42 protein-coding genes, 1 rRNA gene and 1 other annotated feature (1 of these 44 cut by a window edge) are annotated in these 48848 nt (G+C 39.6%); of the genes, 5 read left to right on the plus strand and 38 right to left on the minus strand.

The window, feature by feature from the left end; genetic code table 11:
- Positions 1-1121: ribosomal RNA gene (locus IGK82_RS13055) — 16S ribosomal RNA — on the minus strand; it reaches 440 nt to the left of the window's first position.
- Positions 1122-1788: 667 nt separating this feature from the next.
- On the opposite strand from IGK82_RS13055, the gene IGK82_RS13060 reads away from it, so the two are divergent.
- From IGK82_RS13060 to serS, 3 genes are all read left to right on the plus strand, one after another.
- On the plus strand, positions 1789-2478 hold the full coding sequence (locus IGK82_RS13060; protein ID WP_002355963.1) for a response regulator transcription factor: 690 nt from the start codon (positions 1789-1791) through the stop codon (positions 2476-2478).
- On the plus strand, positions 2468-3649 hold the full coding sequence (locus IGK82_RS13065) for a sensor histidine kinase (RefSeq protein WP_002363566.1): 1182 nt from the start codon (positions 2468-2470) through the stop codon (positions 3647-3649). The genes IGK82_RS13060 and IGK82_RS13065 overlap by 11 nt, the downstream gene beginning before the upstream one ends.
- A 40-nt stretch (positions 3650-3689) precedes the next feature.
- Positions 3690-3896 (plus strand) — a binding site (T-box leader).
- An 87-nt stretch (positions 3897-3983) separates the two neighbouring features.
- Positions 3984-5255 carry a serine--tRNA ligase gene (gene serS, locus IGK82_RS13070; protein ID WP_002355965.1) on the plus strand — a complete coding sequence of 424 codons (1272 nt, stop codon included), beginning with the start codon at positions 3984-3986 and terminating at the stop codon, positions 5253-5255.
- A 168-nt stretch (positions 5256-5423) separates the two neighbouring features.
- Here serS and guaB read toward each other — a convergent pair whose 3' ends face one another.
- From guaB to IGK82_RS13230, 32 genes are all read right to left on the minus strand, one after another.
- A complete protein-coding gene (guaB, locus tag IGK82_RS13075) occupies positions 5424-6905 on the minus strand; it encodes an IMP dehydrogenase (RefSeq protein WP_002355966.1) in 1482 nt (493 codons plus the stop codon).
- A gap of 157 nt (positions 6906-7062) precedes the next feature.
- Complete coding sequence (locus tag IGK82_RS13080; protein ID WP_430605124.1) at positions 7063-8745, minus strand: 6-pyruvoyl-tetrahydropterin synthase-related protein; 1683 nt, start codon at positions 8743-8745, stop codon at positions 7063-7065.
- A gap of 166 nt (positions 8746-8911) precedes the next feature.
- Positions 8912-9601 carry a DUF1129 domain-containing protein gene (locus IGK82_RS13085; RefSeq protein ID WP_002363563.1) on the minus strand — a complete coding sequence of 230 codons (690 nt, stop codon included), beginning with the start codon at positions 9599-9601 and terminating at the stop codon, positions 8912-8914.
- A 108-nt stretch (positions 9602-9709) separates the two neighbouring features.
- Complete coding sequence (gene ychF / locus IGK82_RS13090) at positions 9710-10825, minus strand: redox-regulated ATPase YchF (protein WP_002355971.1); 1116 nt, start codon at positions 10823-10825, stop codon at positions 9710-9712.
- Between the two features lie 56 nt (positions 10826-10881).
- Positions 10882-11067, minus strand: a complete 186-nt coding sequence (locus IGK82_RS13095) for a DUF951 domain-containing protein (RefSeq protein WP_002355974.1) — start codon at positions 11065-11067, stop codon at positions 10882-10884.
- A gap of 117 nt (positions 11068-11184) precedes the next feature.
- Entirely contained in the window at positions 11185-12075 is an 891-nt protein-coding gene (locus IGK82_RS13100; protein WP_002355975.1) for a ParB/RepB/Spo0J family partition protein, read from the minus strand.
- Positions 12068-12829, minus strand: coding sequence for a ParA family protein (locus IGK82_RS13105; protein WP_002355976.1), 762 nt, complete (start codon positions 12827-12829; stop codon positions 12068-12070). The genes IGK82_RS13100 and IGK82_RS13105 overlap by 8 nt, the downstream gene beginning before the upstream one ends.
- A gap of 15 nt (positions 12830-12844) precedes the next feature.
- A complete protein-coding gene (rsmG, locus tag IGK82_RS13110; protein WP_002355977.1) occupies positions 12845-13561 on the minus strand; it encodes a 16S rRNA (guanine(527)-N(7))-methyltransferase RsmG in 717 nt (238 codons plus the stop codon).
- A 247-nt stretch (positions 13562-13808) separates the two neighbouring features.
- Entirely contained in the window at positions 13809-14795 is a 987-nt protein-coding gene (locus IGK82_RS13115) for a DUF3114 domain-containing protein (RefSeq protein WP_002387420.1), read from the minus strand.
- Positions 14796-15205: 410 nt separating this feature from the next.
- Positions 15206-16978 (minus strand): oleate hydratase, encoded by a 1773-nt coding sequence (locus IGK82_RS13120; protein WP_002361446.1) that lies wholly within the window; start codon positions 16976-16978, stop codon positions 15206-15208.
- A 200-nt stretch (positions 16979-17178) separates the two neighbouring features.
- Positions 17179-17856 carry a fructose-6-phosphate aldolase gene (locus tag IGK82_RS13125; protein ID WP_002355980.1) on the minus strand — a complete coding sequence of 226 codons (678 nt, stop codon included), beginning with the start codon at positions 17854-17856 and terminating at the stop codon, positions 17179-17181.
- 27 nt (positions 17857-17883) lie between these two features.
- Positions 17884-18240 (minus strand): PTS glucitol/sorbitol transporter subunit IIA, encoded by a 357-nt coding sequence (locus tag IGK82_RS13130; RefSeq protein ID WP_002355981.1) that lies wholly within the window; start codon positions 18238-18240, stop codon positions 17884-17886.
- A 23-nt stretch (positions 18241-18263) separates the two neighbouring features.
- Positions 18264-19259, minus strand: a complete 996-nt coding sequence (srlE, locus tag IGK82_RS13135; RefSeq protein WP_002355982.1) for a PTS glucitol/sorbitol transporter subunit IIB — start codon at positions 19257-19259, stop codon at positions 18264-18266.
- A gap of 16 nt (positions 19260-19275) precedes the next feature.
- A complete protein-coding gene (srlA, locus tag IGK82_RS13140) occupies positions 19276-19830 on the minus strand; it encodes a PTS glucitol/sorbitol transporter subunit IIC (RefSeq protein ID WP_002355983.1) in 555 nt (184 codons plus the stop codon).
- Positions 19830-20315 carry a transcriptional regulator GutM gene (locus IGK82_RS13145; protein WP_002355985.1) on the minus strand — a complete coding sequence of 162 codons (486 nt, stop codon included), beginning with the start codon at positions 20313-20315 and terminating at the stop codon, positions 19830-19832. Before IGK82_RS13145 ends, srlA begins: the two co-directional genes overlap by 1 nt.
- Positions 20312-22174, minus strand: a complete 1863-nt coding sequence (locus IGK82_RS13150) for a BglG family transcription antiterminator (RefSeq protein ID WP_016622128.1) — start codon at positions 22172-22174, stop codon at positions 20312-20314. The genes IGK82_RS13145 and IGK82_RS13150 overlap by 4 nt, the downstream gene beginning before the upstream one ends.
- A gap of 15 nt (positions 22175-22189) precedes the next feature.
- Positions 22190-22990: an SDR family oxidoreductase gene (locus tag IGK82_RS13155; protein ID WP_002355987.1), complete on the minus strand. Its 801-nt coding sequence runs from the start codon at positions 22988-22990 to the stop codon at positions 22190-22192.
- A 171-nt stretch (positions 22991-23161) separates the two neighbouring features.
- Positions 23162-25060 (minus strand): tRNA uridine-5-carboxymethylaminomethyl(34) synthesis enzyme MnmG, encoded by a 1899-nt coding sequence (gene mnmG, locus IGK82_RS13160; protein WP_113843986.1) that lies wholly within the window; start codon positions 25058-25060, stop codon positions 23162-23164.
- A 19-nt stretch (positions 25061-25079) separates the two neighbouring features.
- A complete protein-coding gene (mnmE, locus tag IGK82_RS13165; RefSeq protein ID WP_002355989.1) occupies positions 25080-26477 on the minus strand; it encodes a tRNA uridine-5-carboxymethylaminomethyl(34) synthesis GTPase MnmE in 1398 nt (465 codons plus the stop codon).
- A gap of 232 nt (positions 26478-26709) precedes the next feature.
- Positions 26710-31674, minus strand: a complete 4965-nt coding sequence (locus IGK82_RS13170) for an Ig-like domain-containing protein (protein WP_104885684.1) — start codon at positions 31672-31674, stop codon at positions 26710-26712.
- Between the two features lie 740 nt (positions 31675-32414).
- Positions 32415-33284, minus strand: coding sequence for a triphosphoribosyl-dephospho-CoA synthase CitG (citG, locus tag IGK82_RS13175; RefSeq protein ID WP_002355991.1), 870 nt, complete (start codon positions 33282-33284; stop codon positions 32415-32417).
- 6 nt (positions 33285-33290) lie between these two features.
- Positions 33291-34463 (minus strand): NAD(P)-dependent malic enzyme, encoded by a 1173-nt coding sequence (locus tag IGK82_RS13180; RefSeq protein ID WP_010710949.1) that lies wholly within the window; start codon positions 34461-34463, stop codon positions 33291-33293.
- 117 nt (positions 34464-34580) lie between these two features.
- Positions 34581-35978 carry an oxaloacetate decarboxylase subunit alpha gene (locus IGK82_RS13185; protein ID WP_002355994.1) on the minus strand — a complete coding sequence of 466 codons (1398 nt, stop codon included), beginning with the start codon at positions 35976-35978 and terminating at the stop codon, positions 34581-34583.
- Entirely contained in the window at positions 35971-36507 is a 537-nt protein-coding gene (gene citX / locus IGK82_RS13190; RefSeq protein WP_002390266.1) for a citrate lyase holo-[acyl-carrier protein] synthase, read from the minus strand. The genes IGK82_RS13185 and citX overlap by 8 nt, the downstream gene beginning before the upstream one ends.
- Positions 36500-38032 (minus strand): citrate lyase subunit alpha, encoded by a 1533-nt coding sequence (gene citF / locus IGK82_RS13195; protein WP_002355996.1) that lies wholly within the window; start codon positions 38030-38032, stop codon positions 36500-36502. Before citF ends, citX begins: the two co-directional genes overlap by 8 nt.
- Before the next feature lie 2 nt (positions 38033-38034).
- Entirely contained in the window at positions 38035-38922 is an 888-nt protein-coding gene (gene citE / locus IGK82_RS13200; protein ID WP_002355998.1) for a citrate (pro-3S)-lyase subunit beta, read from the minus strand.
- Complete coding sequence (citD, locus tag IGK82_RS13205) at positions 38910-39218, minus strand: citrate lyase acyl carrier protein (RefSeq protein ID WP_002355999.1); 309 nt, start codon at positions 39216-39218, stop codon at positions 38910-38912. Before citD ends, citE begins: the two co-directional genes overlap by 13 nt.
- Before the next feature lie 5 nt (positions 39219-39223).
- The gene (citC, locus tag IGK82_RS13210; protein ID WP_002356000.1) at positions 39224-40216 is read right to left on the minus strand and encodes a [citrate (pro-3S)-lyase] ligase; all 993 of its coding nucleotides are present in this window, start codon (positions 40214-40216) and stop codon (positions 39224-39226) included.
- A 32-nt stretch (positions 40217-40248) separates the two neighbouring features.
- Complete coding sequence (locus tag IGK82_RS13215) at positions 40249-40383, minus strand: OadG-related small transporter subunit (protein WP_002356001.1); 135 nt, start codon at positions 40381-40383, stop codon at positions 40249-40251.
- A 21-nt stretch (positions 40384-40404) separates the two neighbouring features.
- Positions 40405-41520, minus strand: coding sequence for a sodium ion-translocating decarboxylase subunit beta (locus IGK82_RS13220; protein WP_002383526.1), 1116 nt, complete (start codon positions 41518-41520; stop codon positions 40405-40407).
- 29 nt (positions 41521-41549) lie between these two features.
- Entirely contained in the window at positions 41550-41951 is a 402-nt protein-coding gene (locus IGK82_RS13225; protein ID WP_002363547.1) for an acetyl-CoA carboxylase biotin carboxyl carrier protein subunit, read from the minus strand.
- On the minus strand, positions 41935-42297 hold the full coding sequence (locus IGK82_RS13230; RefSeq protein WP_002356004.1) for a hypothetical protein: 363 nt from the start codon (positions 42295-42297) through the stop codon (positions 41935-41937). The genes IGK82_RS13225 and IGK82_RS13230 overlap by 17 nt, the downstream gene beginning before the upstream one ends.
- A 403-nt stretch (positions 42298-42700) precedes the next feature.
- Between IGK82_RS13230 and IGK82_RS13235 the strand changes: the two genes are divergently transcribed.
- Both IGK82_RS13235 and IGK82_RS13240 read left to right on the plus strand, forming a co-directional pair.
- The gene (locus IGK82_RS13235) at positions 42701-44098 is read left to right on the plus strand and encodes a CitMHS family transporter (RefSeq protein ID WP_002356005.1); all 1398 of its coding nucleotides are present in this window, start codon (positions 42701-42703) and stop codon (positions 44096-44098) included.
- Positions 44099-44231: 133 nt separating this feature from the next.
- Entirely contained in the window at positions 44232-44927 is a 696-nt protein-coding gene (locus IGK82_RS13240; RefSeq protein WP_002356006.1) for a GntR family transcriptional regulator, read from the plus strand.
- Positions 44928-44970: 43 nt separating this feature from the next.
- Here the strand turns inward: IGK82_RS13240 and IGK82_RS13245 are convergent, their stop codons facing one another.
- The 5 genes from IGK82_RS13245 to rpmH form a co-directional block, all read right to left on the minus strand.
- Positions 44971-45693 (minus strand): response regulator transcription factor, encoded by a 723-nt coding sequence (locus IGK82_RS13245; RefSeq protein ID WP_002363545.1) that lies wholly within the window; start codon positions 45691-45693, stop codon positions 44971-44973.
- A gap of 320 nt (positions 45694-46013) precedes the next feature.
- Entirely contained in the window at positions 46014-46790 is a 777-nt protein-coding gene (jag, locus tag IGK82_RS13250) for an RNA-binding cell elongation regulator Jag/EloR (protein ID WP_002361456.1), read from the minus strand.
- A 14-nt stretch (positions 46791-46804) separates the two neighbouring features.
- A complete protein-coding gene (locus IGK82_RS13255) occupies positions 46805-47632 on the minus strand; it encodes a YidC/Oxa1 family membrane protein insertase (RefSeq protein ID WP_002356010.1) in 828 nt (275 codons plus the stop codon).
- Positions 47632-47988 (minus strand): ribonuclease P protein component, encoded by a 357-nt coding sequence (gene rnpA, locus IGK82_RS13260; RefSeq protein ID WP_002356011.1) that lies wholly within the window; start codon positions 47986-47988, stop codon positions 47632-47634. The genes IGK82_RS13255 and rnpA overlap by 1 nt, the downstream gene beginning before the upstream one ends.
- A 203-nt stretch (positions 47989-48191) precedes the next feature.
- Positions 48192-48326 (minus strand): 50S ribosomal protein L34, encoded by a 135-nt coding sequence (gene rpmH / locus IGK82_RS13265; RefSeq protein WP_002356012.1) that lies wholly within the window; start codon positions 48324-48326, stop codon positions 48192-48194.
- Positions 48327-48848: the final 522 nt, after the last annotated feature.

Below are 48848 nucleotides of genomic sequence, written 5' to 3' on the forward strand. Positions count from 1 at the left end.
TTGCGGGACTTAACCCAACATCTCACGACACGAGCTGACGACAACCATGCACCACCTGTCACTTTGTCCCCGAAGGGAAAGCTCTATCTCTAGAGTGGTCAAAGGATGTCAAGACCTGGTAAGGTTCTTCGCGTTGCTTCGAATTAAACCACATGCTCCACCGCTTGTGCGGGCCCCCGTCAATTCCTTTGAGTTTCAACCTTGCGGTCGTACTCCCCAGGCGGAGTGCTTAATGCGTTTGCTGCAGCACTGAAGGGCGGAAACCCTCCAACACTTAGCACTCATCGTTTACGGCGTGGACTACCAGGGTATCTAATCCTGTTTGCTCCCCACGCTTTCGAGCCTCAGCGTCAGTTACAGACCAGAGAGCCGCCTTCGCCACTGGTGTTCCTCCATATATCTACGCATTTCACCGCTACACATGGAATTCCACTCTCCTCTTCTGCACTCAAGTCTCCCAGTTTCCAATGACCCTCCCCGGTTGAGCCGGGGGCTTTCACATCAGACTTAAGAAACCGCCTGCGCTCGCTTTACGCCCAATAAATCCGGACAACGCTTGCCACCTACGTATTACCGCGGCTGCTGGCACGTAGTTAGCCGTGGCTTTCTGGTTAGATACCGTCAGGGGACGTTCAGTTACTAACGTCCTTGTTCTTCTCTAACAACAGAGTTTTACGATCCGAAAACCTTCTTCACTCACGCGGCGTTGCTCGGTCAGACTTTCGTCCATTGCCGAAGATTCCCTACTGCTGCCTCCCGTAGGAGTCTGGGCCGTGTCTCAGTCCCAGTGTGGCCGATCACCCTCTCAGGTCGGCTATGCATCGTGGCCTTGGTGAGCCGTTACCTCACCAACTAGCTAATGCACCGCGGGTCCATCCATCAGCGACACCCGAAAGCGCCTTTCACTCTTATGCCATGCGGCATAAACTGTTATGCGGTATTAGCACCTGTTTCCAAGTGTTATCCCCCTCTGATGGGTAGGTTACCCACGTGTTACTCACCCGTCCGCCACTCCTCTTTCCAATTGAGTGCAAGCACTCGGGAGGAAAGAAGCGTTCGACTTGCATGTATTAGGCACGCCGCCAGCGTTCGTCCTGAGCCAGGATCAAACTCTCATAATAAAAGTTAGAACAATCTTACGATTGTTAAGCTCAATTTGTTTGCTAGCATATTGCTTGCTTGTTAAAAATGTTTGTTGTCTTGAATTGAATCAAGACGCCCTACACATTTGGTTCGTCTATTCTTTGTTCAGTTTTCAAAGGTCTACGTTACCTCGCAGCAACTTTTATATCATAACAAACTTTCACTTGAATGTCAAGAACTTTTTTAAAAAAGTTTTTTTAAGTTGTTTTGCTCGGTTGTTGTCGTCTGTTGTGACAACTTCTATATCTTATCATCTCGTTTGTTATTTGTCAACAACTTTTTTGTTGTTTTTTCAAACTTTTTTCGAGAGATTTGAAATCAAGAATTGTTATTTAATTATTGATTTCTGAATCGCTCAGCTGTGTGACTCGCCTTGCGACATGTAATAATATACCAAGATTTCAAGCATTGGTCAATCATTATTTTCACTTTTTTTAAACTTTTTTTCAATCCCGATTATTATGATTGGTATAGGTATTTTCGTTCGTTTTTTACCCCCTTTCATCCTTTTTTGGCTATAGTTTATTAACTTTTAGCAAAATCTTCTAAATTTATCGTAATATATCAAGGATTTTGTCCTTTTTAGCAATTATTTGTTAAAATATGGAAAAGAGATTTTTTTATATATGGAGGAAATGAACGCTTATGAAAATTTTAGTTGCAGATGATGATAAAGAAATTGTAGAACTATTGAGTATTTATATTCATAATGAAGGATACGAAGTCGTGAAAGCTTATGATGGAAAAGAAGCGTTATCCAAATTGCACACAACACCAGATATCGATTTATTAATCTTGGACATTATGATGCCAATCATGGATGGAATGGAAGTAGTGAAAGAACTTCGAAAAGAATCGCAAATTCCAATTATTATGTTAACAGCAAAAACAACCGATATGGATAAAATCAAAGGCTTAGTTGCTGGTGCAGACGATTATGTCACCAAGCCTTTTAATCCTTTAGAAGTAATGGCTCGGGTAAAGTCTATTTTACGTAGAAGCCAAATGCAATTAACCAAAGAAGAACCCGATGAATTAGAAGTCGGCCCATTAATGATTAATAAGGACTCTCACGAAGTCAAAACAATAGAAGGAAAAGAAATTCAATTAACCGCTCTTGAGTTTGGTATCCTCTATCTATTAGCTAGTCATCCAAATCGTGTGTTTAGTGCGGATGAAATTTTTGAGCGTGTGTGGCAACAAGAAAGTATTGTTTCTGCTAAAACCGTGATGGTTCACGTCAGTCATTTAAGGGATAAGATTGAAGAAGCAACTGGTGGAGAAAAAGTCATTCAAACAGTGTGGGGAGTTGGATATAAGATCGATGCTCGTTAAACCTAAAAAGATTGAAAAACAAAAACGAATTACCTTAACTTCTAAAGAAATCAGCGAGTTATTAGCAGAAGCAATTGTGACAATTGTTTTATTACTACTATTAAATGTCTCAATTATGTTCCTTTTAGGACAACTACTTAGTGAAAACTCGCCCTTAGCTGGTGTCATCTGGGCCACTAAGGATGCGGTCGCTAAAGAATTAAATACTGATTTGTTTTGGAGCTGGAATAAATTTGTCTTACCTATTTTCTTTTTAGTAGATGCAGCTGTTCTCTATTGGCGCTTAATTCGTCGCTACCATCAAATGCAATTGCGTCATATTATCAGTGAGTTACATTACATCGCTGATGGTAATTACAATCACCGCATTCCGTTTGAATTAAGTGGTGATTTAGCAAAAGTCGTGACGAGTATTAACGGTCTGGTGGATAGTACTGTCGCAGCCATTGAAGATGAACGGCGAATTGAAAAATCAAAAGATGAATTAATTACGAATGTCAGTCATGATATTCGGACACCGTTAACTTCTATTATTGGTTATCTGGGATTGATTGAAGATCGTCAATTTCATAGCCAAGAAGATTTACTGAAATATACGCATACCGCTTACGTCAAAGCGAAACAAATGAAATTATTAGTTGATGATCTTTTTGAATATACAAAAGTCCGTCAACCAAGTGTACCGATTCATACGACGACTTTTGATATGGCACAATTAATTGAACAGCTTGCTGCCGATTTTGAATTGGAAGCGAAAAAGATTAATATGCAAATCCAAGTAAAAGCCAATCCAGCTTCTTTAATGATGGAAGGCGATACAGAAAAACTAGTCCGAGTCTTTAACAACCTTCTTTCAAACGCTTTGAAATATGGCAAAGGCGGCCATCATATTGTAATGGAAGTAGACAAAGTCGGCACCGAAGCAATTATCGCTGTTCGCAATGATGGACCAGCTATCCCTAAACATTCTTTAGATCAGTTATTTGACCGCTTCTATCGTGTCGAAGAATCCCGATCACAAGAAACGGGGGGTACTGGTTTAGGTCTGGCTATTGCACAAAGTATTGTCGCTTTACATGGTGGATATATTTATGCGAAGTCTGATCAAAAGTGGACTTCCTTTATTATTCATCTACCCTTACAGCGTACCAACAAGAAATCAGAGAGTTAATTGACATCCCTGAACTTTTTCGGTATTCTATAGAAAAGAGAAAACTAAGAGAAAAAGTATTTATGGCACTGAATTCCAGAGAGTTTGCGGGGGTGCGAGCAAACATTCATCTATAAAGAAGTCCGTCTCTTCCAGGTGTCCAGCGAAATAAGTTGGAACGGTCTGCAGCCGTTATCTGCAAATCAAGGGCAGTAACATTACTGAACTTGGGTGGTACCGCGAGATTTCCAGTCATTTCGTCCCAAGAATATTTATTTTTGGGGTGAGATGGCTTTTTTGTTGTTTTCTACAACAGTTATTATTGATTATGTACTAATTTTAAGGAGGAAAAAATATGTTAGATGTAAAAATGATGCGTCAAAATTTTGACGAAGTAAAAGCAAAGCTACAAACCCGTGGTGTGAAAGAAGAAATCTTAGTGGAATTTCTGCGTTTAGATGAAAGTCGCCGTGATTTATTAGTCAAAGTCGAAGAAATGAAAAAATACCGGAACGATGTGTCTGCTGAAATTGCTCAATTAAAACGGAACAAAGAAGATGCAACGGCTAAAATCGCGGAAATGAAAGAAGTCGGCGGTAATATTAAAGCGTTAGATGCAGAAATTAATGCTATTGACGAAGAGCTACGTGGGATCACAACTACTTTACCGAACTTGCCAGATGATTCTGTGCCTGTTGGTGCTGGTGAAGAAGAAAATGTAGAAGTACGTCGTTGGAGTGAACCAAGAACTTTTGCTTTTGAACCAAAACCACACTGGGAAGTCGCTGAAAACTTAGGCATTCTAGATTTTGAACGTGGTGCCAAAGTAGCTGGTAGCCGTTTTGTTTATTACAAAGGCTTAGGTGCTCGCTTAGAACGTGCGTTATACAACTTCATGTTAGATTTACATGTTTATGAACATGGCTATACAGAAATGATTACGCCTTATATCGTTAATGACACCGCCATGTTCGGAACTGGCCAATTTCCTAAATTTAAAGAAGATGTCTTCCAATTACAAGATACGGATTTAACGTTAATCCCAACGGCAGAAGTCCCGTTAACTAATTACTACAACAATGAAATTTTAGATGGCAAGGATTTACCGATTTACTTTACGGCCTTGAGCCCTTCTTTCCGTTCTGAAGCTGGTAGCGCTGGTCGTGACACACGTGGGTTAATTCGTTTACACCAATTTAATAAAGTCGAAATGGTTAAATTTAGTGATGCAGAGCATTCTTATGAGGAATTAGAAAAAATGACGAATAATGCCGAAGAAATTCTGCAAAAACTGGGATTACCTTACCGTGTCATGGCTCTTTCAACAGGTGACATGGGCTTCTCAGCTGCGAAAACTTATGACTTGGAAGTTTGGATTCCCGCTCAAGAGACATACCGTGAAATCAGTTCATGCTCAAACTGTGAAGATTTCCAAGCGCGCCGTGCGATGATTCGTTACCGTGATGAAAATGATAAAGTCCAATATGCGCATACACTCAATGGTTCTGGTTTAGCCGTGGGACGGACAGTCGCTGCTATTTTAGAAAACTACCAAAACGAAGATGGCTCTGTAACTGTACCAGAAGTCCTAGTACCTTACATGGGTAACCTAACAGTTATTAAATAAAGGGAAGATGAAGGTCGTTGTCTGATATCAGATAACGGCTTTTATTCTACAGAAAAAGGAGCCTGATAAACGGTGGAAACAGAAGCAACTCCTTCATTCTACAGAAAAAGAGGCAGACGTCGAAATGACGTCTGCCTCTTTTAAATTTCAAAAAAATCAGCTTTTATTTTATTGAACAGAATAGTTTGGTGCTTCTTTTGTGATTTGAACGTCATGTGGATGTGATTCTTTCAATCCGTTACCACTCATTTGAACAAATTGTGCTTCTTCACGCAACGCTTTCAGGTCTGCTGCACCGACGTAACCCATCCCTGATTTCAAGCCACCGATTAATTGGAAGACAATATCAGAAACGCTTCCTTTGTAGGCGACACGTCCTTCGATTCCTTCTGGCACTAATTTGTTTGCTTCATTGACACTTCCTTGGAAGTAACGATCACTTGATCCTTTTTCCATTGCACCCAATGAGCCCATGCCACGGTAAGTTTTGAAACGACGGCCTTGATAAATTTCAAATTCGCCTGGAGATTCATCTGTACCTGCTAACATACTTCCTAGCATTACAGCATGTCCACCAGCAGCTAAGGCTTTCACGATATCACCAGAATATTTAATACCGCCATCAGCGATAATTGCTTTACCATATTCTCTAGCTACAGAAGCAGCATCATAAATCGCTGTTAATTGAGGAACACCAACACCAGCAACGACACGTGTTGTACAAATTGAACCAGGTCCAATACCAACTTTGACAACGTCCACGCCGACATCATACAATGCTTTGGTTGCTTCAGCAGTGGCAACATTACCAGCAATTAATGTTGCTTCAGGGAACGTTTCACGAATTTCTTTAATTTTGCGAATAACGCCGGCACTATGGCCATGTGCAGTATCGATAACAATCGCATCGGCACCTGCTTCTAATAATGCTTCCGCACGTTCGAACGTATCACTAGTGACACCGACTGCTGCCGCCACAAGTAAACGACCGTGTTCGTCTTTGGCAGCATTTGGGAATTCAATCACTTTTTCAATGTCTTTAATTGTAATTAAGCCACTTAAGCGACCTGCTTCATCAACGATTGGTAATTTTTCGATTTTATGTTTTTGTAAGATTTTTTCTGCATCTTTTAAAGATGTGCCAACTGGCGCAGTGACTAAATGATCTTTTGTCATGACTTCTTCGATTTTGATTTGGTAGTCCGTTACAAAACGCATATCACGGTTTGTAATAATTCCGACTAATTTACGGTTTTCCATTGTTTCTACAATTGGCACACCGCTAATACGGTAACGACTCATTAATTCTTCTGCATCCGCTACTAAGTTTGTTGGTGTTAGAAAGAATGGATCAATGATAACGCCGCTTTCAGAACGTTTGACTTTACGTACTTCGTCTGCTTGTTGGGCGACAGTCATATTTTTATGTACGACACCTAGTCCACCTTGACGAGCCATCGCAATTGCCATATTACTATCTGTAACAGTATCCATACTGGCACTCATCAATGGAATATTTAACTTGATATTTTTAGCTAATTGTACACTCATGTCTACATCATTTGGTAAGACATGGCTTTCTGCAGGGATTAATAGCACATCATCAAATGTAAGACCTTTTTTCGCAAATTTTGTTTCCCAATTTGACATTTTTTTGTCCACTCCTCGACTTAATTTTATATATGAAAATAACAGATAATACTAAGGAAGTCAACTAGATTTGTTTAAATAATCAATGAGGAATAAAGGACAAAATGCCGAAATCGGTTTGTCCTCTATTCAACTCTTCCTAATTAAGGTCCTACTTTCATCGTTGTTCTTTTATCTTGTGTTTCTTTTTTTGTTGTAAAAATCGGCTAAATCCAAAACCACCGACAGAAAGCAAGGTCATCATTGTCCCTATTTTTTGCACTTTTGTTCTTTGGTAACGGATGTCGACATGTCCTGTACCAGATAAAGAAAGAGCGGCTAAACCTCCTTGATTGGTTAGGCTCATTTTTTTAGCGCCCGTTTGGTTTTTCATTTGAATCGTGGCTTGATAGCCTAAGTAATAAATAAAAGGAACGGTCACCTTCGCTGATTGATTCACCACTTGGTAGTCAAATGAAATTTTCCCATAAGGCATTCTAACGTTTGTAATGGTTACTTGTTCTGCCGAATAATCAAGTTGTCGTTTTTTCTGTTTCAATAATTCCTGATAATTGATTTCATCTGGCAAATATTCATGGCCCGCACCGATATAAAAAGGCGTTGGTTGCTCATACTCAGCTTTTGTTAACAGGCGTCCTTGTTGTGACTGAATACTTTGATATTGATAAATGCCTAAATTGCTGATGGCAAGGAAAACCAACAAAGCCACAGTCCAAGATTTACGGAAAACGCCCCATTCGTCTTGTGCAATGAAAAAAGCGAGCATTACGGAAAGAATCCCTAAAAACCGCCAAGGAAACTGAATCGTATTTAAAGGCGTGTGGTTCAGCCAGTGCCAAGGAAAAAGCGTGGTAACCATCAATAAGAGTACCAGCGTCAAAGCAATAAACCGTTTGTCCTGAATTTTTTTGCTGGCAAGCGAAACCACTGTTACAACAAGCCCCACAAACAAAAGGGTTCCTAGATTCGCTGTTTTCGCGTGAAAAACACTGCTCTTTAAACTATTAATGAAAAGAGAAACAATGGGATAACTTCTTTCGGAAATATAAGTGAGTGGATTGGATGTAACTTTAAACACTTGATTTTTCATTTGTTCAGCAACTGGTAAAAGATAAAAGGCCAGCCAAAGCAGCGTCAGACCTGCAGCCTTCGCTAATGCCCACAGGACCTCCTTTTTAAAAAACTGCTGCCAATAAAACAGAATGTATAACCCAATCCAAATAGAAACCATTTCAATAGAAATAAAGTGAGCCAACCCAATCCCAGTCATCGCCAGCGTTAACAACGGCCAACATTTCGTGGTTCCCTTTCGTAATAAAAACAGGCTCGCTAAGACCAACGGAAAAAAGCTTAGCGCCAAAAATTCTCCTAACGCTTGGCGATTAAACAAGTCTTGCATGCGGTAAATAGATAAGCCATACAAAATAGCAAAGAGATAGCTTCTTTTTTTAGAGAGCGCCATTAATCGGCCTGCATAATAAGTAAGACTGAATGTTGCCAAGTTTACCGCAAACACAAAAATTGCCATACTAGCGACAAAGGAAAGCCCCAGAACACGCAAAAGCGCAGGTAAATAAAGATACGCATCTGGATAAAACAAACTAGAGGCATAGCCATAGCCTCCCAAGAAAAAATAATTGATTTTAGGAAACCAATCGTTGTTTTTAATTGCTAATGCGAGACCTTCCACCCGATTTTGATGAAAGCGGAAATCACTTGCTCGTAAAAAATTCTCTTGAAAATAGACAAAATAGAGAGAAAGTCCACTTAATAAGAGAAAACTAATAAAAATGAGTAGCCGCTCGTGTTGACGGCACCAAGACTTCACTTGTTGTCCCATAAGAGGCTCCTTTCTTTAGCAAACTTCTGAAAACAGAAGCCTGGGACACTAGTTTTTTCGACTAATCCCCCAGGCTTTAACTGTTAAAACGCTCTATTGAGAGAGCGACTTTGCTTGTTGCAGTTTCTGCGTCAGCCGAGCGCATTCACAATTGAGCGCGCGCCGTTTATTGACGTGTCATGAAACTACCTTGAATATTGTATTTTTTCTTGAAGAAATAGCGTGCTACAAAGGCTAACGCACCGATTACTAAAGCAATCATCGGATCTAAAATGGGATTGATCACTGGTGGCAACATCGCTGAACCAGCGAAAACTGCAATCCACAAGAACATCCCACCAAATAGAATGGCGGTCGTTTTTAACCAACCAGGACGTTTGCTTTTGTCGCCACCTTGACGATCAAAACGGTAAACATATTTGTGCATTAGATAGAAAACATAACCCCCAGCCATCGCACCTAAGATATATGTGGTTAATCCGAGAGGTTGTGCGGTTCCTTTTGAAAATAGAGACATCGCCGCTAACATGATTGTTAATAAACCAAGTAATAGTAAGGTATTGTCGAGCCAAATCATCCAGCCCGCTGGTTCTTTGACTTCTGCTGGTTTATTTAAAATTGCTTCCGTCCGTTCTGAAACAGTGCCAAATAACTGACGGGCTGTTTTACCTGTTTTTTGACCGGCTACTAATTCTGGTAAAATACCGTGTAGAGCCAATGCCAGCTCTTCTTCAGATAAATTAGCCGCTTTTAATGATTTTTTTAAGTCAAAAATGTATTGTTCATTTCTTTTAGTCAAATTCTGTTCTAATTGACGATTCTCAGCCACGATTGCTCGTAATGCTTCTGCTTCCATAGTTGTATCCTCCTCACCCTCATGTAGAGGGAACCTCTTTCTAAACGGCTGAATGGCCTTAAATATGTGGGCTTAGCCCAAAACAAATTGCTTGTTGGGCACATTTTTTTAAACGTTAAAACGGAACAACATAACATCGCCATCTTGAACGACGTAGTCTTTTCCTTCTAAACGAACACGGCCCGCTTCTTTGGCAGCTTGCATATTGCCATATTTATCTAGGTCTTCATAAGAAACTGTTTCCGCACGAATGAAGCCTCGTTCAAAGTCACTGTGGATAATCCCAGCTGCTTGAGGTGCCTTGATTCCCTTACGGAACGTCCACGCACGAACTTCTTGTTCACCAGCTGTAAAGTAGGTAGCTAAGCCTAACAAATCGTACGCCGCACGAATCAATTGATCTAAGCCAGATTGTTCAATGCCCATTGCTTCTAAAAATTCAGCCTTGTCTTCTTCAGAATCCAATTCAGCAATTTCTTCTTCTGCTCGCGCACTAACTACGATTACTTCCGCATTTTCACTGGTTGCAAAATTACGAACTTGTTGTACATACTCGTTGTTGTCTGGATCCGCCACTTCATCTTCTGAAACATTTGCTACATAAAGGACCGGCTTTGTGGTTAATAAGAAAAGAGATTTAACAATTTTCTCTTCTTCTGGCGTAAATTCAATCGTACGAGCAGATAAACCTTCTTCTAAAACTGGTTTAATTTTGTCTAAAACAGCTAATTCTTCCACCGCTTCTTTATCTTTTGCTTTCGCCATTTTAGCCACGCGAGTATAGCGCTTATTGATTGAATCTAAATCTGCTAAAATTAGCTCTAAATTAATTGTATCAATGTCTGCTAAAGGATCAACGAAATCCGCATCCCGATTTTGTTCACGCATGATATTTTCGTCATCAAAACAACGAACCACGTGACAGATTGCATCTACTTGACGAATGTGACTTAAAAACTGATTTCCCAGCCCTTCTCCTTTGCTGGCACCTTTAACAATTCCGGCGATGTCTGTAAATTCAAACGTTGTGGGAACTGTTTTTTTCGGTTTTACTAGTTCTGTCAAGCGTTGTAAACGGGCATCTGGTACTTCAACCATGCCGACGTTCGGATCAATCGTTGCAAAGGGATAATTTGCAGCTTCTGCTCCTGCTTTTGTAATTGCGTTAAATAGGGTCGATTTACCAACGTTTGGTAAGCCGACAATTCCAGCTGTTAGTGCCATTTGTTTTCCACTCTTTCTCTCAGTCTATTCTCTTTTCTATTAGAGGCATCAAAGCATTAGTCTGCTTTTTTCTCGATTACTTTTTTTAATTTTTTAGTAAAATCACGACGCGGCATCATGACAATATGCCCGCAATTCGTGCACTTGATTTTGATATCAGCGCCCATGCGAATGATTTGCCAACGATTTGCTTGGCAAGCATGCGGCTTTTTCATTTCGACAATATCGCCTAAATCATACATGTTCCAAGCCTTCTTTCTTCTCTTACTTATATAAAAATACCATGATTACAATACCATTTTTTACCGAAACTAGCAAAAGGATTTGTGACTTTCTGTCTTACTTTCTCACTTTGCTTTTTATTCCTCGTCAAAATGAATATCTAAAATATCTAAAATTCTAGCCAAATCCGAAGAGGACAAGTACTCAATTTCAATTTTTCCTTTGCCTTCTTTTTCTTGAATCGCTACGGTTGTCCCAAATTTATCCATTAAGCGGTCTTCACTTTCACGAATATAAATGGGTTTTTCTTTGATGGCTTTTTTCGCTTTTTTGCCCTTTTTGCCTTGTGTTTCGTTTAATTCAGCGACAAGTTGTTCTAATTGTCGAACCGTTAAATTGTCTTTAATACAACGATTAGCTAATGGCAATAGCTGTTCTTTGTTCTTCAAGCCTAATAACGTCCGTGCTTGACCCATTGACATGCTTTGTTTTTGAACCATTGCTTTGACCGCATCTGGTAAGGTTAGCAACCGTAAATAATTGGCAATATACGGGCGACTTTTGCCCAAACGTTCTGCGACTTCCGCTTGTGTTAATTTCAAATTTTTCATTAGCATTTCATAGGCTTCTGCTTCTTCTAGCGGATTTAAATCTTCCCTTTGTAAGTTTTCCAAAACAGCAACTTGCATCATGGATTCTTCATCAAATTCGCGAATAATTGCGGGAATTTTTTCTTTGCCGGCTAATTTAGAAGCCCGGAACCGACGCTCACCTGCAATAATTTCATAGCCTTTAACTGCCGATTTACGAACAATAATCGGTTGAAACACACCGGAATGTAGAATCGAGTTTGCAAGTTCTTGTAAAGAGGTTTCATCAAATGTTTTCCGCGGTTGGTAAGGATTGGGACGAAGTTCGTTTAATAGAATTTCTGTCACTTGTTCATTCTTAACATCGACATCTTCTAGCTTTGCGATATCTTGAAACAAGGCATCGATGCCTCTGCCTAAACCTTTGCCTTTATTCATTCTCCAACACTTCCTTTGCTAGTGCTTGATACACTTCGGCACCTTTTGAGCGAATATCATAGTCAATGATTGGTAAACCATGACTTGGTGCTTCGGATAAACGGACATTTCTTGGAATAATCGTATCATAGACTTTTTCACGGAAATATTTACGGACTTCTTCAACGACTTCGGCACCTAAATTGGTCCGAGCATCGTACATGGTTAACAAGACCCCTTCAATTTTCAATTCAGGGTTAAAATGTTTTTGAACCAAGCGAATCGTATTTAGCAATTGACTCAAGCCTTCTAATGCGTAATATTCACATTGAACAGGAATTAGAATCGAATCACTTGCTGTAAAAGCATTGATTGTTAAATGCCCTAGAGAAGGCGGGCAATCAATTAAAACGAAATCATACATGTCTCTTACTTCATCAATTGCTAATTTCAAGCGCGATTCTCGAGCCATCATTGAAGTTAACTCAATTTCGGCGCCTGCTAATTGAATAGTTGCAGGGACAATATCTAAATTTTCACGGCTGGTATGTTGAACCACGCTAGTGATTGGTTCTTCATTTACAAGGACATCATACACATCATGTGCGACATCTGGTTTAGGGACACCCATGCCACTGGTAGCATTTCCTTGTGCATCAATGTCGATCAGTAAGACTTTTTTGCCTAAGTTTGCTAAACATGCGCCTAAATTTACAGTGGTCGTTGTTTTACCAACGCCGCCTTTTTGGTTCGCTACAGAAATAATTCGTGTCATGTGTGTGCCTCCATCTTATTTAATCGGTTGTTTATTTGGTAATCCAGGTTTTCTGGGATATTTTTTAGGGGTTTCTTTTTTCTTTTGAATCACGACAATGTGGCGTTCGTCTGCCGTAATCGGCAAAGTAAAACCAACTTCTTTTTGAAATTGACCGCCTAATGTAGCGATTGCAGGTTTTGCTTCATTAATTTCTTCTTCACTTTTCGATGCTTTTAAGGCTAAAAAATAGCCTTCTTTTTTAACTAAGGGTAAACACAGTTCACTTAAAACATTTAATCGTGCAACTGCTCGCGCTGTAACGTAATCAAACGCGCCACGAAATTCTGCTTTTTGACCAAATGTTTCTGCACGATCATGATACAAAGAAACATTAGCCAAACCTAGTTGATTCACCAACTCTGTTAGGAAAGTAATTCGTTTATTTAAAGAGTCAACAATTGTGACATTTAATGAAGGAAAAACAATTTTCAAAGGAATACTTGGAAATCCTGCGCCTGCGCCAACATCACAAATGGCTTTGTCACTGGCAAAGTCTTCAAAGAATGCCAACGAAACAGAATCATAGAAATGTTTCAAATAAACTTCTTTTTCTTCTGTAATGGCTGTTAAATTCATTTTTTCATTCCATTCTACTAGTAAATGGAAATATTGGTCAAATTGTGTCATCTGTTGGTCTGTCAATTCAATGCCTTTTGCGGCTAATAGTTGTCTAAATTCTTCGGGTAGCATAAAGACTCCTTCCTTTTTTGTGAAACAGAAAAATGTTTCACAATCATCTTTTCCTACTTTAACGCAAATAGCAATTTCTTGCAATGCTTTTCGGAAGATTTTTGCCTGAATGATAAAAGAAAAATCCGCCTTTTTATGTGGTAAAAAGTCTCTAGCCACGGGCCAAAATGTTCAATTGGCGGCAACGAAAACCGCCTTTCTCTAAGAGTAAAACAAGCCAATGTTTCATGTGAAACATTGGCTTGTTTTACTTACTATAATCATCGCACTTTATTTGTCGTTCTCTGCGGTAGTCGTATTCTTGGATACGGGGACTTAACCAACCTTTTTTGGCTGTTTTTCGTAATTGATGATCAAATCTCCCTGGTGGTGAACTATCTAGTAATTCATGGGTACGATTATTCCGATTTGCATAATTAAACGATTCACCATTCAAGACTTTTTCCTGGTATTCATTGTTTTTGGCCGCTTGATAATAAGCTGGATTACTAATTAATCTGCCTCGCCAGTCTTCAACTAACACATCCCACTGGGTTACAAAGGTCCCTTCTTCATTCAAAATAAACTCACTGTGAAAATTAGGTGTCAATCGTTTCTTATTAATTAAAGAATAAGATGCCCCCTCAGGGTATTTGTTGTGCAAACGAGCAGAGCTTTTTTTCAGCTTCCGCCCGCCCATCCCTTGCGGCTTGGCCGCAAAAACATAGCGTTTTAATGCCTGTTCATCGGTGTCCCCTTCTTGTTTAAAAAAATCGCGAATATACGTGATATTTTGACGATCAATATACATTCTTAATTGATGTATCTTTTTCGCTTTCTCTTGGTTAAAGCTCCCAAGAAGACCTAACGGATAGGCTTTTTGAACTGTTTTTGCCAACAAATCCCAAAACGTCGCATGCGGTGCAACCGTCTTCGAGAAACGATAAGGTCCTACTAATTGCAACATGCCATGCTGATCCAACACTGCACCTAATTGCCATAACAGTAACGAGAGCTTTTCTTGCGGACGATAAGCCGAAAAGCGAAATAATCGCTCATACGCTGAAGAGCCCACTTCTTCCACTTCAGAAAACAGTTCCGCGACTGCTGTTTTCGCTTGCTCAAGTGGCAAGAAACGCGTGTCTTTTATGGCACTTTCCACTAATCCATAAACAGCTTGGCGGTCCCAGCCAGCGTCAATCGCCGCCTCTACACCAGCACTCATTGCTTGTTGTAATTCTTGCCAACGTCCCATCTTCTCGCCGCCTTTTTCTATATACTTCTTCTATAATGATAATCCTTTCCCCACAAAATGCCAACTGCTTTAACGCAAAAAAACAACCCGCCCTTTGGGGAAGGGCGGGCGGAGGAGTTAAAAAATGAAAAAGTGTTTTGTTAGGGTTTTGTTTATCGGGTATGTTTAAATAATAGCCGTTAAATGTGAAGAAACTATGGTAAAAATGCGCCTTCTTTTCAACAAAATTTTGAAAAAGTCTCTTCAGAAATTAAGATTTTTTTGCGAAGTTGCCCACTGGCTACTCCCATTCAGCATATTATATATTTAATATTCATAAAATCATAAAAGAAATATACACAATAATGAATATTTATTCAACGGTTAATAAAACAACCAAAAAAGCGAGTGATTTACACTCGCTTTTTCAACTAAATTAAATGATTTTCTCTTAAAATATCACCAATATACGTATCCTCAAATTTCTTCACAAAGTGTTCAACCATTTTGCGTTCCACGAACGGCATATCCATTTCTGTTAATTTTTTCTTGTCAGATAAATAATAAACAGAGTTTGCTAAGACGCGCAAGTCGTATGCAGAAGCAAACACTTCTGGTACTCCGCGTTCAACCTCTAGCAATTGATAAACAGCTTCCATCGCTGTCCGTACAGAATACTCTGTTGTAAACACCGTATCTCGTTCAGTATCTGCGAAGTTCCCAATGAAAGCAAGATTTTTAGAGCCGTTTGGTACAACTAATGGTCGATCGCCTGGTTCTCTTAACATAAAGTAAGAAGTGATAAACGGCATATACACCGGAATAGTGGTAGCCGATTCTTCTGAAATACGTTCAATTTCCCCTTCTGGGACCCCTAAATGATAAAGTAACTCTTGCGTAATTTCTTGGCCTGTACATTGTTCGATTGGTTTTTTAATATAATTTCCTGGTTTATTAGAAAGTAATCCATATACCCAAGTTATAGATTGTTGATCATTTTGTTCTTTGAAATGCGGTTGTCTATGCATAGCAAAACTCATCATCCAATTAGAGTCTTTGATAGTAATAATACCACCTGTGACAATTTTTCCTGTGCGTAATTTACGATGTGTTAACCGAGAAAGATACGGTTCAATATCGAAATTTTCCCACGTAATCGTTGCTGAGACAAACCAACTTTCATCTGGTAAATTTTCACAGAAAACTTCTGGGTGCCCAAATTCTGGGGATTGTTTTGCTAAGTTTTTCCAGAGATTCCAACTTCCCCCTAGTTCATGAGTAATTGGTGCTGGTGTATGATGATCTCCTTGCGTCGAACTTTCAGTAATTGAGCCATTCGTTACGAAGACTAAATCATTTTCAGTTAAAGGAATTTCTTTGGTTTTGCCCGCTTGTGTCAGCAATAATCGCCGAGCAACTTTAGTAGCTCCTTTGATGTCGACTTGGATATCATTGATCGTTGTTTCATATTGAAAGTCTACCCCTTGATTGGTTAAAAAGCTTAATAATGGTTTCACTAACGATTCGTATTGATTGTATTTGGTAAACTTCAAGGCTGTAAAGTCAGGCAAACCTTTGATGTGGTGGATAAAGCGCATGATGTAGCGGCGCATTTCAATGGCAGAGTGCCATTTTTCAAAAGCAAACATTGAACACCAATAGATCCAAAAGTTGGATTCAAAAAATTCTTCGCCGAAAACATCTTCAATTTTTTTGCCAATTAATTGATCTTCAGAAGTCATAAATAAATCAACGATTTCTTTTTGTGCTTTTTTGGATAAAGTAAATTGTCCATCATCGGGGACACGTTCGCCACGGTTATGAATAATGCGGCAATTTGAAGAATTCGGATCATCTAAATCTAACCGGTAAAACTCATCTAGGACAGAGGCATCTTCTACTTCTAATGATGGTACCGAACGAAATAGATCCCACAAACACTCGAAATGGTTTTCCATTTCGCGTCCGCCGCGAGTGACAAAGCCATCATGGGGAATAAATTTACCATCTAAAGAACCGCCAGACAGCGTGAGTTCTTCAAAAATGTGAATATTTTCGCCCTTCATTTGACCGTCACGAATTAAGAAAACAGCCGTTGCTAAACCTGCTAGGCCACCACCAACGATATAGGCACTCTTGTCATCTACACCTTTTGGTTTTCTTGGTCGAGCAAATGCTTCATAATTTCCATTTGTGTATCTCATTCTCGTTTCCTCCTATCATTTGATACCCTCATCATACTGCTACCAAAAAAAATACCCAAAAGATAACCCTTTTTTTTAAGAAATTCTTTGACAAATAAAGAAAATTGTCTAATTTTTAAGCAAGTGAATAATCGTAGATGTTTCATGTGAAACAAAAAAAGAACGAGAAGAAAAATGGCCGCTTTTTCTTCTCGTTCTTTTTATGCTAATTCGTTTACCGTTTCTACTCCAAAAACAGCAACCCAATCTTCCTGAAAATCAGTTACTGCTTTTTGAATGGCGGGCATTGCCAAGCCTTGTGTCACGAGTTCTGGTGCGATAGTGACCGCTTGCGCCCCCATTTGACAGGCTTGATTAATTTGTGCCACGTTTTTAAAACTAGCAGCTAAGATCTTACTCTTTGCGTTCGTCCGTTTAATTTCTGCAGCTAAATGCTCAATAACCTTTTGAGAATCAATTGTTAAATTCTCCATCCTATTATAATACGGTGCTAAATAATCTGCACCTGCCGCAATCGCTAGGTAGCCTTGAAATTCTGTATAAATAGCGGTTGCTGTTATCCGATAATTTGCCTGCTTTAGTTGTTTGATGGCTGCCAAGCCTGCTTCATTGACTGGGATTTTAATGAATGTTTCTTGGCCTAATTGTTGTACAATGGTTTGGGCATCTTCTAGCATCTCTTCTGTCGTTTGACCGACCACTTGGACGTGCAAACTCGCTTGTCCAATCGTTTTTTTGATTTCTTTCATCTGCGCAAAGAAGTCAATTTTTCCTGCTTGTTTAACAATACTGGGATTAGACGTTACGCCTGCCAGTGGTAAAATTTTCTGATACTTTCGAATAGCCTCAAGATTAATTGTATCTAGCATAAATTCCATCTTTTACGTTCCTCCCTTAAACGATAATTATAGAATAGTGATTGTTGTACCAACAGTTATTTCAGGAATAGCTTTTTCTTCAACATATAATGTACCTGGTAATTCAGGTGTTGTTGCGCCATCAAATTTAATAGTAATGTGACCCAATGTGTCTAAATTAGTTAATACTACCTCGCCTACAGCGGTAATCTGGTAAGTTTGTTCATCAATCACTAACGTTTGCTTGTCCGTAATCGCTTCTGTGACTGGCTGAACCTCAATGTTATAACAATAATCTGCTAAAGCATCTGGTGCATCTTTTCCAAATAAGATGACCATTTTTTCTTCTTTAAATAATTCGGCTTCTGGTCCAATAGACTGAACCTTTGTTGTAAATACTGACATTTCCCATCCTCCAAAAAAATTTTTTAACTATACAATCCAAAACTTGCTAACCAAGCAACTAGTACTCGAGGGGCACCATTTAAGAAACGAGAATATAAAACAGAAGGGACCCCGACTTCAACGGTTTCAGCTTCAGCTTCTTCCAAGCCTAAGCCCACGGGAATAAAGTCGCACGCGTTTTGTGTATTAATAGCAAACAATGCTGGTAAGGCTAGTTGTGGCGGAATGTTGCCTTTCCCAATTTCCACACCAATTAACGTACCAATTACTTGGCTGATTACTGCTCCAGGACCTAATAAAGGAGAAAGAAATGGCAGAGAACAAATAAAACCAATAATTGTTAAACCCACAATGTTTCCTGCCAATGGCGCCATGATATTGGCAAAAAATTCACCAATTCCTGAACCTTGAATCACACCAATTAATAAAGAAACAAATGCCATAAACGGAATCACTGTGTTGATCATCGTTTGTACGCCTTCACGGGCTGATTGGTTGAATGTCGCTACAACTTTTCCTGCACCCATACCAATTTTCGCAACAAAACTTTGTTGTTCCGCTTTTTGTTCAGTAATTTTTTTACTTGTATCATATTTAAATTCTGTTTTTTTCGAGGTGGGCTTTTCTGTATCAGCAGCAGCTTCTTCTGATGTCAATGTAATCTGTTTCGGGCCTACAGCGGAAACATAAATTGTCTCATTAATGTATTGTGCTAAGGGACCACTTTTGCCAGTTGGAACAACGTTAATAGTAGGAATTCCTTTTTTAGGATAAATTCCGCAACGAAGAGTGCCTCCACAATCAATAATGGCTAATGCGATTTCATCATCTGGAATCGATGTCTTAAAACCATTGACCGCTTCCATTCCTGTCAATTCTACGATTTTATCAACGATTGCGGGTTTCTCGCCGCCACCTGTAATGTAAATAAATTTATGTTTTTCTTCTGTCGGTGTAATTACTAAGGGCCCACCATAACCGCCATTTCCTTTAACTACCTTAATACTATTGTACGTCATCGCACCTTGCTCCTTTCTAATCCACAGCAATCTCTACTGTTTTACTAAGGGTAATTCCTTGTTGTTTGCAAACATAGGCGGTAGTGAAATCGGTAACCCAACCGCCAATAAAATTCATTAATATCCCTACAAACATATAGCGAATCGCTAGGTCCATCGAATTTAGTCCTAACGTATCAATCCCTTGCGCAATCCCTAACCAAACGAACAATTCACCAGGATTAATATGAGGGAAAACCCCATTACTGGTATGACAAAATTGCGCTTGTGCAGCATAATAGCTAGGTTTATAGTATTCTGGTAAAAATCGTGCCATCGTAAAGGACATTGGATTGCCTAACATAAAAGCGGATAAAAAAGGCAGCACTAAATACCGCGTAACAGGATTTTTGGCAGAAAGTTTGGCTACTTTGGTTACTCTTTCTTCTCCTAGAAAAGCAATTAAAGTATTCATAGCTACCATTAACATCAAAACAACAGGTACGATGCCTGTCATCCAAGAAATAAATGTTTCTGCTCCTGTTTGGAAAAGGTGCATAAATCCTTCCGCAAATTTTGTAATATAAGACATTACTCGACACTTCCTTTCAATTTTGTTTGTACTTTATTTTTCCATAATTGCCATTGAATTTTGGCTCCATTAAGCGGCGTTAATGGTTGTGTTTCTTGATAATTGCCAAGCTCAACACGTAAGTAAATTTCTCGTGCATTTTCCATCGCTTGTTGGGTTAATTTATTTTCCTTTTGTACGAGTGGATGGTAATGATCCATATAATGAATATCCTCGTTCACGTACTGAGGTAAGGGATGAAATTTAGCTAGAACGGTGACACCTTGCATCTTTCTAGCGGCTAAGATTTTCCCTTGCGAATCCACAGCAAACAAGATAATCGTGCCTGCTTTTAACTTCCCTGCACGTCGACCAATCGCGACTTTCCCTAATTGTCGCAATTCTTGGTAGTTTTGATTAAAGTGTTTAATCTGTTTCATTCCCATAGCTATCTGAACGAAGTAAGCTGTTAAAAAAAGCGCCCCGAATACGTAGATAAAACTCATATGATAATCCCCTTCCTTTGCATCCACTCTTTAACCGCTAAAACATCTCGTTGCTTCCGTAATTCATTACGTAAACGTTCGTCTCCTGCGATTGTAAACAAGCGGTCATATAGTTGTAGTAACTCTGCTTCAACAGTGGCCGTCAGCTCTTCTGGAATACCCAACAGCAAAATAACATCAACTTTACCTTCTGGTGTAACCAGTGATTCTTCAAAAACCCCAATCGATAAAATAATCGTTGGTAAGGCTTGATTAATTGTATGGGGAAAGGCAATCCCCGATTCAAAAATAGTTGTTTGTTGATCTTCTCTAGTAAAAATTCGTTCGATAAATTGAGGATCTACTAATTTTTCTGCTTCTAAATCAGCAACCATTTTCTGGATATTCGCTCGGTAACCTTGAGTATTCTCTAATAATTGATAGGTCATATGAATATTTTGAGATTCCACGGAACGAATTTCTTTTGCTCTCTGCCACTCATTTCTGAGCCAAGTATCGTTAAATAAATTAGTTAAATGGATCATCGGTGTTTGTGGTCGAATATTTTTTAAGGGAATGGTTGTAAAAATAGCAAAATATTGATTCAATTCTCTTCTCTCTGCCTCTTCTTCAGAAAAATGGGCAATCTGGACGTCTGGACCCAAAACTTTTTCCAATTGCCGCTGAATGATCAAGGCCGTTCCATGACCTGTACTGCAGATTACAGCAATTTCTTTTTTGGCTCCCGCTTCATAGTTCCCTCTCAATGCTAGTTCAAAATACAAAGCGAGATACCCAAATTCAACCGTCGGCACACAACGATTTAACAAACGGCCCAATTCTTGCAAGCCAATCTTGGCTAATTCATAGGCCAAAGGATATTGTCGTTCAATTTCTCCATAAAATAAATCGTGACATTCCACATGAAAAACGAGTCGATTCATCACGTTTCTTAAATGATCTTTCATTTCTGAAAACAAGAAGTCCTCATCAAATTCAACAACAACTGAATGATGAATTTTTTTCATCATTTTTTGAAAATAGTCAGCTAAGAGTCCTTCATCAGCCAATAAAGAATTACGAATATGGTTTGTGTTGATGTTAAAAGGAAAGCTGATAAAGGAACGTTCCCATTGGCTTAACGTTACATTATAGGTTATTTCCAAGTGATACATCAGTTCTTCAATCTGCTCGTTATGACGAACATAATCAACATATTCTGGTGGTAGTTCCGTAATGAGTTTTCCAGCTAAAACACGCTGCAAAACAATTGAAACCACTCTTCGTAAAAGAAAACTATCTTGTTTCGCTAGTCTTGTTTCTTTGATTATTTTTTGTATCATTTGTTTGGTAGTTTCATGAAGAAACTGTTCTTCAAAATATTCTTGGACGTAATTCACATGAAGTAAGCGTAAATTAAACTCTTTTCCTTCTAAATGAATGCCACGGTTTGGCGTGCCTACAACCGCAACCTGCCAAGGAGCAATCAGCTCTTTCATGCGCTTAATGTCTTTATTAACTGTGCCGCGACTAACGGCGAGTTCTTCGGATAAATCATAAGTTGAAATAAATTGATCTTCTTCTATTAATCGTTTGATAATGTAGGAAACACGCTTGCTTGAAGAATTAAAATCAGATTCCCTTTTTAGCCGTCCAGACAAAACCTCTTCAAAACCTTCAAAGTTATTGATTTCTAACTGAAAGAGATTTTCCTTCTGAATAATTTGGGCGATACCGATTAATTCATCATTCAATGTATCAATGTTTTTACGAACTGTTTGAGGACTTGCGGCTAATTTTTCTTGCAATTCCTGTAAGCTCATTCCTTTGTGATCAACTAGTAATTTTATTACTTGGTACCATCTATTTACTAGCGTCATTTAGTTTTCCCACCTCTATCCTCTTGTTTTACCTCCAGCTACGTTTGTGGTGATGCCTGTAATATAGCTTGAACGGTCTGATAAATAATAGCATACTAAGTCAGCGACTTCATGGAGTTTTCCGCTACGACCTAATGGAATCGTACTTGTTTTTGAATAACCTGCTCGCAATTGCTCAACAGAAATATTTCGTGTATAAGCCAATGCTTCTTCGTATGCTAAAGTGCGCAAGCCCGTTTCTTCCATAATACCTGGCGCAATCCCCACGACACGGACGTTTGATTTTCCTAACTCTTTAGCCCATGAACGTGTATAACTGCTGACCGCTGCTTTCGTTGCAGCGTAGGCGCTTTGCCCTTCGGAGCCTTCTAATCCAGCTTCTGAAGACATATTAATAATGACACCTGCTTGTTTTTGTACAAGAATCCGGCCCACTGCTTGGCTCATTAGGTAGAGCCCTTTTTGATTGATGGCTACAATTTTGTCGAATACCTCATCCGATAATTCATAAGGCCCATGAGGATGATTTTTATCCACCAATAGACGAGGAATATTGATTCCGGCATTATTTACCAGGCCATCTACGGTTCCAAATTTTTCCACCACTTGAGCGACACCCGCTTCTACTTCTGCTCGAGAAGTTACATCGACTTTCACAAAGAGTAAATGCTCATGTTGCGTTTCTGATGCTGAAATATCAAAATTAGCGACATAGACCTCTTGTGCTAACAAGCTTTCAACAATGCTGCGACCAATACCAGATGAGCCTCCTGTAACAATCACTACTTTTCCTTTAATTCCTAACCAATCTGTCATTTGTTCCACTCCTATCATTTGTTTGCGCTTTCAGTATAGGTCAGTTTGTGAAATTATTTAAGACAGTCTTTTTTTGCAGTTTAGAAAAAAAAGTAGACTAATTCAAAACAAAAAAGCAGTTGCTTCTTCACAATCAATCATCCGTGAAGAAGCAACTGCTTCAAATTTTTATTATCCTTGCACTTTCGCGATTTTTCCTTGTTCGATGTAGACCATCAAAATGCTAATGTCAGCGGGGTTCACACCGCTGATACGGCTTGCTTGGGCAATCGTTTCTGGTTGGATTTTTTGTAGTTTTTGTTTTGCTTCTGTAGCCAAGCCGTTAATCGCTTGGTAATCAATGTTTTCTGGAATGCGTTTTGCTTCCATGCGTTTTAGTTTCTCAACTTTTTCCATGGCTTTTTTAATGTAGCCTTCGTACTTGATTTGAATTTCTACTTGTTCAATCACTTTTGGATCGAGCGCCTCTTCAGGTGCAGGAATAAATTGAGCGACTTCTTGATAACTGATTTCTGGGCGTTTCAGAAAATCTCTAGCTAAAATACCATCTTTTAAGCCAGCAGCGCCTTTAGTTTCCAAAAATGCTTGCACTTCTTTGGTTGGTTTAATCCGATGTTTGCCTAAGCGGGCAATTTCCGCTTCAACAGCCGCTTTTTTGACTAGATAGGCGGCATATTGTTCTTCTTTGACTAAGCCAATTTCATGACCCATTTCTGTTAAACGTAAGTCCGCATTGTCATGTCGTAAAATCAAACGATACTCCGCACGTGACGTTAATAAGCGATAAGGTTCGTTAGTGCCTTTTGTAACTAAATCGTCAATCATGACGCCAATATAGCCATCACTACGTTTTAAAACAAGAGGCTCTTTGCCTTGAATTTTCAATGCAGCATTAATTCCTGCCATCAAGCCTTGACCAGCAGCTTCTTCGTAGCCACTAGTTCCGTTCGTTTGACCTGCTGTATAAAGATTCTCAATGACCTTTGTTTCTAATGTTGGGCGTAATTGGTGCGGGACTACCACATCGTATTCAATGGCGTAACCTGTACGCATCATTTCTACTTTTTCTAATCCTTCAATAGAATGAAGCATTTCTGTTTGGACATCTTCTGGTAAAGAAGTAGATAAGCCTTGGACGTAAACTTCTTCGGTATTCAACCCTTCTGGTTCCAAGAACAATTGGTGTCTTGGTTTGTCTGCAAAACGAACAATTTTGTCCTCGATGGATGGGCAATACCGAGCGCCCACACCTTCAACAATCCCAGTAAACATTGGGGCGCGGTGTAGATTTTTTTGAATAATTTCATGCGTTGTTTCATTCGTATAAGTTAACCAACAAGGTTCTTGGTTTTGATTGTAGGCACTATCTGGCGTGCTGTAACTAAAATGGTTGGGTTCTTTATCGCCTGGTTGTTCCTCTGTCACAGAATAATCAATCGTACTTGATTTTACTCGCGGCGGCGTTCCTGTTTTAAAGCGATTGATTTCTAAACCTAATTCTTTTAAATGATTGGCTAAACCAACGGAAGGTTGCGAATTGTTTGGTCCTGATGAATATTTTAATTCACCAATAATAATTTCGCCACGCAAGGCAGTACCGGCAGTAATCACCACTGCTTGACTACGGTATGCGGCACCTGTTGAAGTTACAACACCACGACAAACGCCATCTTCCACGATTAATTCTTCAACAATCCCTTGACGAAGGGTTAAATTTTCTTCTTTTTCAATGGTATGTTTCATTTCTGTCGCATAGGCATGTTTGTCAGCTTGCGCGCGCAACGCACGCACTGCTGGACCTTTACCAGTATTTAGCATCCGCATTTGGATGTAGGTTTTATCAATGTTTTTACCCATTTCACCGCCTAATGCATCGATTTCTCGGACAACGACTCCTTTGGCAGGTCCACCAACAGAAGGGTTACATGGCATAAAAGCAACCATATCTAAATTAATTGTTAAAAGTAACGTTTTAACGCCCATTCGTGCGGCTGCTAAGGCTGCTTCAGAGCCAGCATGTCCAGCACCGACGACAATAACATCATATGATTCTGCTTGATATTGATTCATAAAAAATTCCTCTCTTGTCTTATTTTCCTAAACAAAATTGACTAAATAACTGTGTAATTAATTCATCTTGGACACTATCGCCGACGATTTCCCCTAAGTAATCCCAACAACGGGTCATATCAATTTGAACTAAATCGACTGGCATACCTGCTTCGATGCCGTTAATCACTTCTTGTAACGAAAGCGCTGCTTGATCTAGCAAAGCAATATGACGTGTATTAGAAATATAGGTAGCATCTTTTTCGCCTGTTTGGCCGCCAAAGAAAAGATCAGCAATTTTCGCTTCTAACTGATCTAAGCCTGTGTTTGACAACACCGAAACGGATAAAATTTCTTCTGCAGGGACTAATTCTTGTAATTCGTTAGGATCTAGTTTTGTCGGTAAGTCCATTTTATTTAAAAGAATAACGCGTTTTAAGCCTTTCGTTGCTTCCAACAGTTGACGATCTTCCTCTGTCAATTCTTCGCTTTGATTTAAGACTAACAAAATTAAATCCGAATCTGCTAACGCTTTGCGGCTGCGTTCGACACCAATTCGTTCAACAATGTCTTCTGTTTCGCGAATCCCCGCTGTATCAATTAATTTTAAAGGAACACCGCGAACGTTAACGTATTCTTCAATGACATCACGTGTCGTTCCAGCAATATCTGTAACGATAGCTTTTTCTTCTCGTAACAGATGGTTTAACAAACTGGATTTCCCGACATTTGGTCGGCCAATAATTGCTGTACTTAGGCCTTCTCGCAAAATTTTTCCTTGTTTAGCGGTCGTTAATAATTGTTGAATCTGCGCTTTCACAAATTCGGCTTTTTCTAAAAGTAATTTCGTGGTTAATTCTTCGACATCATCATACTCTGGATAATCGATATTAACTTCTACTTGTGCTAAAGTATTTAAAATTTCTTGTCTTAATGAACGAATTAACGCCGACAAGTTACCATCCAATTGGTTCAATGCAACATTCATCGCTTTATCCGTTTTAGCACGGATTAAGTCCATCACTGCTTCTGCTTGTGAAAGATCCATTCGGCCATTTAGAAAAGCACGTTTTGTAAATTCCCCAGGTTCGGCCATTCGTGCGCCTTCACGTAACAGTAATTGCAATAATTGGTTCACCACGACAATGCCGCCATGACAGTTAATTTCTACCACGTCTTCTCGTGTAAATGTTTTCGGTGCCCGCATCACAGAAAGCATGACTTCATCAATCAATTGATCGTTTTGCGGATCAACAATATGACCATAATGAATCGTGTGCGTGGGGACTTTAGCTAAATCTTTAGTGCCTGACCGATAAACTTTGTTTGCAATAGCAACTGCTTGCTCGCCACTTAAACGAACAATACTAATCGCACCTTCACCTGGCGGCGTAGAAATCGCCGCAATTGTATCAAATTCCATTGTAGCTGATTGCATAATTAGCTTCCTTTCTTCATAACAACAAAAAAAGCGCCCACTCCTCCTGCATTAAAAAATTCAGGTTGGATTTAGCACTTTCACTGCTTGTTCCTTCGATTTTCTGAAAATAGAATAGCACATTTTATTCTATTTGGCAATTTTTCTTCATTAAATGGAACGAGAAAACGTATCATTGAGTGGGGAATTCTCAACAATACGTTTTCTCATCTATAGGAATTAAAGGAGAGAGCTAGTTTTTACGTTTGCGTTTGATGATTCCCATGCTCGCAAGGAGTGCGACAAAGGCGCCAAACAAACTTGTTGTCACGGCTGAAGACTCTTTTTCACCTGTGCTAGGTAAGAAGCCTGTTTTCCCGTGATTTCCAGTGCCATAACTGATGGTGCTTAGTTTAGGGTGGTAGCCACTACCATTTGTACCGAGGCCATTGCCTAGTGAACCTAAGCCAGAACCTGTTGTGCCTAAACCAGAACCTCCATTTGGATTTGAACCTGTGTTTGAACCATTTCCATTATTCCCGCCAGTTGCGCCATTGTTTCCTGTGTTGCCGCCTGTATTGCCGTTATTTCCGCCAGTGTTACCATTGCCTCCTCCAGGATTTGTTGGGTCGGCTGGCGTCATGAAGGTTGTAGCCGTACTGTAATGTCCTGCGCCATCGGTAGCTGTCGCAAGTAAACTTTGTTGAGCAGTCGCTTGTCCCGCTGTTAATTGGATAGCGAAGTTGCCTTCAGCATCGGTGGCACCTACAGCAATCACACTTCTTAATAGTCGGTTACTAATTTGAATGATTCGGTTTGGTTCAGCTGTTCCTTTGATGAGGTAGCCGGCTTTAGACGTTCCTAAAACTGAAGAAACAGTTGGTGCCGCAATTTTAATTTCTGGTTCTCCCGTAATATCGGCTGGCGTCATAAATGTGGTTTTAGGACTCACATTTCCTTGTGTATCTGTGGTTAGTGCGGTTAATGTTTCTTTTTCTGTTGCTAACCCTGCTGCAATATGAACGGAGAAGGTACCTCCAGTAGTTGTATTGCCACTTGCCAATAATTGTTCACTGCTATTGTAAAATTGAACCGTGACATTTGGATCAGCAGTTCCAGTGACTGTATAGCCATTGGCTTTGTTTCCTTCAACCTTCGTAATAGTTGGCGCCGCTAAAACGACATCCGCTGGAATAACGGCTGTAGCTGGTTGACTTTCATTACCAGCGCCATCTTTGCTAATAATCGTAATCGTTTCTCCTGGTGTCACTACGCCAGCTGGTAGAGTCACCGTATATTGGCCGGTTTCGTTAACAGTTGTAGCAGCAATGATGGTTCCGTCTGCGTCACGGACATCAATAGTGGTTTTGGGCTCCGCCGTTCCAGTGATTTCGTAACCTTTACCAGAATTTCCGGTAATAGAATCAATGGTTGGTGTGGCTAAGTCGGCTGGTGTAGTTGCTGTAGCCGGCTGACTTTCTTTTCCTGTTGCATTTTTCGCTACAACAGTTATTGTTTCGTTAGCTGAGGCCTTCCCTGGCTCTAAAGTCACTGTGTATTTGCCATCAGTTCCAGTAGTTGCCATGCCAAGGACTGTACCATCGGCATCACGCACCTCAACTGTTGTACCAACTTCTGCTGCTCCTACTACTTGATAGCCTTTTGTCGTGCTACCAGTGATTTTGTCAACAGTAGGTGTCGCGACTGGTGCATCTGGATCAGCAGGTGTTTTGAAAGCAGTCGGATTACTTTCTTTCCCAGCAGCATCTTTCGCAATGGCAGTTAAGGCTTCGTTAGCTGTTGCTGTGCCCGTCGGAAGAGTGATTGTAAAGGCGCCAGCACCATCAGTCGTTCCCGTAGCAATAACTAAACCTGCTTCATTGTGAATCTCAATGGTGACATTTGGCTCTGCCGTGCCGGTTACTTGATACCCAGTGGCAGTTGTTCCTGTAACAGTCGTCACAGTTGGTGCTGCTACGGTTGCATCTTCAGGGACCGTCACTTCCGTTGGTTGACTTTCATTGCCGTCACCGTCTTTTCCAACAACTGTTAATGTATCACCAGGATTAGCGGCTCCCGCTGGAAGGTCCACAGTAAAGTTTCCTTGATCATCCGTTGTCGTTGTACCAATAATTGTTCCATCTGGGTTCCGTACTTCAATGGTGGTATTAGGGTCCGCCGTCCCAGTGATTTCATAACCAGTTGTTGAATCTCCAGTAATGTCACCAATTGTTGGTGTGGTAACATCAGCGGGTGTCATAGCTGTAGTTGGTTGACTCTCAAGTCCAGTATCATTTTTAGCAACTACATTCACTGTTTGTTTAGCTGTTGCTTTTCCTGAAGCTAACGTCACAGTATATTGGCCAGTCGGTCCAGTTGTTGCGGTGCCTAAAACTGTTCCGTCTGTTGCACGAACTTCAATGGTGGTGCCAAGTTCAGCGGTACCTGTCACTTGATATCCTTGTGTTGTATTCCCAGTAACTTTGTCGACACTTGGCGGTGCCACTACTTCATCTGCTGGTGTTTGGAAGGTTGTCGGTGTACTTGTATTGCCAGCAGGATCTTTGGCTAACGCTGTCAATGTTTCATTCGCATTTGCCGTCCCAGCTGGAAGGTTCACAGCAAAGGAACCAGTCCCATCGGCAGTCCCTGTTGCAATCACGTTCCCATCTGCATCACGAATTTCAATGGTAGCATTCGGATCAGCGGTGCCTGTCACCTGATAACCAGCAACTGAATTACCTGTTACTCCTGTTACAGTTGGTGCTGTAACCGTGGCATCAGCAGGAACAAGGACTTCAGTCGGTTGACTTTCATTTCCTGCGTTATCCTTTCCAATCACTGTTAACGTATCCCCAGGATTTGTCGTTCCCGTTGGTAGCGTTACAGTAAAATCACCATTCGCATCAGAGGTACCTGTACCAATGACTGCCCCAGCTGGATCACGAACTTCGATTGTTGTGTTAGGGTCTGCTGTTCCTGTAATTTCATAACCCGAACCAGAGTTGCCTGTGATGTTATCAACTGTTGGTGCAGTGACATCAGCTGGTGTTGTCGCCGTTGCTGGTTGACTTTCCGTGCCACTAGCGTTTTTCGCTACAACGCTCAGCGTTTGATTTGCTGTTGCTTTTCCTGGATCTAAAGTCACTGTATATTTTCCGTCAGTTCCAGTTGTTGCAGTACCAAGGACCGTGCCAGCTGCATCGCGAACCTCAATGGTGGTGCCAACTTCAGCAGTCCCTTTGACCTCATAGCCTTTTGTTGTACTACCTGTTACAGTCTCAACAATTGGCGTCGCTACGGGTGTATTAGGATCCGCTGGTGTTTGGAACGTTGTTGGCGTACTTTCTGTGCCGCTGGCGTTTTTCGCTACGGCGGTTAACGTTTCATTGGCACCTGCTTCACCTGCGGGAATGGTAACTGTAAACGCTCCTGTCCCATCAGCGGTACCTGTACCTATTACGGTGCCTCCTGCATTTCGGATCTCAACCGTGGCATTGGCGTCGGCGGTGCCTTTGATCTCGTAACCTGCTGTTGAATTGCCTGTTACTCCTGTGATTGTTGGTGCGGTTACGGTTGCTTCATCCGCTGGTGTTTGGAACGTTGTTGGCGTGCTTTCTGTGCCGCTGGCGTTTTTCGCTACGGCGGTTAACGTTTCATTAGCACCTGCTTCACCTGCGGGAATGGTAACTGTAAATGCCCCTGTCCCATCGGCGGTACCTGTACCTATTACGGTGCCTCCTGCATTTCGGATTTCAACCGTGGCATTGGCGTCGGCAGTTCCTTTAACTTCGTAACCTGCCGTTGAATTACCTGTCACTCCTGTGATTGTTGGTGCGGTTACGGTTGCTTCATCCGCTGGTGTTTGGAACGTTGTTGGCGTACTTTCTGTGCCGCTGGCGTTTTTCGCTACGGCGGTTAACGTTTCATTAGCACCTGCTTCACCTGCGGGAATGGTAACTGTAAATGCCCCTGTCCCATCAGCAGTACCTGTACCTATCACGGCACCTCCTGCATTTCGGATTTCAACCGTGGCATTGGCATCGGCAGTTCCTTTAACTTCGTAACCTGCCGTTGAATTGCCTGTTACTCCTGTTACGGTAGGTGCGGTTACTTCACTAGTAGTACCTGCAGCAAAATAAATGTTGGATACACCGTCTGCTGTTGCTAATAAATTAACGTCTAAAAGATCTGTTTGAACGACTGTTCCTACAAAACGAGCATCTAAATTATTGGATAAATTTTGAGGTGTTGAAACGGTAGTTGGTAAAGTAACCGTAGTTGCGCCTAGTAAAGAAGCATCCACTAACTCATTCACACCTGAACCACCAACCGCTAATAAAGGCAAAGCACCTGAAACAGCCACGTTTACCGTGCCTTTGACAGGAAGCAAGGCTGCATTTATGGCTGTGGCGACAAGATTACTTGGGATACTGGTTCCTTTTGCCTCCAAAGCTTGAACTGCCGCATTCAAATCTTGTAAGATGTTTGAAACATTTTGGGCTAAAACTAACCCTAAACCATCACTAATTGGTGCGCTAATGTATGAGCCGTCAGCTGCTAACGTTTCCGGAGCTGTAAATGAAGCAGCACCTAAGTTTTCAATGTTATTCACTAATTCCAATTGACGATTCACTTCCGTCAAATCAATATCAACACCAGTTAAATTCCCTAACGCTCCACTGGTAATTTGAGTAATCACATTGGTTAAATCATTGGCTGCATTCAAAACGGCAGTCAAAAAAGTAACTTTTGAAAGATCAATCGTAACGTTGGTATTGATTGCTGCGCTGCCTGCTGCAGCTACATTTCCTCTTAACTCAGGAGGAACCACTAACACCGCTTGTTTTTGTCCACTAAACACAGCGGAAGCATCTGCTAAAGCGCCACCAGAAACCGTGAAATTAACTGGTTGATTTTGGTTTGCGGCTGTCCAACGATTACTCGTTGAAGTGCCACTGTCATTATTTGACGTAACATTTGATAATAGTTCGATATCCAAGACCGCTGCTGATGCACTGATTGTGCCAGAGGTAACAGCTATACTTACAGGGATTGCTAATGACGTAAATAATAAACCACTTGATATTGCTAAATTAAGCATCTTGCGTTTTGTCCATTTTTTATGCTGACTTTTCCGATTAAAATCCTCAACAATTTTCTTTTTCATCTGATCGTCCCTCTTTTCTTTAAAATAAACGATAAATACCAAGATCATTAGCTTCCCCTAGTTGTTCATCTCCCCCTTTAGCGATTTAAATGGATTTAACACCTGCAGTTTAGTACATTTCCTCAGCTTTTCAAAATATAATGCTGTGAATTTTTATATAAAAATTCATTTGATAACAAACATCCTGGATATGTTAAAAAACTCACTAATTCATTAGTGAGTTATTATACAATGAGAGGAAAATGAGGAAGTTTATACATTTCTCCTCAATCATTAAAGATAAATAAATTATTTTATTATAACTTATCGTTTGATAAATCGATAATTAAATAACGGAAAATTTTTTTATTTTTTTGAGAAATTCCACTATTATTTTTTCTGCTTCTTTGACTGTTTTTATCAATTTTATGGCTGTAAGTCATAAAAACTTTACATCAAAAAAATGACTCTAATCTATAACAATTTTTTCTGTTTTTAAGATTTTTTTATGAAATTTTTTATATTAAAAAAATTTCATAAAAAAAGGCGACAGCCGTTTTTGAACGAATGCCGCCTTTTAGATAAACAAAAACCTGATTCTAAAAGAATCAGGTTTAGGAAAAGCAAATCAAGATTCGCTTCAACTGTTTATCATCGTATTTGTATACTCTGATAAGAATGATTTCGTAATAAAATATACTGTGTTTCGTGGTATTTGTCAATCGCTTTCTTGAATTCTCTTGAGACCTTTCCATAAGCATATAAGGTCAAAATAACTGACCAAATCAGCGTTGTAACTATCTTTTTAATTAAGGGGTCAGCCAATTTAATTTCATTAGTTTATCTAAAAACACCACCAAAATTAAAGCATCTGCACTGCCACCAATACTCCAATTTTTTTCTTTGAATAAGTGATTCAATCTTTCTAAACAAAGGGTTCCCCGTAACGTTTGTGTCCCCCCTAAAGCAAAATATTCCTGGATTAACGGTTGATATATTTCAAAAATTTGGACATTTTGACTTCGTTTAATCAAATTCGTATCCTCAACATAGAGCGATAAATAAAGGAGCGTATCAATGAGTTTTTGTTGTTGTGTGCCTTGATGTTTTTGATAATAAGGCACTCCCTGTTCAAAGACAGCGGGATAACCTTGTTGCGCCTCACCACGGATTCCAGTCAAGCCATGCTGAACAAATAGTCGTTCACCCCAAGTTAGTTTTTCTAGCTCATTCGTAGCGAGGTTTTCAAAGTCAGCCAATAAGTCTTGCGTCATTGTTTGAAGCGTTTGTTGAAACAATTGTAAGGTGCAAGGGGTCTCCCAAATCATTAAACGACCACAGATAGCTAAAAAAATACCTAGAGAAAAAATCGCTCCTTTATGTGTATTGATACCTTCTGTTGCCTCAAACATCGCTCGTTCTGCTTCTAAACCAACTTGTCGAATTGCGCGAAATGTTGCCTCAATCGGCAAATGACGTAGCTCTGTCCCAGCTTGAACGAAGGTTTCAAAATAAGGAGTCAAAACCACACTACTTTCTAAAAAAGTGAAAACATCCATATCTTGATGGGCGCCTGCATCGACTGGATCCACCAAGCCTGGTTTATTTAAACAGGTCACTTCATAGAGTAGTGCCAATTGTGCTTGCTGCGCTAATTTACTCCTTGCTTGCTTTGTCATTGCCTTTTACGTCCCTTCTTCTGCCGTGGTCTTTTCTTGTTTTATATAGTCTAGTACAGCATTAAAAACCGTGTCAACTACGCCGCCATCAAATACATTAGGTATAAATTTTTCTGCTGTGGGTTCTGAAATCATAGCGGCCAAGCTTCGTGCTACTGTCATTTGCAAACCGACATCGACTTTTCTGCCTTTCGCTGCCAATAACCCTTTAAAAAGACCTGGAAAAGCTAAAATGTTGTTCACTTGATTCGGATATTTGGAAGAACCAGTTGCTAATAAACGGACGCCATTGGCTTGGGCGAGGGCTGGTTCAATTTCTGGTTTAGGATTTGCTAAAGCAAAGATAATTGGGTCTTGGTTCATTGATTTAATCAGGGCTGGCGTTAGCACATCCGCTTCTGATAAGCCTAAAAAAACATCCTGATTGACGACAGCGGTGGCTAAATCTTTGTTTTCTACTGATGGTTTTATTACCTGTCGAAGCAAAGCACGTTGGTAAGGATTCAATGTCGGGTCTTCTTCTCTTAAAACACCTTGGCGATCTACTAAGGTGAGATGCGTAATCCCCGCTTGAATACATAACTTAGCGGTCGCTACACCAGAAGCTCCAACTCCGTTAATCACCACACGTAATTCATTTAAAGGTTTTCCTTTAATTTTAGCTGCGTTAATTAGCCCAGCTAAAACGACAATGGCAGTGCCTTCTTGGTCATCATGATACACAGGAATGTTCAAACGTTGTTGAAGTTTTTCTTCAATTTCAAAACATTTTGGTGCAGAAATATCTTCTAAGTGGATTCCTGCAAAACTATTTTGTAAATTTTCAATTGTTTGAACCATCTCGTCAACTGATTTTTGTTCCAGTGCTAAAGGAATAGCATCGACCCCCGCCAAATTTTTATAAAGTAAAGCTTTGCCTTCAACAATTGGCAAGCCCGCTTGCGTGCCCATATTGCCGAGACCCAGAACAGCTGACCCATCTGTAATAACCGCAATTAACTTACCACTAATGGTCCACTCGCGCGCTAATTCATGATTTTGAGCAATCATTAAACTCAATTCTGCGACACCAGGTGTATACATTTTGGCTAAATCATGATGGTTTAACACCGCTTCTGTTGCTTCAAGACTTAGTACACCAATATTTTTTTGATGAATTGCTAGAACTTCTTCTAACACATTGTCACTTCCTTTCACGGGCTGCCTTTTTTCTATTTGATGAAGCAAGGGTTTGAACAACCGTTATCGTCGCTCAAACCCTTGCTTCTTTATACATTTGCGGAGCACTTGCCTGTTCTATTCTGGCAAGTCAAGTTTGACTGTCACTTTCTGTAACGGTACATCGTAAAAAGGATCTTCACGACGTCCTAAAAAGTCTTTTCCTTGTTGCGGGAACATCGCATATAATAGGACATCCTCTTCAGATTTTGCGTATTGTTGGATTTCCTTTTCTAAACTATGCAACTCTGGTTTCAATAAATCCGCTGGTCGACAAGTGATTACCTCTTCATCCCCAATGATTTTTTGCTTAATCTCTTCTGCGATAGGTGCTGGTGATTTGCCATATTCTCCGCGCACATAATCTTTGATTTCATTCGGTATTAAGGAATATCTTTCCCCAGAAATCACATTCATTAAGGCTTGTGTTCCAACCATTTGTGAAAGCGGCGTAACTAGTGGTGGATACCCTAAATCTGCTCTTACTTTAGGTACTTCAGCTAAAACTTCTTCATATTTGTCTTGTAAACCTTGCTCCGTTAATTGACTTAATAAGTTTGATAACATACCACCAGGCACTTGATAAATCAAGGTTTTCGGTTCCGTATCTTTAACTTTAGGGTTTAAAATGCCTTCACTTCTAAAGCGATCACGAATCGGATTAAAATAGTCAGCAATCTCTGTTACTTTTTCCATATTTAAACCTGTTTCAAAGCCTAAATCTTCTAACGCAATGGCTACAGATTCTGTGGCTGGTTGACTCGTACCGCCAGCGAAAGAAGAGATAGCTGTATCGATGATATCCGCACCTGCTTCAGCAACTTTTAAATAGGTCATCTCAGAAATACCACTAGTCGCATGCGTATGCACCTCTAAAGGTAAATCAATGGCATCTTTCATTTTGCTCACTAATTCAAAACCAGTTTGTGGCGTCAAAACGCCTGCCATATCCTTAATACAAATGGAATCCGCTCCTGTTTGACTTAATTCTTTGGCTAATTTTACAAAGTAATCGATGGTATGAATTTCACTCGTGGTATAAGAGATCGCTGCTTGACAGTGTCCGCCAGCTTCTTTTGTTGTTTGAATTGCTGTTTGTAAATTACGGACATCATTCAAGGCATCGAAAATACGAATAATATCAATCCCATTTTCAACTGATTTTTCGACAAAGGCCCGCACCACATCATCAGCGTAATGACGATATCCTAGTAAATTTTGTCCTCGTAATAACATTTGAAGTTTGGTATTTTTAACTTCTTTGCGAATTTGGCGAAGACGTTCCCAAGGATCCTCGTTTAAATAGCGGACACATGAATCAAACGTTGCCCCGCCCCACATTTCTAATGCATGAAATCCTGCCTCGTCCATTGTTTTAATAATCGGCAGCATATCTGAGGTTGGCATCCGTGTTGCAATTAAACTTTGTTGTCCATCCCGTAGCACCGTTTCTGTAAAACGAATTTTTTTACTCACTTGGCTGCTCCTTTCGTGTCAAAATTATTTCTGTTATTTTTTCTTGCATTGCTTCAAGACTGTGACGTCGATTTCGTCCACAGACTTTCGCCTCTTCTTGGCAAATAAAACAGCGCCGTGGTGGCAAGCCTAAATCTCCTCGATGAAGGCTTTTTAGTTCCTCATTTCCCCATAAAACATCTAGGTCCACTAAACGACCATAAGGATGTGTTTCTTCAATTTTGACCATTCTTTGTTTTAATTCTTGTGGGGCTAACGAAACCGCCAAATAATATTCAGGCCCTGTTTTTTCATTCCGGTAAAAATTAACAATCGGTACTTGATCCAGCAATTGTTGCTCGACTTCGTCAATTACTTCTAAAAAAACAGCCGTTAAGGTGGGCGAATTTTTTACTTCTCCAGGAATATTCATTGTGGCAGATAAGAGACTAGCTTCTGGTGCTGTTTCTAACAACTCCTTCTGTGTGGCAGCTCTTTGTTCGCGAGCATCCAACATCTCTAAAAGTGTTACTTTTTCCCCATTAAACATTGCGTACCACATCAATTAGACTACCATCTCGGTATTCAATTAACGCAACGACTTTGTCTCCATATTTAATTGGTTCCGGGGTGCCAACAATGTTGTAGGCTTTGTCTTTCAACTCTTCTAACGTAAACTGAGGAACATCTAAGGTTTTAAAACAATCAATTAAGTCTGTTCTTTTTGGATTGATTGCAATGCCGACTTCTGTTACTACGACATCGACACTCGTACCTGGTGTAACGACTGTATTTACTTGCTCAACGATTGTTGGAATCCGTCCACGCACAAGTGGTGCAATCACTAGACTCATTTTACAAGCCATACTTGTATCGGAATGTCCGCCAGAAGCACCACGGATGACACCATCTGAACCAGTAATGACATTTACATTAAAATCTGTGTCCACTTCTAAAGCAGATAAAATAGCTGTATCTAATTGATTAATAACCGCCCCTTTGCTAAGCGGTGAAGCATACATATTGGCATCAATTTCATAATGATTGGCATTTTCTCCTAAAGAAATAGCTGATGGATGATCAAAGTCTTGGACGTCAATAATTTTTTCTACTAAACCTTCTTCCAAAAGTTCCACCATTGCATTCGTAATTCCGCCTAAAGCGAAACTTGCTTTAATGCCATCTTTAAGCATTTGTTCTCTCATAAACCGCGTAACTGCTAGTGAAGAGCCACCTGTTCCTGTTTGGAATGAGAAGCCTTCTTTGTAGTAAGGAGAATGTGTAATTATTTTTGCGGCATATTCAGCAATCAATAATTCTTTAGGATTCTTTGTAAAACGTGTCGCGCCTTTGGCAATTCCATCTGGATCACCAATTGCATCAATTTCTACCACATAATCAACATCTGTTTGTGGAATACTAATAGGGGTATTAGGATATGGCACTAATGTGTCAGTAATGATGACCACTTGATCCGCATATTTTGCATCGACCATCGCATATCCAAGAGAACCACAGGTAGCTTTTCCTTTGGTTCCATTCGCATTTCCATAAGCGTCTGAACTTGGTGCACCTAAGAAAGCTACATCAATATGGATATCGCCTGCTGCTACTGCCCGTGCCCGGCCACCATGTGAACGAATCACCACAGGATTTTCCATTATACCTGCTGAAATAGCGGCGCCTACTTTATCTCTCAAACCTGAAGAAGTAATGTTGGTGACTACTCCATTTTTAATGTGTTCGATCAAAGGTTCATGAACATTTGCAATTGAACTAGGTGCAATCGAAATGTTTTTCAGCCCCATGGCGGCAATCTCGGCTAAAACTAAATTCATCACATAGTCTCCTTCACGGAAATGGTGATGGAAAGAGATGGTCATGCCATCTTTTAAACCTGTTTTTTCAATTGCTTCACGAATACTTCCTAAAAGTTTTGTCTCCCGAGGTTTCACTGGTTTAATTGCTCGGCTCGCTTCTTGATAAGCATCAATGTGTGCTAATTCTCCTTCATAAATGCCGTATTGCTCTGCATAAGATTGAGGAATGTCTTTGCCTACTTTATTTACTACCATGTCTATATTTCCTCCTCGGTAATTAATTTAGCCGCCAATGCTAACGCAATGACCCGTTCAGCTCGTTCAACAATTGGTTTATCAACCATTTTTCCATTTACGGAGATAACACCGGAACCTTTTGCTTCGGCTTCCCGAATGCCCCAGATTACTTCCTTAGCATTCTGGATTTCTTTTTCTGTTGGCGCATAAATAGTATTAACTAATGGGATTTGACGAGGGTTAATCACCGATTTCCCATCGAAACCTAGCTGTTTAATCAAACGAACTTCGGCTTCAAAGCCTTCCGTATTGTCTACATCTGAATAGACCGTATCAATAGCTGCAATCCCAGCTGCTCGAGCGGCATGTAAAATCATGCTACGAGCAAAGAATAGTTCTTGGCCATCTGGATGGCGCCGTGTTTTCATATTGGTAACATAGTCTTCGGCGCCTAACGCGATGCCAATCAAGCGAGTTGAACTTTTGGCAATCGCGGGCGCATTTAGAACACCTTCAGCCGATTCGATAGCAGCCATCATTTTCGTTGTTCCTACGGGAATGTCATTTTGCTGTTCTACTTCTGTAATGACTGCCTCGACATCAATGATATCTTGGGCTGTTTCTGTTTTTGGTAAACGAATCACATCGACACCAGCTAAGACCATTGCTTCAATATCTTCTGCACCACCAGCATCTAAAGCATTGATCCGAACAACAATTTCAATATTGCCATAATCGAAAGTTTTCAAAGCAGAATGGACTAAAACACGGGCAGAGTCTTTTTCTTTTAATGAAACTGCATCTTCTAAATCAAACATGATTGAATCTGCCCCATACAAAGGTGCATCTCTTAGCATTGCCGCGTTCGCTCCAGGGACAAACATCATTGTTCTTCTTAAACGTTCCATGAGTCCAACTCCTTCCAATCATACGTTTCTTTTTCAGCGCCTCGATGTAAAACTGTAATCATCCGAGCTTTGATTGTACAATCTAATGCCCCTTTATCAATCGCCTTGACCGCAACGCCTTGGACATCTAAATGTTCCAAAGTTGTCGTAATCACCTGACGAATTTGATTGCCAAATTGTTTTTCGACACTACTTTCTAATTCAATGGTATTTTCTGTTGATTCAATGGGTTGGACGGTAATCATAATATCACTTGATTCTACTGTCCCTGCAGTAGCATTTTTGATAATCTTCACTTTCTTCACCTCATTAGTTTCTTGTGTTCTACTAAGTATTGATAACTTGTTGCTGGTAAAAACTTCTTGAGTGTCTCTTTGTCGCCTTCAGCCATCGCTTTGCGAACTTTCGTCGCACTAATCAGCTCTCCATCACTCGCTAATCGCGGGACAATGGTTAGCGTTATCGTTTGTCCGAAAACTTGTTGCATTGCTTGATTGTAGACAGCGGTCACTTCTGAATAAGGCTCTTCTCCCACATAACGTTGCTGAATTTCAAGTATTGGCGCAATTCTTTCTTTAAATAACGTTGCATCAAGCGTTGCTTGAATTGCAGCTACCTCTAATGGCGCTTTTTCTTTCAAAAAATAGGTAGGAAAAGTCGCAGACGAAACTAAGTAATCTTCTGTAGATAGGACTGTCACATTGGGTAAATGGGCGACCCCTTTTTGCACCATTGCGAAACGTGCTTCTTTTGAAAATAGCGATTTATCTTCAGATAAAACAAACACATAAACGTGTGGACTTTCTTTGGCTGCTTTTTCGACTAAGTACTGATGGCCTTTCGTAAAAGGATTTGCATTCATGACAATGCTACTGGCTGGCCCTGCTTTTTTATGCTGTGTCAGGTAACCAAGATAATCGGCAAAATCTGGTTTGCCTTGCTCCATAAATAGCACCTCTTGGTTCGCAACCACTTTTTGAAAGCCTAGCGACTGAAAAATTTGTTCATTTTTTGGTTTTGTATACAAAAAACTGTGTAATTGGTTTTCTTCTCTCAGTTTTTCAAGTAGATGAACCACCAATTGGGTTAACAAATTTTCAGATTGATATTTTTTACAAACGGCCACGCACTTAATCGTTTTGCCTGAAAGCGAGCCAGAGGCGATTAATGCTGTGTCATCATATATGCCAACGGTGTAATCAAGTGCTTCTGTCGTTTGCAATTCGGCTTTTTCCATTAATTCGCGCCAAGCTTGATAAGCTTTTTTATCTTTTTGCAACCAGATTCTTTTCATTGTATATACGCTGCTCACAGCAATAACCTCCTTTATTTTTTAATTGGAAATAATTTTGTTAGTAATTTAGATGCTAGATAAATGATAAATAAAACAACGAAAACGCCGCCCCAACCAAAACCTAACAGTTCAAAAGCAATTTTTAAATCTTCCATGTTAACAGACATGTATTCGTTCTCCTTTCCGTCCTATGTTAAAAAGGCTAATAGTAAGCCACCAGCAATTACAGAAGCGATTTGTCCTGAAACGTTGGCACCAGCAGCATGCATTAAAATAAAGTTTTGTGGGTCTTCATCTGTAGCCATTTTTTGAATGACCCGACTAGACATTGGGAAAGCGGAAATACCCGCAGCACCAATCATGGGATTGATTTTTTCTTTTCTAAATAAATTCAAGAATTTAGCAAAAAGCACGCCGCCGACTGAGTCCATAATAAAGGCGACTAACCCTAAGCCAATAACCATCAATGTATCGACTTTTAAGAACTCTGCATAGTTCATGCTAACGGAAATAGATAGTCCTAGCAAGATACTAATAATATTTACCAATTCATTTTGAGCTGTAATGGATAAACGATCCAAAACGCCACATTCTCTTAATAAGTTCCCAAACATTAAGAAACCAACTAATGGTAATGACACCGGCGCAATTAACCCTGCGACAATCGTAATAACAACCGGGAAAAGAATTTTCGCTGTTTGAGAAACTTCACCGGCCCGATAAGTCATACGGATACGACGTTCAGCTTTCGTCGTCACTGCTTTAATCGCTACTGGTTGAATAATTGGAACTAACGCCATGTAGGAGTAAGCGGCAACCATTATGGCCCCCATGTATTTTGAATGTAAGGTATTTGCTACGAAAATAGACGTTGGACCATCAGCGGCACCAATAATCCCAATCGAAGCAGCATCGTTTAAATCAAAACCTAATAAAACAGCCATAATAACTGTAAAGAAAATCCCAAACTGTGCAGCGGCACCAAACATCAACATAAACGGATTTTGTAACAATGGCCCGAAATCAATCATTGCCCCAATCCCAATAAATAATAATAACGGGAATAATTCTGTTTTTATTCCAAAATCAAAAAGAACATTAAACGGACCTGGCTCGCCGCCAGCGCTCAATACGCCGGAATTAGGAAAGTTCACTAAAATCGTTCCTAAACCCATCGGCACTAAAAGTGTTGGTTCATATTCTTTTTTTATTCCTAAATACATTAATAGTCCACCAATCAGCATCATCACAATGCGTCCTGGTTCTTGGCCCATTCCTATAACACCTTGAATCAGTGTCTCCACACAAATCACTTCCTCTTCTTAAATTAATTCTAGTTAATTGTTATTAATGGTTCCCCTGGATTCACAATTTGGCCTTGGGTAACATGAATTCCTGTTACCGTACCTGCTTTTCCTGCAACGATTTCATTTTCCATCTTCATTGCTTCTAAAATTAACAATGGTTGGTTCTCAGACACCGTATCACCAACATTGACTAATACTTTTAACACAGTTCCTGGCATTGGCGCAGGCATTGCATCTGCTCCTGCTGGGGCGGCTGGCTGTGCTGCTGGCGCTGGGGCTTCTTCAACAGCAGGGGCTGGTGTTTCTGTCGTAGCAACTGGCGCTGTTGGTTGTGGCGCAACAGGTGCTGGTTGTGGGACGCCACCGATTTCTTCCATCTCGACTAAATATTCTTTCCCATCAATTGAAATTTTAAATTTGCGTAACATAATGATCCTCCTCAAGGTTTTGTTTTGAAATTCTTTTGACAACTAGCTGAGACTCTTCTGAAAGCTCTGCAGCTATACTGGCTGCAATAATGGCAACTTCTTTTGCTTCTGGATTTCGTTTTGCGATTTTTTTGATAACAAAACGACTTTCTGGAAACTCTCCTGCTGCGATGGCAGTGGCCACAATACTTACCAATTGATATTCTTTTGGCTCAGCAGGAATATATGCTGGTATATCTATCCATCGCTTTTCCAAGTTATCCGCTTCACGTTGGATAACGCTTTCATTAATCTCGGTATCCTGCGTGTGTTGCTCTTTCTTGAATAAGGACTTAAATAGGCCCATATTGTCTCTCCTTTCACTAATTCTTGGTATACGTTCATTATAGAAAAAACCGTTAAAAAACCTAGTGAAAACACTAGCTCAGATTGTTCTTTTATTGTTTATTTTGTGAAAAAAACTCTGTAAACATTGGTATATAAGCATTTATCAGCCGTTAAGATTCTATTAATATTATATTAAGTTATTAATAAGAATTTGATTGTTGAATTGTTTTTTTGATGTTCTTTTTGTTTTAGGCTATTTATTCTCTGCGAAAGTTTGTATATTCTCACACTATAGACAAACACAAAAAATATTTTTTGTTGTAAACCAGAATACTGTGAAACATTTCTCATGGCTATTCTTTTTTATTAACACCGGTTGTTAACGCTTACAAAAAAGTTCTAAAAAAGAAAGGAAGAAAAACATGTTACTCACTATTTTAGCTTATGGTATGATTATCATCTTTATGTATGTAATCATGAAAAAGAAATTGTCACCGTTTACATCTTTAGTAATTATTCCTCTTATTTTTACTTTGATTGCAATTGCAACTGGAGTAGCGAGTCCGCCACCTGGTGCTGACGGTGTTGTCCCTGAAGTCAACATTGGGAATTTCGTCTTAGATGGGATTTCAACTACTTCAAAAACTGGTATTATGTTATTATTTGCCATTCTTTACTTCTCTATTATGTTGGATGCTGGTTTGTTTGACCCAATCACTAAAAAAATGATTTACTTTGCTAAAGGCGATCCAATGAAAGTCTTGATGGCTACTGCGGTAGTTGCTGCTGCTGTTTCCTTAAACGGAGATGGAACAACTACGACCTTGATTTGCTGTTCTGCGTTTATTCCCATCTACAAAAAACTTAATATGAAATTGATGAATTTAGGTGTGCTTGTTATCTTACAAAACACCATTATGAACTTATTACCTTGGGGCGGTCCAACAGCTCGTGCCATGGCCGTACTAGAAGTTGATGCCGACATTCTTTCTTATTTAGCACCTGGTATGATTTTATCTGTATTGTATGTTATCTTCTTTGTTGCTTATCGCATGGGGAAAAAAGAGCGTGCTCGCTTAGGCGTGACAACGCTTACTGATAAAGAATTGGAAGAAATGACTATTGTTAACGATCCTGAGTTATTAGAAATTCGTCGTCCAAAGAATTTTGCATTCAATGGTATTTTAACGATTGTCTTAATCGGTTGGTTAGTCCTAAGTTCATTCGTTGGTCAATTAGGTTTGCCTTCGTGGATTGAAATGCCACCGTTATTATTATTCCTAGTTGGTACTTGTATCGCTTTAATGATCAACTATCCAAAATTAAAAGATCAAAGCAGCCGTATCAGTGCAAATGCTGGTGATGCTGTGCAAGTAGTTATCTTAGTTTTTGCTGCTGGCGTCTTCATGGGCTTATTCCAAGGTTCTGGTATGGCCAATGCCTTAGCAAATAGCTTTGTTAATATTATTCCAAAACAATTAGCCGGCGCTTGGGGCTTAGTGATTGCGTTCATTTCAGCACCAGGAACATTCTTTATTTCAAACGACGGTTTCTATTTCGGTGTCTTACCAGTCCTAGCAGAAGCTGGACGTTCTTATGGATTTGACAATATGTCTATGGCTTTAGCTTCCTTAATGGGGCAAGCGTTCCACTTATTAAGTCCATTAGTGGCATTTATTTACTTGCTATTACGTTTAACTGGTTTAGATATGGGCCAATGGCAAAAAGAATCAGCAAAATATGCCTTAGGAATTTTCGTTATTTTCGTTGTTACAATTGTTGCTTTAGGTCACATGCCTTTATTTATTCCACAAAATTAAACGTCGTCGCTGAAACCGTAGGAGTGCCTTTTCTCCTCGGTTTTCTTTTCATTTTGTCTTTTCTTGCGTTATATTTTCATTTTTAATATTATATTTATTATCTATAAAAATAATCTATAGGGAGGTGCCTCATATGAATCCAACGGTTGAAGCAGTAAAACGGAACTTAGATTTAACCAGCAGTAAACCTCTAAAAATTTGTACCTACGAAGCCTTTAAAAAAACCATTATTTTAGGGGATATTCCTGCAGGTGAACGGATTAACGAAAAAGAATTTTCCGAGCAATTAAACATTAGTCGGACGCCCATTCGCTTTGCTTTACAAGAATTGGTCAAAGAACAATTGGTGGAACATATACCTATGGTGGGTATCGTGGTTAAAGGGATTAGTATGAAAGATGCTTATGAAATTTATGATATTCGTAAATCTTTGGACACTTTAGCAACCATTAAAGCCATGGAACTCATGACACCAGAAGATTTTGATGAATTGGAAGCCTTACTTCTCGAAGGAGAACAATACAATAAAAATAACCAAGTAGATGACTTACTACAGAACTTTTCAGATTTTAATTCCTTTATTTATACTAAGAGTCAGATGCTACGTTTAAAAAAAATTGTGACTGATCTCCATGCTTACTTAATCTATTTCAGAGATATTGCAATTCGTGCCTCAGAACGTCGTAGTATTGCCCTAGAAGAACATTGGTTAATTTTCCGCGGAATGAAAACAAAGAATATTGACCAGATCACACTTTTAACCCATGAACATCTAAATCGTTCGCTTCAATTTATTTTGAAAGAAATGGAACGTCGGCAAATTGAATAAGCAAAAAAGACCCGCAGTCGCTCGTGCAACTGCGGGCCTTTTTTCATTTTTTTTGTACGCAACCATCTGGCGTAAAGGTATAACCAATGCCCCAAACGGTCCGAAGGTAACAAGGTTCTTTCGGGTTTTCTTCTAATTTACTTCGTAAACGATTAATAAAAACCATAATCGTATTCGCATCGACATCCCCAGTACCCCAAACACTGCTGTAAATTTGTTCTTTAGAGAATACTTGCTCGGGATTCTCCAGAAAAAATTGAATTAATTGAACTTCTTTCGAAGACAATGAAATAGGTAAATCCTTTTTAAATAGTTGATAACGACCATAATCAAAACGGAAATCACCTACCTGTAGCTCTTCTTTTTTATAAACATTCAATTGTTTTCGAATCATTCGAGCTCGATTCAACGAAGCAATCACCTGAGCCTTAAAAACATTCAAGGAAAAAGGTTTCGTTATATAACTATCCACGCCCATTTCCAAGGCTGCAATGATATCCTCTTCTTCTTTTTTGCTACTAAAAAAGATAATTGGCACTAGTGGATATTTCTCTCTAATCATTTGGACTAAGTAGTAACCATCGCTGTCATGTTCCAAGTTATCATCTAAAATGAACAAATCAAAGGTAACTCTGGACACAATATCTTTTGTTTTTTCAATTGATTCACTTTGGTAAATAAGAATACCTGTTGATTGTAATGCTTTCCAAATCAAGCGACGAACTGCTGCATCATCATCTACAACCAGTATTTTCTCCGTACGCATACCTGTTGCTCCCCCTACGTCTCTTTACAAAACTTTTTCATTTGAATTTACTACTGGAGTAATTACTGATTATCATAACATAAAAAAAGAAACGGAGACGGCTAAAAAATCATTTAACTGGGAAAGAGCCTGGAACAAAACCTGATAAACGGCGGGAACAGAACCAACTCCTTCGGAAATAAGCCGAAATTGTTGAGAATCACGAAGAACGTAGTGATTCGATGATGAACAATACCTACTTGGTCTCCAAAAATTAAAAAGCAATTTTCGGAAATTCCTTCTTATTTCTCGGAGCTAAACGGTTCCGTCCCGACCTCTGTTTAAAAATACTTCTTAACTGGTTCAACCACTAAATACCGATAAGGTTCATCCCCTTCAGAATGGGTTTTGATTTGCTCATCTTTACTTAGCGTGTGATGGATTTGTTTTCTTTCAAAAGCCGGCATTGGTTCCAAGAAGACTGGCCGCCCAGTGCGTTTGGCTTTTTCCGCGGTGCGTTTCGCTAAACGTTCCAAAATTTCATGACGTTTTTCACGATAATTTCCGACATTTACAACAATCGATAGCTTATTGCTTGCAATGCGGTGAATAAAGACTTGCGCTAAATACTGTAACGCATTTAACACTTTTCCGTGTTTTCCAATTAAGATACCTTGTTTTTCTGTTTCTAAATGGAAGATAATATTGCCATTCTCGCGCGCTATGCGAACCATGGCAGGGGCGTTCAGTTCATTTGAAATATTCGTTAAATACATCGCTAATTCAGTAATAGCAGCTTCGTCTTCCAGATTTTCTAAAGAATGTGTTGATTCCTCTGAGAGACTAGGAATTGCTTCGGTTAATTCCTCAACTGCTTCTTCCACTGCTGTTGCTTCATCGGCAACAACAATATCTTCCACTGTTTCTTCGACCGCTTCTGTGACTTGCTCACTAATCGTTGGTTCCATTGAAATTTGGGCAAGTTTTTTTCCTAGACCTAAAAATCCTTTTTTTCCTTCGTCTAACACATCAATTGTAACATCCTCTTTGGTTAAACCAAGTGCTTGTAAGCCTTTCTGCGTTGCTTCTTCGATTGTATTTCCTTCATAAATCGGCATCTGAACGACCTCCTTTATTTTTTCTTCCCTTTTTTCTTAGGACTTTTTGCTCGTTCAAGCGCTCGCTCCCGTGCTTTGGCTTGACGTGCTGCTTCCTCCCGCTCTTTACGGATTTTGAATGGATTGTTTAATAACAATGTTTGCCCTGTTTGGAAGGCATTTGAGACCACCCAGTAAAGAGATAAACTGCTGGCTAATGAAATCCCCATAAAGAAGATCATCGCTGGCATAACGTAATTCATAATTTTCAGTGAGGCATTTGTTTCTAGTTGGCTCATACTTGAAAGATACGTACTAGCAAACGTAAAGACAGCCGCTAAAATCGGTAAAATTAAATACGGATCCGGCTTATCGAGGCTTAACCACAAGAACGTTCCTTCTTTTAACTCAGGCACGCGTGAAATGGCTTGATACAAAGCCATCATGATTGGTAGTTGAACCAACAATGGTAAACAGCCAATGTAAGGATTCACATTATTCTCTGCATACAAACGTTGCTGTTCTTCTCGGAATAAGCGTTGTGTTTCAGGATCTTTTGAAGAATATTTTTGTTGCAAGGCCTTTAATTGCGGTTGCAACTCTTGTGTTTTACGCATACTCTTCGTTTGGAAATGCATCAACGGCAATAAAATAATCCGGATGACTAACGTAAATAGGATAATCCCAATTCCGACACTGCCGCCTAATGATAGGAACTTAATCGCTTGGGCAAAATAATAAACAATGTATCGATCCCAAATTCCTGTACTACTTTCACTTACGGGCGCGGTTCCGCAGGCGGATAAAACAAAGACTAAGGTCACTAACCCAGCCATTAATAATAAGCGCTTATACTTCTTCACTACTCAATTCCCTCTCTTACATCTAATATTTTAGCTAAATTTAACACATGTGTTAAATTAGCTTTCACTTCTTCAGACGATAACTTTTCCAATCCTGGACGTGCAATCACGATAAAATCAATTTCTGGAGAGATACGGTCTTTTAATTGAAATAAACTCGCGCGGATTTTCCGCTTCACAGCATTTCTTGTGACCGCGTTTCCAATTTTCTTCCCAACAGAAATCCCCACTCGAAAATGGGCTTGTTGTGGTTTCTCTAAAACGTACACCACGAAACGACGATTTGCACAAGATTGTTTTTTATTAAACACCTGTTGAAATTCTTTTTCTTTCTTGACACGGTAGGACTTTTTCATCGGCATCCCTTTGTTTCTATATTTTTTTACTTCTTAATAATAATAGCATATTTCCGCTCTTTTTTAGTAGCCTTTTCTATAGAATCCTGCTTTCTTTTATTGAAAACAGAAAAAGAACCCTTAGTTATCTTCACATCTTCCAAAAAATTATGGAGATAACTAAGGGTTCTTAGAAATTGACTGTTTAAAAGACCAGACCATCATTAAGCAGAAATAACTTTTCTACCTTTACGACGACGGCTTGCTAATACGCGACGGCCATTTTTAGTGCTCATACGTTTACGGAATCCGTGAACTTTTTGGCGTTTACGTTTGTTTGGTTGATACGTTCTTTTCATGCAATTACACCTCCTGAAATTGTAACTATCCATCAATATATAGACATACTTTGATAGTATAACGAGTAATAGGGTCTTTTGTCAATAAAATTTAAGAAATATTTCCTGAGAAAGATTCGTTTCAATTATCCACAAATTAAATTTTCCTGTGAGTAGCTTGTGGATAGTTTTCCACATTTTTTTCTGTTCACAGCCATTTTTCCACTAGTTTTACACAAAAAAACAGCCTGTTAAAAAGTTTTACACAGGTGTTTTTTTATCTGTTGATAAGTTCTTGAAACATGATTGTATCAAGCTTAATTATTCTCAACTTTTTGTGGATAACTCATTCAACAACCACTTTCTTCCGCAAGTGTCGACACCCTGTGGAAAACTTTTTTCACTCTTGTGTACTTTTTTTCCACATTGAACAATTGCTTGTGGAAAAAGTTTTAAAAAAATGCTAAAATCGACTATGCTCATTCTTTTAAGTTATCCACATTTTTTAGATAACCAAAATTTAAACATATAGGAGGTCACTGT

It is taken from the genome of Enterococcus sp. AZ197, from assembly GCF_050556405.1.
GTDB lineage: Bacteria > Bacillota > Bacilli > Lactobacillales > Enterococcaceae > Enterococcus > Enterococcus faecalis.

Coding starts and splice junctions, on each gene's coding strand:
- guaB (WP_002355966.1), bottom strand. CDS start 6,905: ATGTCAAATTGGGAAACAAAATTTGCGAAAAAAGGTCTTACATTTGAT.
- rnpA (WP_002356011.1), bottom strand. CDS start 47,988: ATGAAAAAGTCCTACCGTGTCAAGAAAGAAAAAGAATTTCAACAGGTG.
- IGK82_RS13170 (WP_104885684.1), bottom strand. CDS start 31,674: ATGATCTTGGTATTTATCGTTTATTTTAAAGAAAAGAGGGACGATCAG.
- IGK82_RS13150 (WP_016622128.1), bottom strand. CDS start 22,174: ATGACGCTAGTAAATAGATGGTACCAAGTAATAAAATTACTAGTTGAT.
- srlA (WP_002355983.1), bottom strand. CDS start 19,830: ATGTCTTATATTACAAAATTTGCGGAAGGATTTATGCACCTTTTCCAA.
- IGK82_RS13085 (WP_002363563.1), bottom strand. CDS start 9,601: ATGGAAGCAGAAGCATTACGAGCAATCGTGGCTGAGAATCGTCAATTA.
- IGK82_RS13225 (WP_002363547.1), bottom strand. CDS start 41,951: ATGTTACGCAAATTTAAAATTTCAATTGATGGGAAAGAATATTTAGTC.
- IGK82_RS13115 (WP_002387420.1), bottom strand. CDS start 14,795: ATGGGACGTTGGCAAGAATTACAACAAGCAATGAGTGCTGGTGTAGAG.
- serS (WP_002355965.1), top strand. CDS start 3,984: ATGTTAGATGTAAAAATGATGCGTCAAAATTTTGACGAAGTAAAAGCA.
- IGK82_RS13215 (WP_002356001.1), bottom strand. CDS start 40,383: ATGTCTGTTAACATGGAAGATTTAAAAATTGCTTTTGAACTGTTAGGT.
- IGK82_RS13095 (WP_002355974.1), bottom strand. CDS start 11,067: ATGTATGATTTAGGCGATATTGTCGAAATGAAAAAGCCGCATGCTTGC.
- IGK82_RS13125 (WP_002355980.1), bottom strand. CDS start 17,856: ATGGAATTTATGCTAGATACAATTAATCTTGAGGCTATTCGAAAGTAT.
- IGK82_RS13105 (WP_002355976.1), bottom strand. CDS start 12,829: ATGACACGAATTATTTCTGTAGCGAACCAAAAAGGCGGCGTTGGTAAA.
- IGK82_RS13065 (WP_002363566.1), top strand. CDS start 2,468: ATGCTCGTTAAACCTAAAAAGATTGAAAAACAAAAACGAATTACCTTA.
- IGK82_RS13060 (WP_002355963.1), top strand. CDS start 1,789: ATGAAAATTTTAGTTGCAGATGATGATAAAGAAATTGTAGAACTATTG.
- IGK82_RS13145 (WP_002355985.1), bottom strand. CDS start 20,315: ATGAGTTTTATCTACGTATTCGGGGCGCTTTTTTTAACAGCTTACTTC.
- IGK82_RS13240 (WP_002356006.1), top strand. CDS start 44,232: ATGAATCCAACGGTTGAAGCAGTAAAACGGAACTTAGATTTAACCAGC.
- rsmG (WP_002355977.1), bottom strand. CDS start 13,561: ATGCTACCCGAAGAATTTAGACAACTATTAGCCGCAAAAGGCATTGAA.
- IGK82_RS13080 (WP_430605124.1), bottom strand. CDS start 8,745: ATGGGACAACAAGTGAAGTCTTGGTGCCGTCAACACGAGCGGCTACTC.
- citE (WP_002355998.1), bottom strand. CDS start 38,922: ATGGAACGTTTAAGAAGAACAATGATGTTTGTCCCTGGAGCGAACGCG.
- IGK82_RS13230 (WP_002356004.1), bottom strand. CDS start 42,297: ATGGGCCTATTTAAGTCCTTATTCAAGAAAGAGCAACACACGCAGGAT.
- citX (WP_002390266.1), bottom strand. CDS start 36,507: ATGTTTAATGGGGAAAAAGTAACACTTTTAGAGATGTTGGATGCTCGC.
- citG (WP_002355991.1), bottom strand. CDS start 33,284: ATGACAAAGCAAGCAAGGAGTAAATTAGCGCAGCAAGCACAATTGGCA.
- jag (WP_002361456.1), bottom strand. CDS start 46,790: ATGCCGATTTATGAAGGAAATACAATCGAAGAAGCAACGCAGAAAGGC.
- IGK82_RS13120 (WP_002361446.1), bottom strand. CDS start 16,978: ATGAGATACACAAATGGAAATTATGAAGCATTTGCTCGACCAAGAAAA.
- srlE (WP_002355982.1), bottom strand. CDS start 19,259: ATGACGTACAATAGTATTAAGGTAGTTAAAGGAAATGGCGGTTATGGT.
- citC (WP_002356000.1), bottom strand. CDS start 40,216: ATGAAAAGAATCTGGTTGCAAAAAGATAAAAAAGCTTATCAAGCTTGG.
- rpmH (WP_002356012.1), bottom strand. CDS start 48,326: ATGAAAAGAACGTATCAACCAAACAAACGTAAACGCCAAAAAGTTCAC.
- IGK82_RS13130 (WP_002355981.1), bottom strand. CDS start 18,240: ATGTCAGTATTTACAACAAAGGTTCAGTCTATTGGACCAGAAGCCGAA.
- mnmG (WP_113843986.1), bottom strand. CDS start 25,060: ATGAATCAATATCAAGCAGAATCATATGATGTTATTGTCGTCGGTGCT.
- IGK82_RS13245 (WP_002363545.1), bottom strand. CDS start 45,693: ATGCGTACGGAGAAAATACTGGTTGTAGATGATGATGCAGCAGTTCGT.
- ychF (WP_002355971.1), bottom strand. CDS start 10,825: ATGGCACTAACAGCTGGAATTGTCGGCTTACCAAACGTTGGTAAATCG.
- mnmE (WP_002355989.1), bottom strand. CDS start 26,477: ATGCAATCAGCTACAATGGAATTTGATACAATTGCGGCGATTTCTACG.
- IGK82_RS13235 (WP_002356005.1), top strand. CDS start 42,701: ATGTTACTCACTATTTTAGCTTATGGTATGATTATCATCTTTATGTAT.
- IGK82_RS13100 (WP_002355975.1), bottom strand. CDS start 12,075: ATGAATAAAGGCAAAGGTTTAGGCAGAGGCATCGATGCCTTGTTTCAA.
- citF (WP_002355996.1), bottom strand. CDS start 38,032: ATGGTAGTAAATAAAGTAGGCAAAGACATTCCTCAATCTTATGCAGAG.
- IGK82_RS13155 (WP_002355987.1), bottom strand. CDS start 22,990: ATGACAGATTGGTTAGGAATTAAAGGAAAAGTAGTGATTGTTACAGGA.